The 56,639-nt window shown below is 69.6% G+C and carries 51 protein-coding genes and 2 tRNA genes (1 of these 53 running past the window's edge); 7 read left to right on the top strand and 46 right to left on the bottom strand.

The window, feature by feature from the left end; genetic code table 11:
* The 11 genes from tatC to DXK32_RS13035 form a co-directional block, all read right to left on the bottom strand.
* A protein-coding gene (tatC, locus tag DXK32_RS13085; RefSeq protein ID WP_114858907.1) for a twin-arginine translocase subunit TatC crosses the window boundary here: on the bottom strand, nt 1-31 show its 5' end (the start). The gene continues 773 nt to the left of window position 1, outside the view; only the first 31 of its 804 coding nucleotides appear in the window; it begins with the start codon at nt 29-31; its stop codon lies beyond the left edge, outside the window.
* Nucleotides 32-53: 22 nt separating this feature from the next.
* Nucleotides 54-596 (bottom strand): Sec-independent protein translocase protein TatB, encoded by a 543-nt coding sequence (gene tatB, locus DXK32_RS13080; protein ID WP_114858906.1) that lies wholly within the window; start codon nt 594-596, stop codon nt 54-56.
* Nucleotides 597-644: 48 nt separating this feature from the next.
* A complete protein-coding gene (locus DXK32_RS13075) occupies nt 645-938 on the bottom strand; it encodes a twin-arginine translocase TatA/TatE family subunit (RefSeq protein ID WP_114858905.1) in 294 nt (97 codons plus the stop codon).
* Nucleotides 939-1,037: 99 nt separating this feature from the next.
* Nucleotides 1,038-2,348 carry an ABC transporter ATP-binding protein gene (locus tag DXK32_RS13070; RefSeq protein ID WP_205215704.1) on the bottom strand — a complete coding sequence of 437 codons (1,311 nt, stop codon included), beginning with the start codon at nt 2,346-2,348 and terminating at the stop codon, nt 1,038-1,040.
* A 108-nt stretch (nt 2,349-2,456) separates the two neighbouring features.
* Nucleotides 2,457-3,110 carry an SMC-Scp complex subunit ScpB gene (gene scpB / locus DXK32_RS13065; RefSeq protein WP_432612343.1) on the bottom strand — a complete coding sequence of 218 codons (654 nt, stop codon included), beginning with the start codon at nt 3,108-3,110 and terminating at the stop codon, nt 2,457-2,459.
* Nucleotides 3,107-3,922 (bottom strand): segregation and condensation protein A, encoded by an 816-nt coding sequence (locus DXK32_RS13060; RefSeq protein ID WP_114858904.1) that lies wholly within the window; start codon nt 3,920-3,922, stop codon nt 3,107-3,109. Before DXK32_RS13060 ends, scpB begins: the two co-directional genes overlap by 4 nt.
* A 4-nt stretch (nt 3,923-3,926) precedes the next feature.
* A complete protein-coding gene (locus DXK32_RS13055) occupies nt 3,927-4,619 on the bottom strand; it encodes a site-2 protease family protein (protein ID WP_170295833.1) in 693 nt (230 codons plus the stop codon).
* A gap of 48 nt (nt 4,620-4,667) precedes the next feature.
* Nucleotides 4,668-5,720 carry a beta-N-acetylhexosaminidase gene (nagZ, locus tag DXK32_RS13050; protein ID WP_247877124.1) on the bottom strand — a complete coding sequence of 351 codons (1,053 nt, stop codon included), beginning with the start codon at nt 5,718-5,720 and terminating at the stop codon, nt 4,668-4,670.
* 25 nt (nt 5,721-5,745) lie between these two features.
* Entirely contained in the window at nt 5,746-6,702 is a 957-nt protein-coding gene (locus DXK32_RS33465) for an SPOR domain-containing protein (RefSeq protein WP_114858902.1), read from the bottom strand.
* Entirely contained in the window at nt 6,699-8,459 is a 1,761-nt protein-coding gene (gene argS / locus DXK32_RS13040; RefSeq protein WP_114858901.1) for an arginine--tRNA ligase, read from the bottom strand. The genes DXK32_RS33465 and argS overlap by 4 nt, the downstream gene beginning before the upstream one ends.
* Nucleotides 8,460-8,490: 31 nt before the next feature.
* Nucleotides 8,491-9,690 (bottom strand): deoxyguanosinetriphosphate triphosphohydrolase, encoded by a 1,200-nt coding sequence (locus DXK32_RS13035; protein WP_114858900.1) that lies wholly within the window; start codon nt 9,688-9,690, stop codon nt 8,491-8,493.
* 219 nt (nt 9,691-9,909) lie between these two features.
* Between DXK32_RS13035 and erpA the strand changes: the two genes are divergently transcribed.
* The 4 genes from erpA (at nt 9,910) to DXK32_RS13015 (ending at nt 12,047) form a co-directional block, all read left to right on the top strand.
* Entirely contained in the window at nt 9,910-10,278 is a 369-nt protein-coding gene (gene erpA / locus DXK32_RS13030) for an iron-sulfur cluster insertion protein ErpA (RefSeq protein WP_114858899.1), read from the top strand.
* 45 nt (nt 10,279-10,323) lie between these two features.
* Nucleotides 10,324-11,109: an exodeoxyribonuclease III gene (locus DXK32_RS13025; protein ID WP_114858898.1), complete on the top strand. Its 786-nt coding sequence runs from the start codon at nt 10,324-10,326 to the stop codon at nt 11,107-11,109.
* Nucleotides 11,110-11,181: 72 nt separating this feature from the next.
* On the top strand, nt 11,182-11,754 hold the full coding sequence (locus DXK32_RS13020; protein ID WP_114858897.1) for a hypothetical protein: 573 nt from the start codon (nt 11,182-11,184) through the stop codon (nt 11,752-11,754).
* A 203-nt stretch (nt 11,755-11,957) separates the two neighbouring features.
* A tRNA-Ser gene (locus DXK32_RS13015) sits at nt 11,958-12,047 on the top strand.
* Nucleotides 12,048-12,265: 218 nt separating this feature from the next.
* On the opposite strand, the gene DXK32_RS13010 is transcribed toward DXK32_RS13015, so the two are convergent.
* Nucleotides 12,266-12,850, bottom strand: coding sequence for a hypothetical protein (locus tag DXK32_RS13010; protein WP_114858896.1), 585 nt, complete (start codon nt 12,848-12,850; stop codon nt 12,266-12,268).
* A 21-nt stretch (nt 12,851-12,871) separates the two neighbouring features.
* Complete coding sequence (locus tag DXK32_RS32135; RefSeq protein WP_162801161.1) at nt 12,872-13,267, bottom strand: hypothetical protein; 396 nt, start codon at nt 13,265-13,267, stop codon at nt 12,872-12,874.
* Nucleotides 13,268-13,690: 423 nt separating this feature from the next.
* On the opposite strand from DXK32_RS32135, the gene DXK32_RS13000 reads away from it, so the two are divergent.
* Nucleotides 13,691-14,587 carry a GGDEF domain-containing response regulator gene (locus tag DXK32_RS13000; RefSeq protein ID WP_114858894.1) on the top strand — a complete coding sequence of 299 codons (897 nt, stop codon included), beginning with the start codon at nt 13,691-13,693 and terminating at the stop codon, nt 14,585-14,587.
* A 15-nt stretch (nt 14,588-14,602) separates the two neighbouring features.
* Here the strand turns inward: DXK32_RS13000 and leuD are convergent, their stop codons facing one another.
* The 22 genes from leuD to urtA (DXK32_RS12890) form a co-directional block, all read right to left on the bottom strand.
* A complete protein-coding gene (leuD, locus tag DXK32_RS12995; RefSeq protein WP_114858893.1) occupies nt 14,603-15,199 on the bottom strand; it encodes a 3-isopropylmalate dehydratase small subunit in 597 nt (198 codons plus the stop codon).
* Between the two features lie 2 nt (nt 15,200-15,201).
* On the bottom strand, nt 15,202-16,623 hold the full coding sequence (gene leuC, locus DXK32_RS12990) for a 3-isopropylmalate dehydratase large subunit (protein ID WP_114858892.1): 1,422 nt from the start codon (nt 16,621-16,623) through the stop codon (nt 15,202-15,204).
* Nucleotides 16,620-18,041: an FAD-dependent oxidoreductase gene (locus DXK32_RS12985; protein ID WP_114858891.1), complete on the bottom strand. Its 1,422-nt coding sequence runs from the start codon at nt 18,039-18,041 to the stop codon at nt 16,620-16,622. Before DXK32_RS12985 ends, leuC begins: the two co-directional genes overlap by 4 nt.
* Nucleotides 18,038-18,652 carry a cysteine hydrolase family protein gene (locus DXK32_RS12980; RefSeq protein ID WP_114858890.1) on the bottom strand — a complete coding sequence of 205 codons (615 nt, stop codon included), beginning with the start codon at nt 18,650-18,652 and terminating at the stop codon, nt 18,038-18,040. The genes DXK32_RS12985 and DXK32_RS12980 overlap by 4 nt, the downstream gene beginning before the upstream one ends.
* The gene (locus DXK32_RS12975; protein ID WP_114858889.1) at nt 18,649-20,721 is read right to left on the bottom strand and encodes a hydantoinase/oxoprolinase family protein; all 2,073 of its coding nucleotides are present in this window, start codon (nt 20,719-20,721) and stop codon (nt 18,649-18,651) included. Before DXK32_RS12975 ends, DXK32_RS12980 begins: the two co-directional genes overlap by 4 nt.
* A gap of 19 nt (nt 20,722-20,740) precedes the next feature.
* The gene (locus DXK32_RS12970) at nt 20,741-22,486 is read right to left on the bottom strand and encodes a hydantoinase B/oxoprolinase family protein (RefSeq protein ID WP_114858888.1); all 1,746 of its coding nucleotides are present in this window, start codon (nt 22,484-22,486) and stop codon (nt 20,741-20,743) included.
* Nucleotides 22,483-23,385, bottom strand: coding sequence for an isocitrate lyase/PEP mutase family protein (locus tag DXK32_RS12965; protein ID WP_114858887.1), 903 nt, complete (start codon nt 23,383-23,385; stop codon nt 22,483-22,485). The genes DXK32_RS12970 and DXK32_RS12965 overlap by 4 nt, the downstream gene beginning before the upstream one ends.
* A 1-nt stretch (nt 23,386) precedes the next feature.
* Complete coding sequence (locus tag DXK32_RS12960) at nt 23,387-24,814, bottom strand: MmgE/PrpD family protein (RefSeq protein WP_114858886.1); 1,428 nt, start codon at nt 24,812-24,814, stop codon at nt 23,387-23,389.
* A 25-nt stretch (nt 24,815-24,839) separates the two neighbouring features.
* Nucleotides 24,840-25,553 (bottom strand): ABC transporter ATP-binding protein, encoded by a 714-nt coding sequence (locus DXK32_RS12955; protein WP_114858885.1) that lies wholly within the window; start codon nt 25,551-25,553, stop codon nt 24,840-24,842.
* Nucleotides 25,546-26,292, bottom strand: coding sequence for an ABC transporter ATP-binding protein (locus tag DXK32_RS12950; RefSeq protein ID WP_114858884.1), 747 nt, complete (start codon nt 26,290-26,292; stop codon nt 25,546-25,548). Before DXK32_RS12950 ends, DXK32_RS12955 begins: the two co-directional genes overlap by 8 nt.
* Entirely contained in the window at nt 26,279-27,277 is a 999-nt protein-coding gene (locus DXK32_RS12945) for a branched-chain amino acid ABC transporter permease (RefSeq protein WP_114858883.1), read from the bottom strand. Before DXK32_RS12945 ends, DXK32_RS12950 begins: the two co-directional genes overlap by 14 nt.
* Nucleotides 27,274-28,146: a branched-chain amino acid ABC transporter permease gene (locus DXK32_RS12940; RefSeq protein ID WP_114858882.1), complete on the bottom strand. Its 873-nt coding sequence runs from the start codon at nt 28,144-28,146 to the stop codon at nt 27,274-27,276. The genes DXK32_RS12945 and DXK32_RS12940 overlap by 4 nt, the downstream gene beginning before the upstream one ends.
* A gap of 109 nt (nt 28,147-28,255) precedes the next feature.
* Complete coding sequence (locus DXK32_RS12935) at nt 28,256-29,494, bottom strand: ABC transporter substrate-binding protein (RefSeq protein ID WP_114858881.1); 1,239 nt, start codon at nt 29,492-29,494, stop codon at nt 28,256-28,258.
* 5 nt (nt 29,495-29,499) lie between these two features.
* Complete coding sequence (locus DXK32_RS12930; protein ID WP_114858880.1) at nt 29,500-30,354, bottom strand: GntR family transcriptional regulator; 855 nt, start codon at nt 30,352-30,354, stop codon at nt 29,500-29,502.
* 210 nt (nt 30,355-30,564) lie between these two features.
* Nucleotides 30,565-30,915 carry an FmdB family zinc ribbon protein gene (locus tag DXK32_RS12925; protein WP_114858879.1) on the bottom strand — a complete coding sequence of 117 codons (351 nt, stop codon included), beginning with the start codon at nt 30,913-30,915 and terminating at the stop codon, nt 30,565-30,567.
* Between the two features lie 23 nt (nt 30,916-30,938).
* Nucleotides 30,939-32,171 carry a formamidase gene (fmdA, locus tag DXK32_RS12920; protein WP_094302374.1) on the bottom strand — a complete coding sequence of 411 codons (1,233 nt, stop codon included), beginning with the start codon at nt 32,169-32,171 and terminating at the stop codon, nt 30,939-30,941.
* 53 nt (nt 32,172-32,224) lie between these two features.
* Nucleotides 32,225-34,645, bottom strand: coding sequence for an urea ABC transporter substrate-binding protein (gene urtA / locus DXK32_RS33675; RefSeq protein WP_114858878.1), 2,421 nt, complete (start codon nt 34,643-34,645; stop codon nt 32,225-32,227).
* Between the two features lie 146 nt (nt 34,646-34,791).
* On the bottom strand, nt 34,792-35,481 hold the full coding sequence (gene urtE, locus DXK32_RS12910) for an urea ABC transporter ATP-binding subunit UrtE (RefSeq protein WP_114858877.1): 690 nt from the start codon (nt 35,479-35,481) through the stop codon (nt 34,792-34,794).
* 33 nt (nt 35,482-35,514) lie between these two features.
* Nucleotides 35,515-36,261, bottom strand: a complete 747-nt coding sequence (gene urtD / locus DXK32_RS12905) for an urea ABC transporter ATP-binding protein UrtD (protein ID WP_114858876.1) — start codon at nt 36,259-36,261, stop codon at nt 35,515-35,517.
* Between the two features lie 15 nt (nt 36,262-36,276).
* Complete coding sequence (gene urtC / locus DXK32_RS12900; protein ID WP_114858875.1) at nt 36,277-37,443, bottom strand: urea ABC transporter permease subunit UrtC; 1,167 nt, start codon at nt 37,441-37,443, stop codon at nt 36,277-36,279.
* An 11-nt stretch (nt 37,444-37,454) separates the two neighbouring features.
* Entirely contained in the window at nt 37,455-38,381 is a 927-nt protein-coding gene (gene urtB, locus DXK32_RS12895) for an urea ABC transporter permease subunit UrtB (protein ID WP_114858874.1), read from the bottom strand.
* Nucleotides 38,382-38,551: 170 nt separating this feature from the next.
* Nucleotides 38,552-39,826, bottom strand: a complete 1,275-nt coding sequence (gene urtA / locus DXK32_RS12890; protein WP_114858873.1) for an urea ABC transporter substrate-binding protein — start codon at nt 39,824-39,826, stop codon at nt 38,552-38,554.
* Between the two features lie 405 nt (nt 39,827-40,231).
* On the opposite strand from urtA (DXK32_RS12890), the gene DXK32_RS12885 reads away from it, so the two are divergent.
* Entirely contained in the window at nt 40,232-43,723 is a 3,492-nt protein-coding gene (locus DXK32_RS12885; RefSeq protein ID WP_247877123.1) for a hybrid sensor histidine kinase/response regulator, read from the top strand.
* Nucleotides 43,692-44,630, top strand: coding sequence for a response regulator transcription factor (locus DXK32_RS12880; RefSeq protein ID WP_247877122.1), 939 nt, complete (start codon nt 43,692-43,694; stop codon nt 44,628-44,630). Before DXK32_RS12885 ends, DXK32_RS12880 begins: the two co-directional genes overlap by 32 nt.
* Before the next feature lie 12 nt (nt 44,631-44,642).
* Here the strand turns inward: DXK32_RS12880 and DXK32_RS12875 are convergent, their stop codons facing one another.
* The 11 genes from DXK32_RS12875 to DXK32_RS12825 all read right to left on the bottom strand — a co-directional run bounded on the left by DXK32_RS12875 (nt 44,643) and on the right by DXK32_RS12825 (nt 56,525).
* Nucleotides 44,643-46,307: a nitric oxide reductase activation protein NorD gene (locus tag DXK32_RS12875; RefSeq protein ID WP_162801160.1), complete on the bottom strand. Its 1,665-nt coding sequence runs from the start codon at nt 46,305-46,307 to the stop codon at nt 44,643-44,645.
* A 6-nt stretch (nt 46,308-46,313) separates the two neighbouring features.
* The gene (locus tag DXK32_RS12870; protein ID WP_114858871.1) at nt 46,314-47,111 is read right to left on the bottom strand and encodes a CbbQ/NirQ/NorQ/GpvN family protein; all 798 of its coding nucleotides are present in this window, start codon (nt 47,109-47,111) and stop codon (nt 46,314-46,316) included.
* 33 nt (nt 47,112-47,144) lie between these two features.
* Nucleotides 47,145-48,182, bottom strand: a complete 1,038-nt coding sequence (locus DXK32_RS12865; protein WP_114858870.1) for an aliphatic amidase — start codon at nt 48,180-48,182, stop codon at nt 47,145-47,147.
* 232 nt (nt 48,183-48,414) lie between these two features.
* Complete coding sequence (locus DXK32_RS12860; protein ID WP_114858869.1) at nt 48,415-49,173, bottom strand: SDR family oxidoreductase; 759 nt, start codon at nt 49,171-49,173, stop codon at nt 48,415-48,417.
* Nucleotides 49,174-49,337: 164 nt separating this feature from the next.
* Entirely contained in the window at nt 49,338-50,291 is a 954-nt protein-coding gene (locus DXK32_RS12855; protein ID WP_114858868.1) for a GlxA family transcriptional regulator, read from the bottom strand.
* A 234-nt stretch (nt 50,292-50,525) separates the two neighbouring features.
* Nucleotides 50,526-51,521: an ABC transporter ATP-binding protein gene (locus DXK32_RS12850; protein ID WP_247877121.1), complete on the bottom strand. Its 996-nt coding sequence runs from the start codon at nt 51,519-51,521 to the stop codon at nt 50,526-50,528.
* Complete coding sequence (locus tag DXK32_RS12845) at nt 51,511-52,518, bottom strand: ABC transporter ATP-binding protein (RefSeq protein WP_114858866.1); 1,008 nt, start codon at nt 52,516-52,518, stop codon at nt 51,511-51,513. Before DXK32_RS12845 ends, DXK32_RS12850 begins: the two co-directional genes overlap by 11 nt.
* Nucleotides 52,515-53,396, bottom strand: coding sequence for an ABC transporter permease (locus DXK32_RS12840; protein WP_114858865.1), 882 nt, complete (start codon nt 53,394-53,396; stop codon nt 52,515-52,517). The genes DXK32_RS12845 and DXK32_RS12840 overlap by 4 nt, the downstream gene beginning before the upstream one ends.
* A 3-nt stretch (nt 53,397-53,399) precedes the next feature.
* The gene (locus tag DXK32_RS12835; RefSeq protein WP_114858864.1) at nt 53,400-54,368 is read right to left on the bottom strand and encodes an ABC transporter permease; all 969 of its coding nucleotides are present in this window, start codon (nt 54,366-54,368) and stop codon (nt 53,400-53,402) included.
* Nucleotides 54,369-54,374: 6 nt separating this feature from the next.
* A complete protein-coding gene (locus tag DXK32_RS12830; RefSeq protein WP_247877120.1) occupies nt 54,375-56,030 on the bottom strand; it encodes an ABC transporter substrate-binding protein in 1,656 nt (551 codons plus the stop codon).
* A 418-nt stretch (nt 56,031-56,448) separates the two neighbouring features.
* Nucleotides 56,449-56,525 (bottom strand) — tRNA-Met (locus tag DXK32_RS12825).
* Nucleotides 56,526-56,639: the final 114 nt, after the last annotated feature.

Below are 56,639 nucleotides of genomic sequence, written 5' to 3'. Positions count from 1 at the left end.
CTTCGAGCTCGTCGTCGGACTCGCCGGTCATGCGCGTTTCGCCGGACACTGGGTCACGCCTGCTTGTTCGTGGTTGCCGCCGCAGCGGAATCGGCGGAGGCCGGAACCGGCGGCTTGGCCGGGGCCGGAACGAACTCCGCGGGCAGAGCCGGGGGAAGCGGGGCCGTGACCGGCGGCTCGGTCGCCGGCAGCGGCTGGGCCGCGGTCACCTGCGGCGAGCCGACGGGAGGCACGGAGGTCGGGGATGCCGCCGTCGAGGACAGGCCATCCTCCGGCGGGCTGCCGTGATAGCCGCTGGCCCCGAGGTCGCCCCCCATGTCGAAGGCGCCCTTCAGATCCCCCTTCGGATCGATCGTGTTCTCGACCATCTTCTGGAGGTTCGTGTCGCGGACCTTCAGGGCCTCCTTGCGAAGCTCGTCGAGCTCCGCCTCGCGCATCATGTCGTCGATGTGGCCCTGGAAATCGCGCGCGACGACGCGCGCCTTCTTCACCCATTTTCCCAGGGTGTAGATGGCCTTGGGCAGGTCCTTCGGGCCGATCACCACGAGGGCGATGACCGCGATGACCATCAGTTCCGACCATGCGATGTCGAACATGGCTCCTCAGCCTTTCGAAGCGGCGCGGGGATGACGGGCGCCGGACGGTCAGGTGCGGGCCGTCTCGTCCTTCTTCACGCCGGGGTCGGCAGCCGGCGAAACCGGGGCCGGCGAAACCGGATGGACCGGGGACACCGGCTGGGCCGGCGGAACCGGCTGGTTCGGCAGGACCTTGGAGTCGGCACCGGCGGCGGTACCCTCTTCCTCGTCCTTCAGGCCGGCCTTGAAGTTCTTGATGCCCTTGGCGAGGTCGCCCATGACCTTCGGCAGCTTGCCGGCGCCGAACAGGAGCAGGACGATCAGAAGGACGATGACCCAATGCCAGACGCTGGAGAATCCCATGACACACGTTTCCTGAACAGGCAGCCCAATGGCGGGGCGGCACTATGGCAGAAAGGTTCCCCTCCCGCAACGATCGGTCGGGCGAAACCGCTCAAACGACTAAGTGGGTGCACCGGCTGGAAAAACGAAGGCCTGACACAGGTCCATGCACACCGAAACGTGACTTTGTTCGGCGGGCAGGAACTGGCCCGGCATGCGGGAGTGCAGATGCACCGACCCGCCCGTCCCGTCCGGCACGTCGAGATGGACCAGACTGGTCCGGCCCAGCAGGCGCGCCGCCATCACCCGCGCCAGAACCGGCAGCTCCCCGGCGGGAACGGTGGCCGCGGGCTGGGCGGACAGCTTCAGCGCCTCCGGGCGGATCAGCACGTCGACGGCGGTGCCGTCGGCGACCTCCGTGGGGATCGGGCCGACCGGCGTGTCCACCGCCCCATCCCGCACGACGCCCGACAGCCGGTTAACCTCGCCGAAGAACTCGGCGGCGAAGGCGTTGACCGGGCGGGTGTAGAGGTCCACCGGGTTGCCGACCTGGACGACCTTGCCGGCGCGCATCAGGGCGATGCGGTCGGCCAGGAACATGGCCTCCTCCGGGTCGTGGGTGACCAGCATGGTCGCCGCGCCGTTCTGCTTCAGCACATGCAGCGTCTCGTCGCGGACCTGCTCGCGCAGCCGGGCGTCCAGTCCCGAGAAGGGCTCGTCGAGCAGCAGGACCGCCGGATTCGGGGCGAGCGCGCGGGCCAGCGCCACGCGCTGCTGCTGCCCGCCGGACAGGTGGTGCGGGAAGGAATCGGCGTAGCCGGCCATGCCGACCTGCCCCAGCGTTTCCAGCGCGCGCTTGCGCTGCGCCTCGCCGGACAGGGCGGTCAGGCCGAAGCGCACGTTGTCGAGCACCGACAGGTGCGGAAACAGCGCGTAATCCTGGAAGACGAGGCCGACGCCGCGGCGTTCCGGCGGCACCGCGCCGCGCTCGTCCGCCACCACCGTTCCGCCGATCCGGACGGAGCCGGTCTGCACCGCCTCCAGCCCCGCCGCGATGCGCAGCAGCGAGGACTTGCCGCAGCCGGACGGCCCGCACAGGCAGACGATCTCCCCCGCCCCGATGGTCACGCTGACGTCGTTCACGGCGACGACGCGCCCGTACCGGTGGGTGACGCCGTTCAGCGCCAGGGCCTCGACGGCGATGGCCGCGGCGGCGCCCTGGAAACCGGAGGCGTCGAGATGCCGCCCGTTGGCCGGCAGCGTGACCGGCGCGGCCTCGCAGGGCGCGCCCTGCCGCGGATCGGTCCCGCGGCTGAACAGGGCCGAGGCCTTGTCGCGCAGCGCGGTGCGCAGGCCGGCCGGCCGGGGTTCGGAAACGGCGTCTCCGGTCGCGGAGAAAGAACGGGCGTCGGTGACGGACGGACGATCCATGGCGGTCCCAGTCTGAAGCGGCCCGGGGGTCGTTTGATGGCGGTCGATTGATCTTAGTACCGGCGCGCCGACCCCGATGCAAATGGTTCTTATTTTCGAGCGTTTCGCTCAGGTATCGGAATCGTCAGTGTTTTCCGATGGTTCCGCATCGTCCAGACCGGCGCCGCCGATGCCCAGAAGCACGGGCCGGGAATCGAGCAAGCCCGCGGCGCGCAGGTCCTCCACCCCCGGCAGGTCGCGCAGCGTCTCCAGGCCGAAATGGTCGAGGAAATGGTCGGTGGTGATCCAGGTCAGCGGGCGGCCCGGCGTCTCGCGGCGGCGGCCCGGCCGGATCCAGCCGTTCTCCATCAGGATGTCCAGCGTGCCCTTGCTCGTCGCCACGCCGCGGATCGCCTCGATCTCGGCGCGGGTCACCGGCTGGTGGTAGGCGATGATCGCCAGCGTCTCGATGGCGGCGCGGGACAGCTTCTTGGAGACCTCCTCCTCCTGCCGCAGCAGCGGCGCGAGGTCCACCGCCGTGCGGAAGGACCAGCCGGCCCCGGTGCGGATCAGGTTCACCCCGCGCGCCGCGTAATGGACGCGCAATTCCTCCAGCAGCGCCCGCACGTCGGCGTCGTGGGTCAGCCGCCGGCCGAGGGTCTCCTCGTCCAGCGGGTCGGCGGAGGCGAACAGCAACGCTTCCAGCAGGCGCAGATCGCGCAGGCGCCGCTCGACCTCCTCCGGGTTCTCGATCTCCTGGATCATGCCGTCGGGTCCGCTCATTCCTCGTCGCCCCGTTCATGCTGGTGCTCATGCCGGCGCGATGCCCGGCGGACGTAGATGGGGGAAAAGGCGCCGTCCTGGCGAAGCTCCACCCGCCCCGCCTTGGCCAGCTCCAGCGTCGCCGCGAAATGGGCGGCCAGCGCCGAGCGGGTCAGCAGCCCGCCGCGCACGCCGTCGGGCAGGAAACTCGACAGGGTGGCCCAGTCCGGCATGCGGCCCAGCAGCTCGGACAGGCGGCGCACCGCGTCCTCCAGCGAATAGAGGCGCACCGGCTCGATGTGCAGGACGCCGCCCTCCTGCCGCTTCCTGTGCTCGCCGTAGGCCTTCAGCAGGTCGTAGAGCGTGACCTGGAAGATCGACTTGCGCAGGATGTCGAGGTCCTCCGGGGCGCCGCGGGCGAAGCGGTCCACCCCGAGCTGCGGGCGGGCGAACAGCTTGGCCGCCGCCCCCTTCATCGCCTCCAGCCGCTGGAGCTGGAAGGCCAGCGCCGCCGCCATGTCCTCGCCCGAGGGCTCCTCGTCCTCGACCTCCGGGATCAGCAGGCGCGACTTCAGATAGGCCAGCCACGCCGCCATGACGAGATAATCCGCCGCCAGTTCCAGCCGCACCTTCCGCGCCTCGGCGATGAAGGCGAGATACTGGTCGGCGAGCTGGAGGATGGAAATCTTCGTCAGGTCCACCTTCTGCTCGCGCCCCAGCGCCAGCAGCATGTCGAGCGGCCCCTCGAACCCGTCCAGGACGAGGACGAGCTGTTCCGCCGGGCTGGCCGCCGCGGCCTCGTCCTCATGATCCGGGGGTTTCCTGCCAGCCATGCCGTCAGTTGCCGCTGAGGATGCGGATCAGCTCGATCATGTAATCCACCGGCGGGCCGAGCACCCAGGAGAAGACGCTGAGGTCCATGCCCAGCTCCCGCCCGATGAAGGGCAGCAGGAAGAAGGCACCGATCAGGATCAGCATGCCGTACTTCTCCAGCCGGGCCAGCGGGAAGGCCAGCGCGTCGGGCAGGATGCCGACCGCCACGCGCCCGCCGTCGAGCGGCGGCAGCGGGATCATGTTGAAGACCATCAGCACGACGTTGACCAGGACCGACACCTCCAGCGCGGCGCGGACCCACATCTCGGTCGCCCCGCCCTGCGGGCTGGTGAAGCCCCAGATGATCGCGGAGACCAGCGCCAGCACGAAGTTCACCCCAGGCCCGGCCAGCGCCACCCACACCATGTCGCGGCGCGGGTGGTGCAGGCGCCCGAAATTCACCGGCACCGGCTTGGCCCAGCCGAAGACGAAGCCGGTGGTGAAATACATCACCGCCGGCAGCACCACCGTGCCCAGGGGGTCGATGTGGCGAAGCGGGTTCAGCGTCACCCGGCCCAGCCGCCACGCCGTGTCATCGCCGCGCCACATCGCCACGAATCCGTGCGCCGCCTCGTGCATCGTGATGGCGAGGATCGCGGGGATGGCGACCGCGAAGATCATCGGTATGCGGTCGATCAGACCTTCCAGCACGCGCATCTCTCCCGTTGCGCCCCCCGAATTTGCCGGGGAAGCCTGAGCATGGCTCTAAACCTGGGGAGTTCCCAGCAATTCCGCCAGACGCGCCCGCAGGTCGTCGGCGTCCACCGGCGGCACCGGGCCGCGCAGCGCCTCCGCCCGCGCCCAGCGTCGGACGGCCTCCCCGCTCATCGCCGGGACGCCCTCGGCCACCGCCGCCATCTCCTCCATCACGCCGTTGCAGTGGAGCACGACGTCCAGCCCGGCGGCGAGAACCGCCTCGGCCCGGCCGCGCATGCCGCCGGCCAGCGCGCCCATCGACAGGTCGTCGCTGAACAGCAGCCCGTCGAAGCCGATGGGGGCGCCGCGCACCACCTCGCGCACCACGATCGCCGAGGTGCTGGCGGGCTGGTCCGGGTCGATGGCCTTCAGCACCACATGGGCGACCATGCCCAGCGGCATGTCGGCCAGGGCGCGGAAGGGCGCGAAGTCGGTGGCCTCCAGCGCCGCGCGCGGGGCGTCCACCACCGGCAGCTCGGCGTGGCTGTCGGTGAAGGCCCGGCCATGGCCGGGCAGATGCTTGACGACCGGCAGCACGCCGCCGGCCATCAGCCCCTCGCAGGTCGCCCGTGCCAGATCGGCCACGCGGGCCGGATCGCCGCAGAAGGCGCGGTCGCCGATGATGTCGTGGGCGCCCTCGACCGGCACGTCGCAGACCGGGGCGCAATCCACCGTCACGCCGCAATCGGCCAGCATCAGCGCCAGCAGCCGGGCGTTGATCCGGGCGGCCTCCCGCCCGGCGTCGGCGTCGCGGGCGGCGAGATCGCCGAAGGCGCGCATCGCCGGGAAGGCCGGCCAGTGCGGCGGGCGCATGCGGGCCACCCGCCCGCCCTCCTGGTCGATCAGCACGGGGGCGTCGGCGCGGCCCACCGCCGCGCGCATCTCCGCCACCAGCGCGCGGACCTGCTCCGGCGTCTCGCAATTGCGCCGGAACAGGATGAAGCCCAGCGGATCGGCGTCGCGGAAGAAGGCGCGCTCGTCCGCGGTCAAGGCGGTGCCGGCGGCGCCGAACACCACGGCGCGATGGGCGGCGCGATGGGCCGTGCGGTCGTGTTCGGTCATGGCGTGAGCGTTCGGCAAAGCCGGATCAGGGACGGACAACCACACACCCCACATTCTGGGACTTGAGCTGGGCGCAGACTGACTTGGCGCGCTCCTCGTCGAGGCCGACGCCCTGGATGCGGTAGAAGATGCCCTTCTCGCCCAGATCGGCCTTGGCGACCTGCATGGACAGCCCGCCGAGCGCCGCGCCGTAGCGGCTGGACAGGCGCTTCCATTCCGTCGAGGCCTCGGCCTCGCTGCGCACCGAGGCAAGCTGGACGCGCCAGTTCCCCCCACCCGACGCCTTCGCCGGTGCGGGCGCCGGCTGCGGGGCCGGGGCGGCCGCCACCGGCGGCGCAGGCTGCGGCTTGGGCGCCGCGGCCGCCGGAGACTGGTGAGGCGTCTGGGCCTGCGGCGGAGCCGGCACCGGCTTGGCCGCGGGCGGCGGGGCCACCTTGGGGGCCGGTGCCACCGGTGCCGGGGCCGGAAGGGCGGCGACAGCGGGCGGCGGAGCCGGGGAAGCGGCCGGCGGCGGCGCGGCCCCCTCCCCGTCCTGGCGCGGCACCGTGGTGGTGGAGCCCGGCGGGGGCGGCGGAAGCTGGGCCACCGCGGGCGCCTCCGGCAGGGTCGGCGACGGCGGCACCTGGGGGGCCACGACCGGACGCGGCAGCGGCTCCTCCGGCGGCGGCAGCAGGCGCTCGATCTGCGACTTCGACCCACGGTCATTCAGCCGCTCGTAGACCAGCTTGTCCTGGTGCGGCACTTCCATGCCGCCGGGCTGCTCCGGGCGGGCCTTGGTCGGTGCGCTGTCGGCCATCAGCAGGGGCGGAGCGCCGTCCGGCGTGCCCTGCCCCTTGCCGCCATAGACCACGACGATCGCGCCGGCGAAGGCCACGATGCCGACCACCGCCAGACCGAGGCCGAGCAGACCGCGCCGACCTCCCCGCTGCGGCGGCGCGCCGTAGGGATCGCTGGCGTGGTTGGCATCGCCCTCATACCTCATGACCGCAATTCCTCCACCGGCTCCACGCCCATCACGGCGAGACCGGAGGCGATCACCGTGGCGACCGCGCTGATCAGCGCCAGACGGGCCACCGTCACCTCCTCGTCGCCATCGATCAGGAAGCGCAGGCTGGTGTCGTCGCGGCCCTTGTTCCACAGGGCGTGGAAGTCGCTGGCGAGATCGTAGAGGTAGAAGGCCACGCGGTGCGGCTCGTGCGCCTCGGCGGCGGATTCGACCAGGCGCGGCCAGGTCGCCATGCGCTTGGCCAGAGCCATCTCCTCCTCGCTGTCGAGGCGGGCGAGGTTGGCCCGGGCGGCCAGCGCCGCCAGCGACAGGTCGGCCCCCGGCAGAGCCGTCGCGGCGTGGCGCAGCACCGAGCGGCAGCGGGCATGGGCGTACTGCACGTAGAAGACCGGGTTGTCCTTCGACTGCTCGACCACCTTGGCGAAGTCGAAGTCCAGCGTCTGGTCGTTGCGCCGGGTCAGCATGATGAAGCGGACGACGTCGCGGCCGACCTCCTCGATCACGTCGCGCAGCGTCACGAAGGTGCCGGCGCGCTTGGACATCTTCACCGGCTCGCCGTTCTTCATCAGATGGACGAGCTGGCAGAGCTTCACGTCCAGCGACGCCTTGCCCTCGGTGATCGCCGTGGTCGCCGCCTGCATCCGCTTGACGTAGCCGCCATGGTCGGCGCCCCACACGTCGATCTGCAGGTCGAAGCCGCGGCGGTGCTTGTCGTAGTGATAGGCGATGTCGTTGGAGAAGTAGGTGAAGGACCCGTCCGACTTCTTCAGCGGGCGGTCGACGTCGTCGCCGAAGTCGGTGGACTTGAACAGGGTCTGCGGGCGCGGCTCCCAATCGTCGGGCTTCTTGCCCTTCGGCGGCTCCAGCACGCCGACATAGATCAGGCCGCGGTCCTCCAGCGCCTTCAGCGCCGTGTCCACCGCCCCGGCCTTCACCAGCGCGCGTTCGGAGCTGTAGACGTCCATGCGGACGCCGAGGACGCCGAGGTCCTCCTTGATCCACTCCATGATCGTGGCGATGGCGAAGTCGCGGCAGGCCGGCAGCCAGTCGGCCTCGTCCGCGCCGACCCACCTGTTGCCGTCGCGCTCGGCCAGGGCCTGCCCGACCTCCTTCAGATACTCGCCGGGATAGAGGCCCGCCGGAATCTCGCCGATGTCCTCGCCCAGCGCCTCGCGGTAGCGCAGGAAGGTGGAGCGGCCCAGCACGTCGACCTGGGCGCCGGCGTCGTTGATGTAATATTCACGGGCGACGGCGTAGCCGGCCTTCTCCAGCAGCGCGGCCAGCGCGTCGCCGAACACGGCGCCGCGGCCGTGGGCCGCGTGCAGCGGGCCGGTGGGGTTGGCCGACACGTATTCGACGTTCACCGGACGCTTGCCGCCCAGCGTGCTCTCGCCGTAGGCGGTGCCGGCGGTCAGCACGTCGCGGATGCGGTCGCGCCAGACGTCGGCCGTCAGGCGCAGGTTCACGAAGCCCGGACCGGCGATCTCGGCGCTCGCCACGTCGGGGCGGGTCTTCAGCTTCGCCACCAGCAACTCGGCCAGCGCGCGGGGCGGCTTGCCCGCCGGCTTGGCCAGGATCATCGCCGCGTTGGTCGACAGGTCGCCGTGGGCCGCCTCGCGCGGCGGCTCCACCGTCAGGCGCGCGGTGTCCAGCCCCGCCGGGATCTGGCCCTCGGCGGCCAGCTCGTCCAGCAGCTTGCGGATGTCGTTCTCGAAGACCTTGAAGATGTTCATCGGTTCAATTCTTGCTTTAGGTCTGGGCCGTTTAGGTCTTGGCGTCCATGTCGAACAGGCGGGCATATTCGGCGAGCGCGTAGCGGTCGGTCATCCCGGCGATGTAGTCGGCGACCAGCCGCGCCAGCACCGTCCGGTCCCCCTGCCCGCCCTGTTTGACGATCTCCTCCTGCCATTGCGTCGGCAGGGTGTTCGGCTCGGCCAGGAACAGATCGAACAGGGCGGTGACCACCCGCTTGCACTTGCTCATCTCCCGGTTCACCCGGTAATGGCGGTACATGCGCTGTTTCAGAAAGGCGCGCAAGGGCCGCTGCGCCTCGACCATCGCGGGGGAGAAGCTGACGACCGGCTCCGGCAGGGCGCGCAGCGCGGCGGCGCTGCCCGGACGGTGGCGGTCCAGCCGCTCCCGCGTCTCGGCCAGCAGGTCGACGATCATGTTGTTGATCATCCGCCGGATCGTCTCGTGGATCAGGCGGGACCGCTCCAGCCCCGGATAGCGGTCGCAGACCTGCCGCACCACCGGACCGACCAGCGGCAGCTCCGCCACCTCGTCCACGGTGAACAGGCCGGCGCGCAGCCCGTCGTCGATGTCGTGGTTGTTGTAGGCGATGTCGTCGGCCAGGGCCGCCACCTGCGCCTCGGCGCCCGGGTTGGTGTGAAGCTCCAGGTCCCAGCGCTCCTGGAAGGCGGCCAGCGTCGTCGGCAGCCTTTCACCATCACGGAGAGGCAGCAGCGGGCCGTTGTGCTTGACCACGCCCTCCAGCGCTTCCCAGGTCAGGTTCAGCCCGTCGAAGTCGGCGTAACGGCGCTCCAGCATCGTCAGGATGCGCAGCGTCTGGTCGTTGTGGGCGAAGCCGCCGTAGGGCGCCATGCAGGCGTCGAGCGCGTCCTCGCCGGCATGGCCGAAGGGGGTGTGACCGAGATCGTGGGCGAGCGCCACCGCCTCCGCCAGATCCTCGTTCAACCCGAGCGCGCGGCTGATCGAACGGGCGATCTGCGCCACCTCCAGGCTGTGGGTCAGGCGGGTGCGGAAATAGTCGCCCTCGTGATAGACGAAGACCTGCGTCTTGTATTTCAGCTTGCGGAAGGCGCCGGAATGCACGATGCGGTCGCGGTCGCGCTGGTAGCACGAGCGCGTCGGGCTTTCCGGCTCCGGAAACAGCCGGCCGCGCGTCTGTGCGGGGTCGCAGCCATAGGGCGCCGGGCGATCCTGGAAGAAGTCCGCCGTCATGGCGCGGACACTACCGACGCAAACCGCGCTGTGCAACGGCGAAGGCGGAAACCCGCCGAGACATCCGGCAGCCGCCTCCTGGCATTCGGGCTCAGGCAAACCGCAGGTCAGGCATGAGTTCGCCGGACATGCCTTTGACGAAAGGCGGACACACCCTTACATTCGTCGTTGTGTCGTCTGTCCCGCGAAACACCCCCGCGAAACACCGAGGTCCGTCCCATGCCCGACACCGCCCTTCCCGCCACCACGCAAGAGGGTGCGCGCGTTCTGACCGTGTCCGACAGCGCCGCCAGGCGCGTCGCCTTCCTGATCGAGCACGAGGGCGACCCGGCCCTGATGCTGCGCCTGACCGTGTCGGGCGGCGGCTGTTCCGGCTTCCAGTACGGCTTCGCCTTCGACGCCACGGCGAACGAGGACGACCACGTGTTCGAGAAGAACGGCGTGAAGGTCGTCACCGACGACGTTTCGCTGGACCTGCTGGCCGGCTCCACCCTTGATTACGTCGAGGACCTGATGGGGGCCGCCTTCCAGATCAAGAATCCGAACGCCACGGCGTCCTGCGGCTGCGGCAACTCCTTCGCCGCCTGACGGTTCCGTCCTCCCCCGGCCTTTGCCGAACAAGAAGACCACGACGTGAAGATCGCCACCTGGAACGTCAATTCGGCGAAGGCCCGCCTTCCGCTGATCACCGACTGGCTGCGTGCGGAGTCCCCGGACGTCGCGCTGCTCCAGGAAATCAAGTGCGAGACCGCGGCTTTTCCCCGCGCCGCCTTCGAGGAGTTGGGCTATCACGTCACGCCGGTGGGGCAGAAGTCCTACAACGGCGTGGCGTTCCTCTCCAAGGCGCCGCACGAGGACGTGCTGACCCGCCTGCCCGGCGAACCGGAGGACGAGCAGGCCCGCTACGTCGAGGCCACGGTGAGCGGCGTGCGCATCGCCTCGCTCTATCTGCCCAACGGCAATCCCCTCGGGACGGAGAAGTTCGCCTACAAGCTCCGCTGGATGGACCGGCTTCACGCCCACGCCCGGACCCTGCTGGCGCAGGAGGTCCCCTTCGTGCTGGGTGGCGACTACAACATCATCCCGGAGCCGCGCGACGTCTTCGACCCGGTGGCCTTCGCCGGCGACGCCCTGTTCCAGCCGGAATCGCGGGCGAAGTTCCGCGCTTTGCTGAATCTGGGCCTGACCGAGGCCTACCGCGCCCTGCACGACGACGACCACGCCTACACCTTCTGGGACTATCAGGCGGGCTGCTGGCCGCGCGATCTCGGGTTGCGCATCGACCACTTCCTGCTGTCGCCGCAGGCCGCCGACCGTCTGGTGGAATGCCGGATCGACCGCCGCCCGCGCGGCGCGGAAAAAGCGTCCGACCACACGCCCGTCCTGCTCGACCTGCGCGACGGGTCAGACATTTCTTAAATTTTTTCACGCATCCTCAAGCCGACTCGGAAACCGAGCAAGCGTCCATCCGCGGGGAGAGGCGGCAAGACGATGGTCTGGGGACAGGACAGCGGCCGCAGAGCGATCGAAGAGTTGCTGACGGCCATCGAGCAGCAGGCCGGCGAGGCCGTCGCCCTGGGCGCGCGGGCTCAGCGCGACATCCAGGAGGATCGCTTCTCCTCCTTCCTCGGCTTCCGCCGGAAGGTTGAGGAGGTGCGCGCCCTCGTCGCCCTGACGGAAGAGCGCCTGACCACCGTCGGCACGTCCAAGCTGGCCGACCTGCGCACGGAGTTCGAACGGATCGATCTTTTGCTGACCGGACTGCTGGCCCGCTCCACCCGGAACTATTTCGAGCGCATGCGGGACGACCAGGCGCTTCCCATCGGCGCCCGCGAACTGTTCGAGCCGGAATTGAAGATCATCGAGGAGATGCGCACCAAGCTCGACCGCCCGCACTATGCGGGCCGCGTCTCGGCCACGGTGATCGAGGATCTTGAGGCGACCGGCGTCATGATCCGCAAGGTCATCAGCCGCGCCCCCAGCCTGCCCGATTTTTCCGATTCCCCAACGCCGCCGAGGCCGACGAAGCGGCTGTCGAACCTGGGCCGTCCGATCCGGATGTGACGCCCCCCTTGAACCGGGTTGGTCGCTGCGCAACAGCGATCAAAAGCGAGTTGACCGGAGAACCAGGAAACGGCATGTTCGCCCCGCTTCCGTTCCCCGGCACGTGGAGAGCCGGTATAAGGCACCAATTACGGGGATCGGGGTGAGGATCAGAATGAGTGATCCCCTCAACGCGCGAGGCTAAGTCCTTGAATGCGTTGTTTGGATGGGTGGCCGAGCGGTTTAAGGCTCCAGTCTTGAAAACTGGCGTGGGGGCAACCCCACCGTGGGTTCGAATCCCACCCCATCCGCCAATTTCTTCTTCGTCGAACTTCGCTGAAGCCCGCCAAACCCGCATGTTTGCTGGATTTTAGCCCGGTACTTCCTTCGCCAATCATCGCCCTTGACCGCCGGAAGCCGGCTCCTGATGATGGGTAGGATAGTGGGTAGCGCCGTCGCGGCGAGCGGCCCGCCGTAGTGGGTGTGACCGAGGGCGTGTCATCCTGCCGAAGAAGACGGCTCGTCACGAGCATCAAGATTTCTGGGGTGGGTGGGTGCGCACGTACTGCTCCAAAGATTCCAGAAAATTCATCACTTGGTCGCGTGGAGAACTGGCTGAGAGGTCGCGCAGTTCGAGCTGGCTCGTCTTCGTTGCGCCGCGTTCAGCAACATGGAAGAAGAACTGGGCCCGCGTTGGCGCCTCAAGCCAGAGCAGGTAGCCGCCCGGCTTAATGTCGGCAAGCGAAGGCACCTCGGCTTGTTGAACGATTACGCGTTTGAAGGAGCCCCGACGCTCCACCTGTTGTGCAGGAAGCGACCAGTTGATAACGGCGGCATCGGAGAGATAGTCGAGGTAGTCTGGGGAAGGGTTGGGGTTGCCTGCCTTCAAAATGGCCGCCGCATGCTCGCGCGTGGGCACCACAATCGTAAGAGTATCGGCGATCGGGCTCGGCAATGGTTGGATCTGCTGGACAGTGGCTGATGTGACGTTGCGCGTGAAGGTCAATGCCTCCTCCTTCGTATCGAAGGTGGCGCCGCCGGCATAGAACTTGGTCTGCTGGCACGCGGATACCGCCAGCACCAAGGCGGCGGTCAGGGCAAGGGGCACCAGCTTCACAGTGATTTCCTCCGTAAATGATTACTGCAGTTGGCGTGGTTTGAATTCGAGGGCTTGAGGGTGGCTTGTGCGTGCGTTGGCAAACAGGGCAACCTTCTGCCAGCCATGGGCGAGCAGACACTTCTCCATCAGTGCGCGCATTCGGGACTCTGCGTCGGAGATATTGATCTGATCTTGGAGAAGCACCCATACGTTGGTCGCGAAAGGATGATATTGGGCGGGCGGAACCACGGCACTGACTTCATAGTCGCATCGCGCAACGTCGGCTTGAAAATCGGTCTGGCTGGAGTTCGGACGCTCCCAGCGCAGCGCCACCACAGTGTTTGGATCGTTGGCTTGTGGCACGTTGCACCCCACCAGCATGAGGAAGGCCACGGCGGTGGCCAGAGGGCGGTGGATGGGAAGCAGCGCGCGCATGTGTATACCAAGCTGCGACAGGACAATCCTCGGTAATGTCCGGAAGCATTGTCAAGGATGCAAGCGCGAAGTATGTCGGAACGCCTTGAAATGATCTCCATTCGGCGATCACCGGATATAGTGTTCCGTGCAGGGGCGGGACACTGTGCAGTCTTCTGGTGAGCCCCGCACCGGCCGCACTTTTATCGGCTGGTAGGTTGTCCATCGTCACGACATCGCCCGCTTGCAGCGTCGGGCACAGGACCTGCTCGACATAGTCCAGGAATCACGGCCCGGTCGTCGGCCTATCCAGTACCATCGTTGCCATGAATCCCTCCCAGTGAGTCGGCGGCTACGCTCGCTGGCATCATTCGAAAATCCATACGGTTGTAATGTTTCCTTCAGGGCTTTGTGGTTCTCTGGAGCCATGGTCGTGGAGGCCGCATGCGGATTTTGGTGGTGGACGATTCGCGCATGGCGCGCACGGTGCTGTGCCAGCAGCTTGAAGGCTTCGGCCATCAGACGGCCTTCGCCGAAAGCGGTCAGGCGGCGCTGGCCCGCTGCCGCGACGAGCCCATCGACATCGCGCTCGTTGATTTTCGCGTCGGCGAGATGGAGGGCGTGGAGGTCTGCTGGCATCTGCGCGCGGCGCAGCGGGAACGGCACCTCTATCTCATGCTGATGATTCCCGGCAGCATCACCAACCAGTTCTTCGAGGTCGTGGAGAACGGCGCCGACGAGTTCCTGCGCAAGCCGCTGGACCTGACATGGCTGCGCGCCCGCCTGCTCGCCGCCTCCCGCGTGGTCGACATGCAGCGCCAGTTGGAGCGGCTTGCCACCACCGATTCGCTGACCGGAGCGCTGAACCGCGGGCGATTCATGGCGCGGGCCGCCGACGAGGTGGCGCGGGCGCAACGCAACGGCCAGCCGCTGTCGGCGATCATGCTGGACATCGACCACTTCAAGAAGGTCAACGACACCTACGGCCACGCCACCGGGGACGAGGCGATCCGCAGCGTGGTCCGGGTCTGCCGGTCCATGGTGCGCGGCGCGGACGTCCTGGGCCGGCTGGGCGGCGAGGAGTTCGCCATCCTGCTGCCCGAGACGCCGCCGCAGGGAGCGGCGCTGCTGGCGGAGCGGCTGCGCCGGGCGCTGGCCGGAACCGACGTGCGCATCGCCAACGGCGCCGGGTCCGTCCTCACCTTCACCGTCAGCATCGGAGTCAGCGCGCTGCGGCCGGGCGAGACCAGCGTCGCCGCGGTGCTCGCCCGGGCGGACGAGGCGCTGTACCGCGCCAAGAACGGCGGCCGCAACCGGGTGGTGTGCGACGGGGCACCGTAATCCGGCATCAAGCCGTCAGGTTTCCGGCACCAGCCAGGGCCGGGCCTCGGCGTCCCTGCGGTCGAAGGCGGCGATGGCGTCCTGGTGGCGCAGGGTCAGCGCCACGTCGTCGAGCCCCTCGATCAGGCATTCCTTCTTGAACGGGTCGATGGCGAAGGGCAGCGGCCGTCCGTCCGGGCCGGTCAGGGTTTGGGCCGGCAGGTCCACGGTGACGGCGGCGCCCGGAGTCTCCTGCAACTGGCGGCGCAGCTCCGCCACCGTCTCCTCCGGCAGGGTGATGGTCAGCAGGCCGTTCTTGGCGGCGTTGGCGGCGAAGATGTCGCCGAAGCTGGGGGCGACGACGCAGCGGAACCCGCCGTCCACCAGCGCGTAGACCGCCCCCTCCCGCGACGACCCGCAGCCGAAATTGCGGTCGGTCACCAGCACGCGGGCACCCGCATAGGCCGGGTCGTCCAGCGGAAAGCCCGGCTTGCGCTCATCATGGAGCAGGAAGTTGCCGTAGCCGGCGCTGCGCGGCTTCTTCAGGAAGCGCGCCGGGAGCAGCTGGTCGGTGTCGATGTTGGCGATGTCGAGCGGCACCGCCGGAGCGGTCAGCGTGACGAAGGGGTCCATCCTTACGAAGCTCCCAGCTTGCGGACATCGAGCGTCCGGACATCGGAGAGTTTGCCGGTCACGGCGGCGGCGGCGGCCATCGCCGAGCTCATCAGATGCGTGCGCGCGTTCGGCCCCTGACGGCCGGGGAAGTTGCGGTTGGTGGTGGAGGCGCAACGCTCCCCCGCCGGGACGAGGTCGCCGTTGATGCCGACGCACATCGAACAGCCGGGCTCGCCCCATTCCAGGCCGGCGTCGGTGAACACGCGGTCCAGCCCCTCCGCCTCGGCCTGACGGCGCACCGGGACCGACCCCGGAACCACCAGCCCCGGCACCACGGCGCGGCGGCCGCGCAGCACGGCGGCGGCGGCGCGCAGGTCCTCCAGCCGGGCGTTGGTGCAGGAGCCGATGAAGACGCGGTCGATGGAGACCTCCTCCAGCCGCGTGCCGGGGGTCAGCCCCATGTAATCGAGCATCTTGCGCATCTGTCCGGCGCGCACCGGGTCGCTCTCGGCGCGGGGATCGGGAACCGCGCCGGTGACCGGAACCGCGGTCTCCGGGCTGGTGCCCCAGGTGACCGAGGGGGCGATGGCCGCGGCGTCGAGCGACACCTCGCGGTCGAAGGCGGCGTCCGGGTCGCTCGGCAGGGTCCGCCAGTGCGCGACCGCGCGGTCGAACAACTCCCCCTTGGGGGCATAAACCCGCCCTTCGATCCATGAGAAGGTGGTGTCGTCGGGGGCGATCATGCCGGCCCGCGCCCCCGCCTCGATCGACATGTTGCAGACGGTCAGCCGGCCTTCCATCGACAGGGCGCGGATGGCGCTGCCGGCGTATTCGATGACATGGCCGGCGGCCCCATCGGCGCCGATGAAGCCGATCACCGCCAGGATCAGGTCCTTGGCCGTCACATGGGCGCCCAGCTCCCCATCGACGGTGACGCGCATGGTTCTGGGCCGGCGCTGCCAAAGCGTCTGCGTCGCCAGCACATGGGATACCTCGGTGGCGCCGATGCCGAAGGCCAGCGCCCCGAAGGCGCCATGGGTCGAGGTGTGGCTGTCGCCGCAGACGATGGTCAGGCCCGGCAGGGTCAGCCCCTGTTCCGGAGCCAGCACATGGACGATGCCCTGCGCCGGGTCGTGCAGGCCGAAATGGCGCAGGCCATGGCGGCCGGCGTTCGCCTCCAGCATCGTCACCATGTTGGCGATTTCCGGATCGGCGATCGGCTTGGCCCGGCTGTGCGAGGGCACGTAATGGTCGGCGACGGCGAAGGTCAGCTCCGGCCGGCGCACCGCACGCTTGGCGTGGTCGATCATGCCGAAGGCGTGGAACGAGCCCTCGTGCAGGAAATGCCGGTCGATGGCGAGCAGCGCCTGCCCGTCCGGCCGGGTCGCCACCAGATGGGCGTCCCAGACCTTGTCGAACAGGCTGCGGGGGGACTGCGTCATGGGTTGCCTTCCTTCTTCACGGCGTCCGCGGCGGCCGCCCCGGCGATGCGCCCCAGCGCCACCGCGGTCAGCAGCCCGTTGCCGGACAGATAGCCGGACGCCTTCGCTCCCGACACGCCGCAGGCGGCCCCGCCGGCGGCGTAGAGGTTGGGCAGCGGACCGCCCTGCCCGTCCGGCGTCTTGGCCAACACGCGGGCGTCGTCGTCGACGACCAGCCCGCCCTGGGTGTGGAACAGGGCGCCGGTGACGCGGACGGCGCGGTAGGGGGCGACCAGCGGCGCGGCGCCGGCAAAGTTCCGGCCGAAGCCGTCGGCCTCCCCCGCCGCCTTCAACCGCTCGACCTCGTCCAGCGTCGCGGCCAGCGCCGCCGCGTCGACCTTCATCTGGCGGGCGAGGTCCGCCGGATCGTCGGCGCCGAGCACCGCGCCCATCGCCTCGGCCTGCCGGAAATCCTCGAACTGGCGGGCAACGGTGGCGATGCGCTCGTCGAAGACGGTCCAGGCGATGCCGTCGGGCTGGCGCAGCACGACGGCGGCCTGCTCCGAATAGCCCTGCGCCTCGTTGGAGAAGCGCCTGCCCTCGGTGTTCACCTGCACACCGCCCTCGGTGACCGTCGCCCAGGTGACCAGGATGCCGGCGGGATGGGCGACCGAGCCATGGCCCTGGTGCCCCGACAGATGCCGCGTCGCCGCCCCCAGCGCCTCGCCCCAGAGCAGAGCGTCGCCCTGGTTGCCGGGATGGCCGAAATAGAGCGCGTCGGCCAGTTCCGGGACATGGCGCTCGACCAGCGCCCGGTTGCCGCCATAGCCGTTGCAGGCGAGGATCAGCGCCGCGCAGCCGACCCGCTCGACGCTGCCGTCGGGGCGGGTGACCTCGACGCCGCGGACGCGCGCGCCGTCGGCGTGGAGCGCGGTCACCTGCGCCTCGCACAGCACGTCGATGCCGGCGGCCTCGACGGCGCCGCGCAGCCGGTCGATCAGTTCCGCCCCCGACCGGCTGGGCAGCCCGTGCATGCGCCGGGCGCTGTGGCCGGGATAGGTGAAGTTGTCGATCACCGAGAACGGCAGGCCGTAGCGGTCGGCCAGCCATTCCAGCGCCGGGCCGACGGTGCGGGCGACGCGGGAGACGTCCTCCGGGTCGGGCTCCCCCTTCGCCTTGGCGATGATGTCGGCGGCGAAGCGCTCCGGGCTGTCCTCGATCCCGGCGGCGCGCTGCCAGCGGGTGCCCGGCGCCGGGATCAGGCCGGCCGACAGGGCGGTGGAGCCCTGGGGCAGCGCGTCGCGCTCCAACACCAGCACCGCCGCCCCGCGTTCATGGGCGGCGAGGGCTGCGATCATCCCGGCCGCCCCGCCGCCGATCACGACGACGGGCACCGTGAATTCGAACGCCACGCCCTCGGCGGGCAGGATGAGGCTCATGGCCCGGCCAACTCCTCCAGCATCGTCGCGACCGTCGCCACGCGGCAGACCGGGCGCAGGGCGTCGACCGAGACGTCATGGACCTGCGGCGTGAAGGCGGCGCAGCCGTCCTCAAGAAGGATGGTGTCGAAGTCGCGGACATGGGCGTCGCGCACGGTGGAGGCGACGCCGCCGTTGGTGACGATGCCGCAGACCAGCAGCCGCTCCACCCCGCATTTGCGCAGCACCCACTCCAGCCGCGACATGTAGAAGGCGGAATAGGCGATCTTCTCCACCTCGACATCGACGGGCTGGAGCGCGTCCACCGTGCGGTGCCCCCAGCCGCCCGGCTGGAAGTCGCCCTTCGCCAGGAAGGGGCGCAGAGCTTTCAGGTGCGGGGAGATCATCGGCTCGCCGCCACGGCCCGGCACGAGGGTGAAGTTGGTCGAGATCACCCAGCCGCCGCGCGACCGCAGAAGGTCGGCCAGCGGCTTCACCCGTTCCGGAAGCGCCAGAATCTCCGGCGCCGTCTGGCCGGCGCGGCCATAGGCCCCCTCCGGGTGGAGAAAGTCGTTCTGCAGGTCGCAGACCAGAAGCGCGGTGCGCTCCATCGGAATGGCCGTGCCGCTCATCGGGCGCTCCTTTCCACGATGACGTTGCCATAGCCGTCGACGCGGGCGCTCAGGTCGGGGTCGATGACGGTGGTGGCGTCCGGCTGCTCCAGGATCGCCGGACCCTGGATGCGCGCGCCGACCGGCAGGTCGAGCCGATTGTAGACCGCCGTCTCGTGCCACGCCCCGTCGAACCAGACGGGCCGCGACCCGGCATGGGCGCCCTCCACCGTCGTTCCGGCGGCCGGGGCCAGGGCGGCGAGGTCGAAATGCGGACGGCGGCCGATGGCGGCGGTGCGCAGGTTGACGATCTTGGCGCCGACCCCCGGCAGCAGCCGGCTGAAGGACGCCTGATAGGCGCGCTCGAAGGCGGCGCGGATGGTCGTCTCATCGACGCCTGTCGTGCCGTTCGCCACCGACACCGGCAGCGGCACGGCGACCGTGTGGGTCTGGCCGATGTAATGCATGTCGAGTTCGAAGACGAGGTCGATGCGCTCGACGCTGAGGCCGGCGGACTCCACCACGGCGCGGGCGGCGGTCGCCTCCTCCACCATGCGGCGGTCGAGCGACGCGGCGTCGATGCCGGCCAGCGGCAGGTTCACCGTCTGCACCTGATCGTGCCGGATGTCGGCGATGACGCAGCCGAGCGCGGAGGTCACGCCGGGGAAGCGCGGCACCAGCGCCGCCTTCAGCCCGACCTCCTTGATGAGGGCGCCGACATGCAGCGCGCCGCCGCCGCCGAAGGGCACGGCGGCGAACTTGGCCGGGTCGTGCCCGCGCTCGATGGAGACGAGGCGGATGGCGCCGGCCATCTTGCTGTTGGCGATGCGCACCACCGCCTCCGCCGCCGCCATGACGTCGAGGCCCAGCGGCTCGGCGACGTGGGTGGCGATGGCGGTGCGGGCGGCGTCCACGTCCAGCCGGGCGAGCTTGCCGCCGATCGGACGCTCCGCGTTGATGCGGCCGAGCAGCACGTTGGCGTCGGTCAGCGTCGGGCGGCTGTTGCCCTGGCCGTAGCAGACCGGCCCCGGCCGCGAGCCGGCGCTCTCCGGCCCGACCTGGAGCATGCCGCCGGGATCGACCCCGGCGATGGAGCCGCCGCCGGCGCCGATGGTGGTGATCTCGATCATCGGCGTGCGGACGACCAGACCGAAGTCGATGGTGGTCTGGGCGGCCAGCATGGTCTGCCCCTCGACCACCAGCGACACGTCGAAGCTGGTGCCGCCGAGGTCGCCGGTGATGACGTTGGGGAAGCCCGCCGCCTTGGCGATCGCCGCCGCGGCGATGACTCCGGCCGCCGGCCCCGACAGGGCGGTGCGCACCGGCAGGCGCCGCGCGGTGTCGGTGGACATGACGCCGCCGTTCGACTGCACGATGTGGAAGCGTCCGCCGAACCCCTCCCCCGCCAGCGCGTTGTCGAGCTTGGCGAGGTAGCTGCCGACCACCGGCTGGAGGTAGGCGTTCAGCGCCGTGGTCGAGGTCCGCTCGAACTCGCGGATCTCCGGCAGGATGCGCGACGAGCACTCAATATTGGCGTTGGGCCAGACGTCGCGCGCCGCCTCCAGCGCCACGAACTCGTTCGCCGGGTTGGCGTAGGCGTTGATGAAGACGATGGCCAGCGCCTCCGCCCCCATCGCGGCCAGCCGGCGGGCGCAAGCGCGCACCTCGTCGGGATCGACGGCGGCGCGGACGGTGCCGTCGGCCAGCGTGCGCTCCGCCACCTCCAGCCGCAGATCGCGGTCGACGACCGGGACGAAGTCGCCCCACAGGCCCCAGGTCTGGCGGCGGTCGCGGCGGCGCATCTCCAGCACGTCGCGGAAGCCGGCGGTGGTGATCAGCCCGACCTTGGCGCCCTTGCGCTCCAAGAGCGCGTTGGTGCCGACCGTGGTGCCGTGGACGATGGAGCCGAGATCGGCGACCGGGCCGAAGCTCTGCAACCCGGCGAGGAAGCCGACCGCCTCGTCGCCGCGGTTGGACGGGACCTTGGCGGTGCGGAAGCTGCCGCGCGCCTCGTCGTAATGGAACAGGTCGGTGAAGGTGCCGCCGACGTCGACGCCGACGATGGCGCCCTTGGTGATACCGTTGCTCATGGTCTTGCTTCCGGATTCGTCAGGCGGCGGGGGATTCGCGGAGCGCCGCGGTGGCGGCGACGTCGAGCGCGCCGTCGTCGGTCAGCGCCACGCCGTAGGCGCCGCGCGCGGCCTCGGCGCCGAGATAGCCGAGCCGCACGTCGCGGGCCACGGCCTCGGCGTCGCGGCGGCGCGGATCGCCCCAGCCGCCGCCACCGGGAGTCTCCAGCCGCACGCGCTGGCCGTCGCGGATCTTCACGTCGGTGACCTTGGAGGCGAGCGGCGGCGATGTCTCGCCCTCGTCGCTCTGCCAGACGAAGCGGTTCAGCGCGGCGGGCGTGCCGCCGGCCACCCCGAAGGGCGCGAAAACGCCGCGCTCGCCGAGCAGGAAGACGTCGGCGGCGGTCAGCGCCTCGATCTCGTAGACGGCGCCCAGCCCGCCGCGGTGCAGGCCGGCCCCGGCGGAATCCGGGCGCAGCGCCCATTGGGTGAACATCACCGGATAGGCGGCTTCGAGGATTTCCACCGGCGGGATGGTGGCGGTGGAGATCGGGTTGTTGGCGTGGTTCAGCCCGTCGCTCTCCGGGTTGCCGCCCAGGCCGCCGCCGAAGAAGGAGAACATCACCCAGCGCGAGCCGTCCGGACGGTGGCCGGCCAGCGACAGCGCGTTGATGGTGCCGAAGGGGGCGGCGGTGGCGCGGGACGGGTCGGCCAGGGCCAGCGCGCCGAACACCACGCCGATGACGCGCAGGATGGTCTCGGTGTAGCCGCCGACCGGCTTGGGCGGCTTGACCGCCAGCAGCGTCGTCTCGGGAATGACGAAGGTGATCGGGTTGAGACAGCCGGCGTTGGCCGGCACGTCGGTGAAGACGTGCTTCAGCGCGACGTAACAGCAGGCGACCGCCGTGGAATAGGCGATGTTGAGCGGCCCGGCGCAGGGTGCGGATGAGCGGGAGAAATCCAGCACCATGCGGTCGCCCGCGATGGTCAGGTCCAGCGCGATGCGCAGGCGGTCGGCGGTGATGCCGTCGTTGTCGAGATAATCCTCGAAGCTGTAGGTGCCGTCGGGCAGCTTGGACAGCGCGCTGCGCATCAGCGCTTCGGCCCGCGCGGTGAAGGCGTCGAAGGCGGCGGATACCGTCTCCTCGCCATGCTCGTCCAGCAGCTCGGTCAGGCGGCGCACGCCGAGGTCGAGCGCGTTGAGCTGCCCATTCAGGTCGCCGTAGTTGGACACCGGCACGCGGGAGTTGGCGGCGAGGATCGCCAGCAGGTCATGGTTCATCGCCCCGGCCTTGACCAGCTTCACCGGCGGGAAACGCACGCCCTCCTGGAAGCTGTCGGTGGCCCGCGCGTTGAAATTGCCCGGCACGTTGCCGCCGATGTCGAGCCAGTGGCCGACCGACGCCATCCAGCAGAACAGCCGGCCCTGACGGAAGATCGGCCGCACCAGCCGGAAGTCGTTCAGGTGGGTGCCGCCGTCGTAGGGGTCGTTGAACAGGAAGATGTCGTCGGGGTGCAGGTCGCCCTCCCGCGCCACCTTGTCGATCACCGCCTTGACCGCGAAGGCCATGGCGCCGACGAAGATCGGCAGGCCGTTAGTGCCCTGCACCAGCGTGGCGCCGGTCTCGGCGTGGTAGAGGCCGTGGCAGGCGTCGCGCGCCTCGGCGATGATCGGGTTGAAGGCCGAGCGGTAGAGCGTCGCGTCCATCTCGTCGGCGATCTGCTCCAGCCGGCCCTTGAGGACGGCCAGCGTGACGGGGTCGATTGTCGTTTTCTGAATGGTCATGCCGCGTCCTCCCGCTTGGCGGAGGTGAAGTCCTTGTAGGTTTCGCCGAGCGCCAGCATCTCCGGCGTGCCGATGAGATCGTTCAGCGCGTTGAAGTCGAACATGCGGTCGCGGAAGGGCTGGGTGGTGCCGTGCTGGGCCAGCGAGGCGTAATAGTCCTGCGCCTGCCGGGCCAGCGCCCGCACGATGCCGCCGGGGAAGATCACCAGCCGGTAGCCGAGATCGCCCAGGTCGGCGGCGGAGCTGATCGGCGTCTGGCCGCCCTCCACCATGTTGGCCAGCAGCGGGCGGATGCCGCCCAGGTCGGTGGCGATGGCGGAAAGCTGCTCCCGGCTCTTCGGCGCCTCGACGAACAGCACGTCGGCGCCGGCCTCGACGTAGAGCCGGGCGCGGTCGAGCGCCGCCGGGACGCCCTCAACCGCCACCGCGTCGGTGCGCGCGATGATCAGCGTGCCCTCGCTGGTCCGGGCATCGACCGCCGCCTTGATCTTGCCGGCCATCTCGCCGGCTGGAATCACCGCCTTGTCGGTCAGGTGGCCGCAGCGCTTGGGAAAGCTCTGGTCCTCAAGCTGGAGCGCGGTGGCCCCGGCCCGTTCGAACATGCGCACGGTGCGCTGTACGTTGAGCGCGTTGCCATAGCCGGTGTCGGCGTCCACCACCAGCGGCGTCGGCACGCGGTCGCGCACCAGCGCGATGGTGTCCGCCACCTCGCTGACCGAGACCAACCCGATGTCGGGCCGGCCGAGCCGGGTGTAGGCGATGGCCGCCCCCGACAGGTACAGCGCCTCGAACCCCGCCCCCGCCGCCAGCGAGGCGGTGAAGGCGTCGTAGACGCCGGGAGCCAGGACGACGCGGTCCTCGGAAAGCCGCTGTTTGAAGGTGAGGTCGGGTCGGGTCATCTCAGACGCTCCCCCCGGCGGCGGCGGGCGCCGACAGAAGCCGGGTCAGGGTTGAAAGGTCGGCCGCGCGGTCGATCGACGCGACGCAGTCGGCAATGGCGGCGGCGTGGGCGGCGCCCCAGACCGGACCGGCGAGATCGGCGAACTTCGCGCGCACCTCCTCCGGGCTGTAGGGGTCCTCGGTGTCGCCCTTGTTGGTCAGCGCCTCGGCCTCGAAGCGCCGGCCGTCGGCCAGGGTCAGGCGGACGCGGGCCGGGCGCAGGCCGGGAAGGCGGGCGGTCAGGCCGCGGTCCTCGCGCACGGTCACCCGGCGGGCAAGCGCGCGGGTCGCCGCGTCCTGGCGGGCGCCGTCGCGGAAGGCCTCCGGCGTGGCGGCGCCGTTGGCGAGGAAGGTCGCCAGCGCGAAGGGCAGCGAGAATTTCGCCGCCAGCATGTTCTTAGGCTCAGGCCCGTCGAGCTGGGCGGCCCAGACGTAGGTGTCGACCTCGATGGCCGCGACCTCCGCCGGGGCGATCCGCCCGCCGGCCTTCGCCACGATGTCGCCCAGCGCGTCGAGCGCGCCGTGGGTGTAGCGGCAGGCGGCATGGCGCTTGAAGTAGTTGCGGGCGATCTCCCAACGCTCGCCCAGCGCCTCGACCATCAGCTCCGGCCGGAAGTCGCCGGCGATGACGCCGCCGAACACGCTGCCGATCCCGTCGGTCTCGCCGATGATGCCGCTCGCCGCCAGATCCCAGGCGGTCAGGCCGAGCTGGTTCGACACCCCGGCGTAGGCGTTGCGCACCGTGCCGCCCTCCAGCATCGTCCGCCGGCTGGTGGCGAGGCCGAGGGTCGAGGCGATGTTCAGCGTTTCGATCATCAACGCCGCGTCGGCGCGGTTCAGGTGGGCCACGCCCAGCGCCGCCCCGGCGGTGCCCCAGGTGCCGTGCGGGTGGGTGGTGACCAGCAGCTTGGCGGCGATGCCGATGCGCGACCCGATCTCGTAGCCGAGCGCCAGCGCGGTCAGCAGGTCGGCGCCGGACGCCTTCAGGCGCGGCCCGGCGGCGAGGAGGGCCGGCACGACGTGGATCGCCGGATGGCCGCGGGCGTACTGGTTGCCCTCGTCCAGCTCCAGCATGGTTCCGGCCAGCCCGTTGAGGAAGGCGGCGGACCCGGCGGCGAAACCGCGCCCCGCACCGATGGCCGGAGCGTCACCGGAACCGCCGGTCTCGGCCATGCGGCCCGCCAGCGCCTGGCATTCCGGCTCCTGCATGCCGGCGGCGATCACGCCGACGCAGTCGAGCAGCACCAGCTTCGCCCGCTCCACCACCGGCGCCGGCAGGTCGGCAAACGTCAGGCCGGCGGCGAAGGTGCCCCAACGGTCGAGCCAGGACGGGCGGGCGGCGGCGAGCAGCTGGCTCGCCGGCTTCACGTCAAAGGACAGGCTTGTCATGTCACCGCTCCCGAGCGGACGGCCCCTAGAGGCCGAGATAGGTGCGTTTCAATTCGGGGTCGCGCGCGATCTCGTCGGACGGTCCCGACAGCGCGAAGACGCCGTTTTCGAGGATGTAGGCCCGGCGGGCGACCTCCAGCGACTGGACGACGTTCTGCTCGACCAGCAGGATCGCCAGCCCGCCCGCGTTCAGCTGGCGGATCAGCCCGAACATCTCCTCGACCACCAGCGGCGACAGGCCGAGCGACGGTTCGTCGAGGATCAGCAGCAGCGGTTCGGCCATCAGGCCGCGCCCGATGGCGAGCATCTGCTGCTCGCCGCCCGACAGCGTGCCGGCGAGCTGGCCCTCGCGCTCCTTCAGGCGGGGGAAGGTCGTGAAGATGCGCTCCAGGTTCCGCGCCCGGTTCGGCTTGCCGCGCCGGTAGCTGCCCAGCTCCAGATTTTCGCGGATCGACAGGTTGGGGAAGATCTTGCGTCCTTCCGGCACCTGGATCAGCCCCTCCTCGACGATGCGCGCGGCGGAGCGGCCGTCGATGCGGTTGCCGGCGAAGCGGACCTCCCCGGCCCAGGGCGGCAGCACGCCCGACAGCACCTTGTTCAGCGTCGTCTTGCCGACGCCGTTGGAGCCGAGGACCGTGACGATCTCGCGATCCAGCACGGCCATGTCGATGCCGCGCAGAACCTCGGTGGCGCCGTAGCCGGTCTTCAGCCCCTGGATGCTCAGAAGCGCCTCAGCCATGGGCCGCCCCCTCCGCCGCCAGACGGGCGGCGGCGCCATGGCCGAGATAGGCCTCGATCACGCGGGGGTCGGCGCAGACGGCGGCCGGCTTGCCCTCGGCGATCATGCGGCCCTGCGCCAGCACATAGACGCGCTCGCACAGGTTCATCACCGCCTGCATGACGTGTTCGATCATCAGGATCGTCACCCCTTCGTCGCGGATGCCCCGGATCACCGGGATGATGTCGCGGATCTCCGACGGGTTCAGACCGGCCAGCACCTCGTCCAGCAGCAGCAGCTTCGGCTCGGTGGCCAGCGCGCGGGCCAGCTCCAGCCGCTTGCGCCCGGCCACCGTCAGCCCGCCGGCCGGCCGGTCCAGCTCGGCCGCCAGCCCGACCCGGCGGGCGACGTCGCGCGCCCGGGCGATGGCGTCGGCGCGCCTGGCATGGCGCAGATAGGCGCCGACCGCGATGTTCTCGCACACCGTCAGCCCGGCGAAGGGCTGGACGATCTGGAAGGTGCGGCCGATGCCGCGCTCGGCGCGGCGGTGCGGCTCCTCGCCGGTGATGTCGGTGCCCTCGAACAGGATCCGTCCGTCACTCGGTGCCACGAAGCCGGAGATCATCGAGAACAGCGTCGTCTTGCCGGCGCCGTTCGGCCCGATCAGGCCGATGATGCCGCCGGGCTCCAGCGCGAGCGACGCGTTGTCCACCGCCATCAGGCCGCCGAAGCGCTTGGAGACGGACTCAACGGCCAGCATGGGACACCTCCTTGGCGCCGCGCGTCATCATCCCGCGGCCGCGGTCGCGCAGCCGCTCCAGCAGGCCCAGGATGCCGCCGCGGGCGAAGGCGACGGCCAGCACCAGCACGCCGCCGAAGACGATCAGGTCGATGCCGGGGATGCGGCCGGCGAACTGCTTGGCGAGTTCGCCCAGCCCGTGCAGGGTCAGCGCCCCCACCACCGGCCCGAAAACGGTGCCGACGCCGCCGATGATCGGGGCGAGCAGAAGCTCCACCGAAATCCAGCTGCCATAGGCGATGTGGGCGTCGATGTAGAGGAAATACTGGGCGTAGAGGCAGCCGGACAGCGCCGTCACCGCGCCCGACAGGGCGATGGCGCGCAGCTTCACCTTCAGGGAGTCGACGCCGAGCGCCTTGGCCGCGTCCTCGTTCTCGCGCACCGCGACGAGCTGCGCCCCGAAGCGCGAGCGCTGGATCCACCGCGTCAGCAGCAGCACTCCGGTGACGAAGGCCAGGACCAGCCAGTAGAAGACGGCGCGGTCGGCGAATTGCAGGTTGGCGGGGTGGACGTCCAGCTTGATCAGCAGGCCGGCGGCGCCGCCGGTGAAGGCCGTCGCGTTGGCGAGGATGCGGAACACCTCGGCGAAGGCCAGCGTCACCAGCGCGAAGTAGGAGCCGCGCAGGCCGGAGCGGAAGCTGAGGAAGCCGATGGTCCAGGCGACCGCCGCCCCCGCCGCCATCGCCAGCAGCAGCCCGGCCCAGGCGTTGACGCCGTAGCGCAGTTGCAGGATCGCCGTCACATAGGCGCCGGTGCCGAAGAAGGCGGCGTGGCCGAAGCTGAACTGGCCGCCGAAGCCGCCCAGGATGTTCCAGCCCTGCGCCCCCAGCGCCACGATCAGCGTGAAGACGAGGAAGTTCATCACCGGGCTCGACGTGACCACCAGCGGCAGCAGCGCGGCGAGAACGGCCAGGACGGCGATCGGGATCAGGTCGCGCGCGGTCATGCCTTGGCTCCGAACAGGCCGGTCGGCCGCACCAGCAGCACGGCGATGAAGATCAGGAAGATGCCGATCTGCCCCAGGCTGTCGCCCAGCAGCAGGCCGCACAGGCTCTCCACCACGCCGATGAACAGGCCGCCGAGCAGCGCGCCGGGCAGCGAGCCCATGCCGCCCAGCACCACCACCGTGAAGGCGACCAGCACGAAGGCGCCGCCGATGCGCGGGTTGACGTAGAAGGTCGGCATCAGCAGCGCGGCGGCCACGGCGAGGCAGGCGCAGCCCAGCCCGAAGGTCACGGCGTAGACGTGCGGCACGTCGATGCCGACCAGATTGGCGCCCAGCTTCTCCTTGGCGACGGCGCGGATCGCCTTGCCGGTGTCGGTGCGGTTCAGCACCAGCCAGAGCAGCCCGGTCACCACCACCGCGACCCCCAGTCCAATGACCCGCGGGTAGGACAGCAGCAGCGGCCCCAGCGCGACCACCTGGAACGAGTAATCGGTGTCGAGCGTGCGGGTGTCCGACTGGAAGACCGCCAGAAGCACGTTCTCCAGCACGATCGACAGGCCGAGCGTGACCAGGAGGATGTTGCCGTCGTCGCCGTGGCTGGCCGGCCCGATGACGAAGCGCTGAAGCCCGTAGCCCAGCACGAACATCAGCGGCACCAGCGGCACGATCACCAGATAGGGGTCGAGGCCGAGCCAGGCCCAGGCCACCCAGACCGCGAACATCGCGCAGGTCAGCAGAGCGCCATGGGCGAAGTTGATGATGTGGAGCACGCCGTAGATCAGCGTCAGGCCGAGGGCGATCAGCGCGTAGACCGCGCCGGTCATCAGCCCGTTCAGCGCCGCTTCCAGGATGATCTGAGGTGAATACATGGCAGCCCGCGCATGAGGGAGACGGTTCCCCCGCCCGTCCGCGCGGCCGCTGCGCGGCGCCACGGGACGGTCGGGGGAAATGCGGGAGGCGCGAAGGCGGCGGGACGGGTTACGTCGCCGGGAAGTTGGCCTTCGCCTCCGCGAAGTACTCGGGGAAGATCACCTTGATGTCCTCGCCCTGGATCTGCGTGTTGATCGGCGTGGCGCCCTCGTTCTGGCCGTTGACGAACTTCGTCGGGCCGTAGGGCATGATGTGGCCCTCGAAGGTGGAGCCGTTCAGCGCCTCGATGATCTTCTTGCGGTCGGCGGAGCCGGCACGCTCGATGGCGTCGGCGAGCAGCAGAACGTTCGAATAGTTCAGCGGGACGTTGTAGGCGAAGGACTTGCCCTGCGCCTCCACCGCCTTGCGCAGCGCCTGTGCCTGTGGATTCTTCGGATCGTGCCAGTGGTTGCAGTCGATGACGTTCTGGGCCGCCTGCGGGAATTCCTTGACGAAGCGCCCGTTCGACGCCGCCCCGCCCAGCACCGCGTAGACGCCCTTCGGCTTGATGCGCTGCTGCTGCATGGTGCGGGCGAGCAGAACGAACTCGCCGTAGTAGTTGGACGGGATGACGAGGTCCGGGTTCAGCGAGCGGATGCGCAGCGCCACGTTGGACATGTCGCGCGCCGGGGTCGGGTGGGCGATGGTCTCCAGGATCTCGAAGCCGCGCTTGGGCAGCTCGGCCTGCAGCAGCTTGGCGAGGCCCGATCCGAACAGCCCGTCCTCATGGACCAGCACGACGGTCTTGGCCGGCTTGCCGGCCAGCTCGTTGATCTTGGTCAGGTTGTCGAGGGCGACCTGGGTGACCTTGCCGAAGCCGGGGCTGAAGCGGAAGGTGTTGGTCAGGCCGCGCGCCATGATCTGGTCCGACACGCCGACATCGACCAGATAGGGCAGATCGTAGCGCGCCGCCGCCTGCGAGGCGGCGAGGCAGATCGGGCTGGCGAAGCCGCCGACGATGGCGCACACGCCCTCGGCCTGCATGCGCTCCACCTCCTGCGTGCCGGCCTCCGGGGTGGAGCGGGCGTCGCCGAAGACCATCTCGATCTTGGCGCCGCCCAGCGCCTTGAGGCCGCCCGCGGCGTTGATCTCGTTGATCGCCATCTCGGCGCCGAGCCGGCCGAGGTCGCCGTCATGGGCGAGCGCGCCGGTCACCGGCTGGAGGATGCCGATCTTCACGGCCGGGGTCTGCGCCCGCAGAATCGACGGGGCGCCCACCGTCGCGAAGGCCGCCGCCGCGGCGCCCGCCTTGAGCACCGTGCGGCGGGAAACGCCGGAGAGTGCGGAGTCCTGAACCGAACGTCCCATAACGCTCAACTCCTCTGCTTGATGGCCCGCGAGCCGCGGGTGGGCTTTTCGCCCGCTTTGTTCTTGTCGGTCTTGGCGGTCTCGGACGCGCGCGGCCGGCCCAGGGCCGGGCTCCAGCGCCGCTCCCCGTCGTCGCCGATGCGCACCAGATCCATGTGGAAGCTGTAGCGGTCGGGCCGGTACAGCGCGTGCAGATGCTCCACCCCGCGGCCGGACGGGTCGTGCACGATGCGGGTCAGCGTCAGCAGCGGCGAGCCGATCTCCAGATCGAGCGCCGCCGCCGGCTCCGGCCCGGCCAGCGTGGCGTTGATCGCCTGGGTCGCCCGCTCGGTCTTCACGCCCGACCGCTCGATCAGCTCCAGCAGCGGGCGCGCCGCCAGCTCCGCCTCCGAATAGGTCAGGCCGAGCCATTCCGGCACATGGGTGGTCAGGTAGGAGAAGGGCTCCCCGTCGATCAGCCGGACGCGGACCGACCGCTGGACCCGCTCCCCCGGCTTCAGCCCCAGGCTCTCGGCGATGGCCTCCGGCGGCGCGACGTAGCCGAAGGAAAGCAGCTTCACGTCGGTGCTGCGCCCCATGTCGATCAGGTGCGACAGCACGTTGGAGAGGTCGGCGACGATGGGACGGACCGCGCGGCTGTCATGGACGAAGGTGCCGGAGCCGGGCTTGCGCTGGACCAGCCCCTCCTTCTCCAGCAGGTCGAGCGCCCGGCGCACGGTCACCCGCGACACCGCGTGTTCGGCGGCCAGCGCCGGCTCCCCCGGCAGACGCCCGCCCGGCGGCAGGTCGCCGGCGACGATGCGGTCGCGCAGCAGCAGATAGATCCGGCGCGCCTTCAGCGGTTCAACCGACGACTTCACTGTGCCCCGCCTCCTTCTCGCTGGAAACCGGTGTCCGTCTCTCCATAAGACAGGAACCTGTATGATGGATAATACAGCTTCGGTCAACAGCGATGTTGGGGAAACGGACGATCGGCGCCGGGACCCGTGTCGGATGTCGCGGGGACGGGAAAAGCAAACGGCCCGCCTCGGGGGGAGGCGGGCCGTTCGGTGATGGTCGCTGTCAACGCGTCAGTGGCTGATCATCCACGGCCTTGCCGTCGGGAAGCCCTTCGCCCCGTCGGGGGTGCGGAGCACCGAGCGTCCCTTCTTGCCGCCGCCACCGCCGCAACCGCAGCCCGGCCCGTGCTTGTGCGCCGGACCGACCTCCGACAGCAGCTTGGGCCGGTCGGCGCTGCGCTCGTTGGTGGCGTGCGCCGTCCGGACGGTGGCCGACAGCCCGGAGAAGGCCGGCGCCATGCGGATCACCCGTTGCGACGGTGTTCCGCAATCGGGACAGGGCTGCGGCAGGCCGCTTTCCGCCATCGGCCGCATTCCCGTGAAATCGCCGCAGGTCGGGCACTCGTAATCGTACATCGGCATGGCGCGGCCTCCCTTCTCTCTCTTTACACGCGGTCCTGGGCGATCGGCATGTCGACGTCGCCCTTGATGAACTTGGTCGGGCCGTCGGCGTTCGGGGTGATGTCGAAGTCGAAGATCTGCGTCGGCAGGAACAGGGTGGCGCAGGCGTTCGGCACGTCGACCACGCCGCTGATGTGCCCCTGCACCGGCGCGGTGCCGAGGATCGAGTAGGCCTGGGCGCCGGAATAGCCGAACTTCTTCAGATACTCGATGGCGTTGAGGCAGGCTTGGCGGTAGGCGACATGGACGTCCAGGTAATGCTGCTCGCCCGCCTCGTCGACCGAAATGCCCTCGAAGATCAGATAGTCGTTGTAGGTCGGGACGATCGGGCTCGGCTTGAAGATCGGGTTTTTGATGCCGTACTTCGCCATGCCGTCCTTGATCAGGTTGACCTTGAGATGCGCCCAGCCAGCCATCTCGATGGCGCCGCAGAAGGTGATCTCGCCGTCGCCCTGGCTGAAATGCAGGTCGCCCATCGACAGGCCGGCGCCCTTCACATAGACCGGGAAGTAGATGCGCGAGCCGCGCGACAGGTCCTTGATGTCGCAATTGCCGCCATGCTCGCGCGGCGGCACGGTGCGCGCGCCCTCCGCCGCCGCCTTGTCGCGGGCCTCGCCCTTCAGCCGGCCCATGTGCGCGGTCGGCGCGTAGGGCGGGTTGGCGAGGCCGGGGACGCGGGTCGGGTTGGTGTCGATCAGCGCCTGCTCGCGCTTGTTCCACTTGGCCAGCAGGTCGTGCGACGGCAGGCAGCCGATCAGGCCGGGATGGATCAGCCCGGCGAAGCGCACGCCGGGGATGTGGCGCGACTTGGTGAACATGCCCTCGAAGTCCCAGATCGACTTCTGGGCCAGCGGGAAATGCTCGGTCAGGAAGCCCCCGCCGTTCTGCTTGGAGAAGAAGCCGTTGAAACCCCATTGCTGCTGCGGGAAGGCGCCGATGTCCAGCAGGTCGACGACCAGCAGGTCGCCCGGCTCCGCCCCCTCGACCCCGACCGGGCCGGACAGGAAATGCACCTGGCTGAGATCGACGTCGCGCACGTCGGCGGCATCGTCGTCGTTTTTGATCTGACCACCGGTCCAGTCGTAGCATTCCAGGATGAAGTCGTCGCCCGGCTTCACCGTCACCGCCATCGGGATGTCCGGATGCCAGCGGTTGTGGATCATGTCGTTCTCATAGGGAGACTGCGACAGGTCGGCCTTGATCAGGGTGTCAGCCATGGTTTGCTCTTCCTTATTGGTGGACTGATGGGTGGCGAAGGGGTGGTTGGGCCTCAGGCCGCCAGTTCCCGGAAGCCGTCCGGGAAGGGGTTGGGCTCGATCAGGTCGCGGGTCTCGAAGACCACGTCGAACTGGCCGTCGCGCCGGGCGCGGCCGATGCGGGTGCGGGTCCACAGGTGATGGTTCTCGTGGACGCGCAGCGGCCCGGCCGGCGCCCCGGCGAACTCGATGCCGGGGGAGGCGGCGATGACGCGCGCCACGTCGAAGCTGCCGGCCTTCTCGACCGCCAGCTTCCACAGCCAGGGGCCGAGATAGGCGTTGTGGGTGACGTCGCCGATGACGCTGTCCGCCCCCCACATCGCCTTGAAGGCGGCGACGAAGGCGCGGTTGGCCGGCAGCTCCAGGCTTTGGAAATACTTGGCGCAGGTGAAGGCCCCGGCGATGTAGTCGCCGCCGATGCCCATCATCTCGTCCTCGGTGACGCTGTTGGTCATCAGGATCTGGCGGTCCAGCTCGATCCCGGCGGCCTTGAGCTGCTTGTAGAAGGCGACGTTCGAGCCGCCGACGACGATGGCGTAGATCACGTCGGGCTTGGCCGCCTTGATCCGCGCGACGATGCCCTCGAAGCGGGTGTCGCCGAGTTCGGCATAGTCCTCGCCGACGACGCGGCAGCCCTTGGCCTCGATGTGGCGCCGCGCGATGGCGTTCGACGCGCGCGGCCAGATGTAGTCCGACCCGACGAGGAAGAAGCTCTTCGCCCCCTTCTCGCGCATCACCCAGTCCAGCCCGGCGAGGATCTGCTGGGTCGCCTCCTGCCCGGTGTAGATGACGTGGCGGGACTGCTCCAGCCCCTCGTAGAAGGTCGGGTAGTAGAGCAGGCCGTCGCGCTTCTCCAGCACCGGCAGCACCTCCTTGCGCGAGGCCGAGGTCCAGCAGCCGAAGATCGCCGCCACCTTGTCCCGCCCCAGCAGTTTGTCGGCGCGGGCCGCGAAGGTCGGCCAGTCGCTGGCGCCGTCCTCCTGAGCGATCTCGATGCGGCGGCCCAGCACGCCGCCGGACTCGTTGATCTGCTGGATCGCCAGCATCTCCGCCTGGATCGACCCGCCCTCGCTCAGCGCCATGGTGCCGGTGGCGGAATGGAGGATGCCGACCGTCACCGTCTCGTCCGTGACGGCGATGCCGCTCTTGTTCACCGCCGCGGTGGCAGGCGCTCCCGGCGCCAAGCCCTGGGCGCGCCGCGCCGTGCCTGCCGCCATCAGGCGCCCGGCCACCGAGGCGCGGCGGCGCAACGCCGATTGCAGGCTGACCTCCGCCAGGAAGTTGTTGACCTCGCGGCTCAGCTCGTCGGCGTGGCCGGCGACCTGGGACGCGGCGCCAAGCACCTGCCCGGCCGCCATGCCGGTGTCGGACGCGGCGTCCGACACGCCGACGATGTTGGAGGCCACGCTCTCGGTGCCGCGCGCCGCCTCCTGCACGTTGCGGGCGATCTCGCGGGTGGCCGCCCCCTGCTGCTCGACGGCGGCGGCGATGGCCGAGGCGATCTCGTTGATCTCGGCGATGGTGCCGGCGATGGCGCGGATGGCCTCGACCGCCTCGCCCGTCGCCGACTGGATGGCGCCGACCTGGGTGGAAATGTCCTCGGTCGCCCTTGCGGTCTGGTTGGCCAGCGTCTTGACCTCGCTGGCGACGACGGCGAAGCCCTTGCCGGCCTCCCCCGCCCTTGCGGCCTCGATGGTCGCGTTCAGCGCCAGCAGGTTGGTCTGCCCGGCGATGCCGTGGATCAGCCCGACCACCTGCCCGATCCGCGCGGCGCTGTCGGCGAGGCTCTGCACCACCGCGTCGGTGCGGCGGGTGTCGGCGACCGCCTTGCCGGCGATGGCCGCCGAGGAGGCGACCTGCCGGCCGATCTCCTGGATCGAGGCCGACAGCTCCTCGGTCGCCGTCGCCACGGTCTGCACGTTCATCGACGCCTGGGCCGAGGACTGCGACATCGCCGCCGACAGCCGGTTGCTGCGCTCGGCGGTGCCGCTCATCGCGGTGGCGGTGTCGGTCATCTCGCCGGCCGCCGAGGAGACGGTCTGCACCAGCCGGCCGACCTTGCCTTCGAAGTCGCGGGTCAGCGCCTCCAGCCGGGCGGCGCGCTCCTCGGTCGCCGTGCGCTCGGCCTCGCGCTGCGCCTCGCGGGCGGCGCGGGCCTCGGCGGCGGCGGCGATGCGGTCGAGGGCGGCGGCGAGGTCGCGCTGCGGGTCGTTGCCGCCGACCGCCACATCGCCGGCCAGCGCGGCGGCCCGCTCGCCGAGCCGGCGGAGTCCGGCGCCCTGGCGGTGGGCCAGCGCCGCCGCGGCGGCGGCCAACGCGGCCGAGAGCACGAGGCCGGCGGTCGGCACGGCGGGCGACCCGGCCAGCGGCGTCGCCACGGCGGTCAGCAGGGCGACCACGGCGCAGGCGGTGGACGCGGACTTGGCGGATGTCATGGCGCATCCTTCTGTGGTGGGAGATGGGGGATGGGCAGTGGGTGCCCCCACCCCGACCCTCCCCCGCTCACGCAGGGGAGGGAGAACCAGATCCCCTCCCCTGCGAAGCGGGGGAGGGTTAGGGAGGGGGCAATCCCCGCTATCCCCTAGACCGACAGCAGCCGCGCGACCTTCGCCTCATCGACCTGATCGCGGCTGTCCTCGTGGACGATCTCGCCGTTCTCGATCACCAGCACGCGGTCGGCGATGTCGAGCGCGAAGCTCAGCACCTGCTCCGACACGATGATGCTGAGGCCCTTCTCGTCGCGGATGCGGCGCAGGGTGCGGGCCATCTCGCGGATGATCGACGGCTGGATGCCCTCCGTCGGCTCGTCGAGCAGCAGCACCTTCGGCTTGGTCGCCAGCGCCCGCGCGATGGCGAGCTGCTGCTGCTGCCCGCCCGACAGGTTGCCGCCGCGCCGGCCCTTCATCTCCAGCAGCACCGGGAACAGCTCGTAAAGGTCGCCCGGCACGCTGCGACCGCCATGGACGCTGAGCCCCGTCTCGATGTTCTCCTGGACCGTCATGGTCGGGAAGATCATGCGGCCCTGCGGGACATAGGCCACGCCCTTGGCCACCCGCTCGTAGCTCTTCAGGCCGGTGATCTCGTCGCCGCCGACGCGGATGGCGCCGGAGCGCGTCGGCACGATCCCCATCAGCGACTTCATCAGCGTCGTCTTGCCCATGCCGTTGCGGCCCATGATGGCGACGATCTCGTTGGGCGCCACGGTGAAGTCCAGCCCGTGCAGGACCTCGCTCTCGCCGTAGGACACGCGGAGTTGATTGACGGACAGCATCTCTTGATCCCCCGCTGAATGGCCTGGATAGCCTCAATGGCCCAGATAGACTTCGACGACCTTGGGATCGTTTTTCACCCGCTCCATGCTGCCTTCCGACAGGATCCTGCCCTGGTGCAGCACGGTGACGCGGTGGGCGATGTCCTCGACGAACTTCATGTCGTGCTCGATCACCAGCACCGAGCGGTTCTGGATGATGCGGTTCAGCAGCTCGGCGGTCTTCTTGCGCTCGTTGACGCTCATGCCGGCGACCGGCTCGTCGAGCATCAGCAGCTCGGGGTCCTGGATCAGCAGCATGCCGATCTCCAGCCATTGCTTCTGGCCGTGGCTGAGATGCTCGGCGCGCTGGTCGAGATGATCGGAGAGGAAGATCATCTCGGCGATCTCGGCCACCCGCTCGCGCACCGCGGCGTCGCGCTTGAAGGCGAGCGCGCCGAACACGCTGCGCCCGCGGGGGTAGGAAATCTCCAGATTCTCGAACACCGTCAGGTCGTCGTAGATCGATGGGTTCTGGAACTTGCGCCCGACGCCGGCGGTGACGATCTGGTGCTCCTTCATCGCGGTCAGTTCCCTGTTGCGGAACTTGATGGAGCCGCCGGACGCCTTGGTCCGCCCGCAGATGAGGTCGAGCACCGTGGTCTTGCCGGCGCCGTTGGGGCCGATGATGACGTGGATCTCGTTGCTGTCGACGTAGAAGGACAGGTCGTTGACCGCCTTGAACCCGTCGAAGGACACGGTCAGCCCCTCGACCGCCAGCAGGTAATCGGTGTTGTTGGCCATGGTCTCCGTCCCTCCTCAGTCGGCGGCGGTGTGGGGCGGGATGATCGGCGCCGCGGCGGCCGGCATCTTGGCCCGGCCGACGAACGGGCGGCGCAGCCGCGGGGCGATGTACTGCTGGTAGAGCCCGGCCAGCCCGTTGGGGAACACCATCACGACGCCGATGAACAGGGCGCCCATGGCGAACAGCCACAACTCCGGGAAGCTCTCCGACAGCATCGTCTTGGCCCAGTTGACCAGCAGCGTGCCGTAGACCGCGCCGAGCAGCGACAGCCGGCCGCCGACCGCGCAGTAGATGACCATCTCGATCGACGGCACGATGCCGACGAAGGACGGCGACATGAAGCCGACCTGCAGCGTGAACATCGCGCCGCCCACCGCCGACAGCGCCGCGGCGAAGCAGAAGACGAAGATCTTGAAGTTGGCGACGTCGTAGCCGGAGAAGCGGACCCGGTCCTCCTTGTCGCGCAGCGCCACCAGGATGCGCCCGAGCTTGGAGCGGCGGACAGTGAGGCAGAGCAGGATGCAGCCGATCAGCAGGGCGGCGTTGACGAAGTAGAGCACCAGCTTCGCCTCGTCGGTGCGGATGTCCCAGCCCTTCAGCGTGCGCAGGTCGGTGATGCCGTTGATGCCGCCGGTGTAGCCCTGCTGGCCGACGATCAGGATGGTCAGGATGGCGGCGAAGGCCTGGGTGATGATGGCGAAATAGACGCCGCCGACCCGCCGCTTGAACATCGCCAGCCCGACGATGAAGGCGAGCAGCGCCGGAACCGCCACCACCGCGACGATGGAGAAGGTCAGGCTGTGGAACGGCTCCCAAAACCAGGGCAGCGCCGTCAGCTGGTTCCAGTCCATGAAGTCGGGGATGCCGGGGGTGGACTGGATCTTGGTCGCCTCGGGGCTGGAGGCCTCCAGCTTCAGGAACATCGCCATGCAGTAGCCGCCGATGCCGAAGAAGATGCCCTGCCCCAGCGACAGGATGCCGGCGCTGCCCCAGCACAGCACGAGGCCGAGCGCCACGAAGGCGTAGGTCAGGTACTTGCCGACCATGTTCAGCCGGAAGATGTCGAGCCCCAGCGGCAGGACGATCACCAGCAGGGCGGCCAGCAGCAGGATGCCGACGACGTCCCCGTCGATGCGCCAGAGACCGCGGTCGAGAAGGCCGGTTTGAGGGTTGCGCGTCATGGAAGGACTCCTCAGCGGCGGACTTTGAGGACGAACAGGCCCTGCGGGCGCAGCATCAGGATCACGACGACGGTCAGCAGCGTCAGCACCTTGGCGGTGGAGCCGCTGAGGAAGAACTCCATCGTCGACTGGGCCTGGCTGATGGTGAAGGCCGACGCGATGGTGCCGACCAGGCTCTGGGCGCCGCCGAACACCACCACCAGGAAGGTGTCGACGATGTAGAGCTGGCCCGAGGTCGGGCCGGTCGAGCCGACCATGGTGAAGGCGCTTCCCGCCACCCCGGCGATGCCGCAGCCGAGCCCGAAGGTGTAGCGGTCGACCTTCTCGGTGTTGATGCCGACGGCGCCGGCCATCGTGCGGTTCTGCATCACCGCCCGCACGCCCTGGCCCCAGCGCGAGCGGAACATCACGGCGTAGATGACGGCGGTGATGCCCATGGTCAGGGCCATGACGAACAGGCCGTTGATCGGCACCTCGATGGTGTCGGTGACGGCGACCGAGCCCATCAGCCAGTCCGGCAGGACCACGCCGACCTCGCGCGCGCCGAAGACCGAGCGGAAGACCTGCTGGAGGATCAGGCTCAGCCCCCAGGTCGCCAGCAGCGTGTCGAGCGGGCGGCGGTAGAGGAAGCGGATCATCCCCCACTCCACCAGCATCCCCAGCGCCCCGCTGGCGACGAAGGCCAGGATCATGGCGATGAAGAAATAGGCCGGGAACAGCGCCGGCGCGGTGCTGGAGATGAAGTTGGAGCAGAGATAGGTCACGTAGGCGCCGAGGATCATGAACTCCCCGTGCGCCATGTTGATGACGCCCATCTGCCCGAAGATGATGGCGAGGCCCAGCGCCATCAGCACGAAAACGGAAAAGAGAATGAGCCCCGCGAATCCCTGCATGGCAAAGATCGACCCGAGCTCGGCCAGGCTGTAGCCCTCGAACATGATGGGAACTCCCGTGCGGTGATGCGGCGGAGTGCGGAGGCGGTTGCCCCCTCCCCGACCCTCCCCCTCTTCGAGGGAGAGGGGGCCAACTGCGAAGCGGCGGCCGTCCCCTCTCCCGCGGCAGCGGGGGAGGGTTAGGGAGGGGGCAACCGAAGCCGACGCCCCGCCCCTTACTGGTAGCCCTTCGGGAACGGGTTCGGCTCGATGAGGTCCGCCGTCTCGTAGACGACGTCGAACTGGCCGTCCGGACGGGCGCGGCCGACGCGGGTCTTGCTCCACAGGTGATGGTTCCCGTGGACGCGGACATAGCCTTCCGGCGCGCCGCTGAACTCGATGCCTTCCGACGCGACGGCGATCTTGTCGATGTCGAAGCTCTTGGCCTTCTCCACCGTCAGCTTCCACAGCCAGGGGCCGAGATAGCCGGCCTGGGTCACGTCGCCGATGACGCTGTTGGCGCCCCACATCGCCTTGAAGGCGGCGACGAACTTCTCGTTGTTGGGATTCTGCAGTGACTGGAAGTACTTCATGCAGGCGTAGGCCCCGGCGATGTTCTCGCCGCCGATGCCGAGCATCTCGTCCTCGGTGACCGAGATGGTCATCAGCACCTGCTTGTTGAGGTCGATGCCGGCCGCCTTCATCTGCTTGTAGAAGGCGACGTTCGAGCCGCCGACCACCGAGGCGTAGATGACGTCCGGCTTGGTCAGCTTGATCTTGTTGATGACCGAGTTGAACTGGGTGTGGCCGAGCGGGAAATACTCCTCGCCCACCACCTTCTGGCCCTTCATCTCGATGTGTTTGCGGGCGATCTTGTTGGAGGTGCGCGGCCAGATGTAGTCGGAGCCGATGAGGAAGAAGCTCTTGGCGCCCTTCTCCTTCGTCACCCAGTCCAGCCCGGCGAGGATCTGCTGGGTCGCCTCCTGCCCGGTGTAGATGACGTTCTTCGACTGCTCCAGCCCCTCGTAGAAGGTCGGGTAGTAGAGCATGCCGTTGTATTGCTCGAACACCGGCAGCACCGCCTTGCGCGAGGCCGAGGTCCAGCAGCCGAACACCGCCGCCACCTTGTCCTCGACCAGCAGCTTGCGGGCTTTCTCGGCGAAGGTCGGCCAGTCGCTGGCGCCGTCCTCCTGGATCACCTCGATCTTGCGGCCGAGCACGCCGCCCATCTCGTTGATCTGGGCGATGGCCAGCTTCTCGGCCTGGACTGATCCGGTCTCCGAGATCGCCATGGTGCCGGTGGTGGAATGCAGGATGCCGACCTTCACCGTGCTGTCGGTGACCGCCAGCTTCGTCGTGTTGACGGCGTCGGTCGGCAGCGCCTGGGCCAGCGCGCCGCGCGGCAGCAGCCCGACGGCCGGCAGCGCCGCCATGCCGAGGAGGAGCTTGCGGCGGAGCGGCGACGGCAGCCCGCCAACGGGCTTGCCCGCATCAAACTTGTCTGAGGACATGAAACCTCCTGATGTTCGCCGTTGTCGCCTTGCAACGACGGCGCGCAACCGGGCGCGGCCGTCGGACAGGCGGTGTTTTTTGGGGGGTGGGCGGAACGTTCCGCGTTAGGACAGCCCGATGGTTGGCCGAACAGTGCATCGCAGCAATACGTGGATTTGCGTATAGGGGCGCCGGTCGGCAAATCGTTATAAAATCGCGGGAGACTGGAACCGCCCGAGCGCCCGCAACCACCCGGAAGCGAGTGGAACAGTTGCCTCCACCCGCAAGAAACGACGTGATTCAACTCTGTTGTCTGGCCGATCTGTTCCTGACAGACTGGCGGGGACGGAGGATTTATTAGCGAAAATGCCCGGAAACAGGGCCAAGAAACAATCAGTGAGACAAACATATCCTCAGGAGGGTGAATGGGGCCGATGGCGGGGCGCCAGAGGGTGGTCGCGATCCGGCGGACCTACAACCGGTGGGTCGCCAACCAGACGCTGGAGGATTACGCGCTGCGCTTCACCGCGCGGAAGGCGCGGCGGTGGTCGCCGTTGCGCGTCGCCAACACCGCGCTCGGCTCGATCTCCTTCCTGGCGCTGGAGGCCATCGGCGGAGCGATCACGCTGAGCTATGGATTCACCAACGCGGCCCTCGCCATCCTGGCCGCCGCCGTCCTGATCTTCGCCAGCGCTTTGCCGATCAGCTACTACGCCAGCCGCTACGGCGTGGACATGGACTTGCTGACGCGCGGCGCCGGCTTCGGCTACATCGGCTCGACCATCACGTCGCTGATCTACGCCTCCTTCACCTTCATCTTCTTCGCCATCGAGGCGGCGATCATGGCGACGGCGCTGGAGATGGTCTTCGACCTGCCGCTGGCCGCCGGCTACGTCGTCAGCTCGCTCCTGGTCATCCCGCTGGTCGCCTACGGCTTCACCGTCATCAGCCGCCTCCAGCTGTGGACCCAGCCGCTGTGGCTGGCGCTGCACGCCCTGCCCTTCCTGTTCATCGCCGTCCAGGACCGCGAGGCCTTCAGCGCCTGGACCAGCTTCACCGGCCAGGCGGCGGAGGCGGGCGGCGCCTTCGACCTGATGCTGTTCGGTGCTGCGGCGTCGGTGGTGTTCTCCCTGCTGGCGCAGATCGGCGAGCAGGTGGATTTCATCCGCTTCCTGCCCTACGACCCCGCCGCCACCGGGACCAAGCGGCTGCGCTGGTGGGCGGCTCTGGTCGCCGCCGGGCCGGGCTGGATCGTCATCGGCACGATCAAGCTGCTGCTCGGCTCCTTCCTGGTGGTGCTGGCGCTGCAGAACGCCGTGCCGCTGGAGATGGCGGCGGAACCGACGCGGATGTACCTCGTCGCCTTCCAGTACGTGACGCCGTCGCCGCAGCTCGCCCTCGGCCTGACCGGCCTGTTCGTCGTGCTGTCGCAGCTCAAGATCAACGTCACCAACACCTACGCCGGCTCCATCGCCTGGTCGAACTTCTTCTCCCGCCTGACCCACAGCCATCCCGGCCGGGTGGTGTGGGTGGTGTTCAACGTCGTCATCGGCCTGATGCTGATGGAGTTGGGCATCTACAAGACGCTGGAGCCGGTGCTGGGCCTCTATTCCAGCGTCGCCGCCTCCTGGATCGGGGCGCTGGTCGCCGATCTGGTGGTGAACAAGCCGCTGGGCCTCAGCCCGCGCCACGTCGAGTTCAAGCGCGCCCACCTCTACGACATCAACCCGGTGGGCGTCGGCGCCATGCTGCTGGCGACGGCGCTGTCGATGCTGGCCTTCCTCGACGCGCTGGGGCCGACGCTGCGGGTCTGCGCGCCCTTCCTCGCCTTCGCCACCGCCTTCGTCGCGGCCCCGGCCATCGCCTGGGCGACGCGCGGCGGCACCTACATCGCGCGCCGCCCCTTCGACGACTGGAACGGCGCGGAGGCGATCCGCTGCTGCATCTGCCAGCACGCCTTCGAACCGGAGGACATGGCCCACTGCCCGGTCTATGCCGGAGCCATCTGCTCGCTCTGCTGCTCGCTGGACGCCCGCTGCGGCGACGGCTGCAAGACCGACGCGCGGATGGGCGTGCAGCTGCGCCGCGCGCTGGACGCCGTGCTGCCACCGCGGGCGGCGACGGCGCTGAAGGCGCGGCTCGGCCATTATCTGGGCGTCCTGCTGATGCTGGCGCTGGCGGTCGGCGCGGTGCTGGCGCTGGTCTATGTCGAGGTCGCCTCGGTCAACGCCGAGGCGCAGGCGCTGATCGGCAGCACGCTGTGGAAGGTCTTCTTCATCCTGATGATCGTCGCCGGCGTCGCCACCTGGCTGTTCGTCCTGGCGCGCGAGAGCCGCAGGGTGGCGCAGGAGGAGACGCAGAAGCAGACCGCCCTGCTGATCCGGGAGATCGAGGCCCACGAGCGCACCGACGCCCAGCTCCAGAAGGCGAAGGAGGCGGCCGAGGCGGCGAACCTCGCCAAGAGCCGCTATCTGGTCGGCATCGGCCACGAGTTCCGCACGCCGCTGAGCGCCATCTTCGGCTACGCGCAGATCCTGGAGCGCGACGCGGCCATGCCGCCGCACCGGGTCGACGCCGTCCGCGTCATCCGGCGCAGCGCCGAGCATCTGGCCGGCCTGCTCGACGGTCTGCTCGACGTGTCGAAGATCGAGAGCGGCCGGCTGCAGCTGAACCGCGGGGAGGTGCGCTTCGGCGACCTGCTCGACCAGCTCGTCGGCATGTTCCACCTGCAGGCGGAGGCCAAGGGAATCGCCTTCCGCTTCGACGCGCCGGAGGATCTGCCGCCGGTCGTCTTCACCGACGAGGGGCGCATCCGCCAGATCCTCATCAACCTGCTGTCCAACGCCATCAAGTTCACCGATTCCGGCTCGGTCTGCCTGCGCGTGCGCCACCGCAGCCAGATCGCCGAGTTCGAGGTGGAGGACACCGGCCCCGGCATCGCCGAGGCCGACCGCGAGCGCATCTTCGAACCGTTCGAGCGCGGGTCGGCCGCCAACCCGATGGTGCCCGGCATGGGCCTCGGCCTGACCATCACCAAGCTGCTGACCGAGGTGATGGGCGGCGAGATCACCGTGACCAGCACGCCCGGCAAGGGCAGCCTGTTCCGGGTGCGGCTGATGATGTCGGCGGCGATGCTGTCCACCGCCGCCAGCCAGCCCGACCACCCGATCCGCGGCTATCGCGGCCCGCGCCTGACCGTGCTGGTCACCGACGACGACCTCGCCCACCGCAGCCTGCTGTCCGACCTGCTGGCGGAGCTGGGCTTCACCGTGTTCAAGGCGACCGACGGGCCGACCTGCCTCGCCATGGCGGAACTGCACCGGCCGGACATCCTCCTGCTCGACATCTCCATGCCCGGCATGAACGGGCTGGAGGTGGCGCGGCGGCTGCGCGCCGCCGGCCACGGCGACACCACCATCATCCTGGTGTCCGCCGACACGCGGGAGGACCGCGCCGGTCCCGGTTCCGACGGCGACCAGCCCCACGACGGCTTCGCCGCCAAGCCGGTGTCCATCCCCAAGCTGCTGGCCTGCATCGGCCGGCTGCGCGGCATCGAATGGGAATACGAGGCGCCGGCCGACACCGACGCCGGGCCGCCGGTCTTCACCCCCTCGGAGCTGCCGCCTCAGCACCACATCGCCGAGCTGATCCATCTCGGCCGCATCGGCTACGTGCGCGGCATGCAGGCCAAGCTCGCCGAGATCGCCGCGGCCCATCCGGAGCTGGAGCGCTTCGTCGGCCGCATGCGCACGCTCGTCAGCAATTACGACCTCAACCAGTATATGGCCGCGCTGGAGGCGGTGCACCGCGATGACAAGTCCCGCGACGACAAGCCCCGCCATGACAATTCCCGCCATGACAACTCCCGCCATGACGAGTCCAGCCATGACGATGAAGCCCGTAACCAAACCGCGTGACGTCGTCCTCGTCGTCGACGACTCGCCCGAAGCCCTCAGCTTCCTGACCGACGCGCTGGAGGAGGCCGGGGTGACCGTGCTGGTGGCGCTGGACGGCCGCAAGGCGCTGGCCCTGCTGGAGCAGGTGACCCCCGACGTGATCCTGATGGACGCCATCATGCCGGGGCTGGACGGTTTCGAAACCTGCCGGCAGCTCAAGCGCAGCAGCCAGGTCGCCCATGTCCCGGTGATCTTCATGACCGGCCTGACCGAGACGGAGCACATCCTGAAGGGCTTCGCCGCCGGCGGGGTGGATTACGTCACCAAGCCCATCGTCGCCGAGACCCTGATCGCCCGCATGTACGCCCACCTTGCCAACGCCCGCGTCGCCCAGAGCACGCGGGCGGCGCTGGACGTCACCGGCCGCACCCTGCTGGCCGCCAACCACCGGGGCGAGGTGCTGTGGTGCACGCCGCAGACCACCCGCATGTTGGAGGCGGCCTTCGGCACCGCCGGGGGGGACGGCGTCTCCTTGCCGGAGGAGGCGCGGCGCTGGCTGGCCGACCGTCAGGCCGGCGGCCCCGGACGCAAGCCCGACAGCGTGGTGATCGCCACCGGCACGGACGGCCGCCGCCTGCGCCTGAGCCCGGTCGGCCAGACCGGTCCCGACGAAATTCTCCTGCAACTGGCCGAGGAGACGGGCGCCGGCGAGGACACCCAGCTCAAGGACAAGCTGTCCCTGACGCCGCGCGAGGCGGAGGTGCTGATGTGGGTCGCCAACGGCAAGCCCAACCGCGACATCGCCGAAATCCTCGGCCTCAGCCCGCGCACGGTCGACAAGCATCTGGAACAGATCTACGCGAAGCTCGGCGTCGAGAACCGCGCCGCCGCCGCCGCGATGGCGGTGCGGGCGCTGAACGGCCGGTAGACGTCCGCGGATTCAGCCGGTCAGCCGGACATAGACGGCCGGGAGGATGTCGGGCAGCCGCTCCACCCGGTCGACCGGCAGCACGTTGCGCCGGCCGAAGATGCGGTGATGCGTGTGGGGATCGCCGCCCAGCGCCACGCAGACCACGTCGATGCCCCGCCCGGCCAGCTCCCGCACCGCCTTGCGGGCGTCCTCCACCAGATGGCGGGGGTCGGGGCAGTCGATGTCGGACGGTTCGCCGTCGGTGACCAGCAGCAGCAGGCGGCGCAGCGTCGGCTGGGCGGACAGCGCCGCGCCGGCGTGGCGGATCGCCGCCCCCATCCGCGTCGACCAGCGCCCGTCCAGCCCCGCGAGGCGCCCGCGCGCCGCCGCGTCGTAGGGCTCGGCGAAGCGCTTGACCGGCAGCCAGTGCACCGCCTCCCGCCCATCGGAACGGAAAGCCGCCAGGGCGAAGCGGTCGCCGGCCGCGGCCAGCGGGCCGGCCAACAGGTCGGCCGACCGGCGTTCGAGGTCCAGCACCGTGCCGTCCCCCGCCGGATCGTTTGTGGAATGCGACGCGTCGAGCAGCAACAGGACCGACAGGTCGCGGCCCCGCCGCCGCACCCGCCGGTACACTCGCGTGTCCGGGGCATGCCCCTGTCGCCGGGCCGCGCTCGCCGCGACGCAGGCGTCGAGGTCGAGGGCGTCGCCCTCCCGCTGCCGCCGCAACCGCTCCGGCCGCGCCACCACCGCGTGGTGGACCAGGGCACGGACCCGCTGGACAAGACGGGGATCGGCGGGCGCGAGCAACGGCGGTCCATGCTCCGGAACGGCCTCGATCACCTGGACGAAATCGGGCCGGTGCAGGCCGATGCGGTGGTCCCATTCCGGGTAGCGCGCCACCGGCCGCAGCGCGGCGGTTTCGGCGACGGCGAGCGGCGCCGGCGCCGGTGGTGTCTGCGACGGCGCGTTTCGACGATGGCCCTCTTCCTCCACGGGCTCCGGCCGAACCGCCTCCAGCGGGTCGTCGGCGTCGCGCGGCGGCTCCGGCGGGGTGTCGTACAGCCAGAGTCCGCCGTTGTCGTCGCGATAGACGGGGTCGACGCGGTGCCCGCGGGCGTTGACCTGGACCCGCGTCTTGCCGAGGTCGCCGGCCAGATCGCCGCCGAGCCGCAGGCTGAACCCCGAGTCGTCCCAGCGCTCCGGCCGTTCGAAGAACAACCGCTGCCCCTTGTCCACCCAGGCGTTGCCGTCCCGGAATCCGGGGTCGAACAAGGCGCGCGCCAGCCGCTCCAGCAGGTCCGCCGCCATCAGGGACGGCGACGGTTCGACGCGATGGAACGGCGCCCACAGCCGCCGCAGGCCGGGAAGGCGCCGCATCGCCAGATGCTCGACCCGCGCGTCCTCGACCAGCGAGACGACGATGGTCAGAAGCGGCTTCAGCCCCTTGGCCGGCCACGGGCGCGAGAACATGCGGTGCGCCCCGACATGCGCCAGCGCCGCCCGGTAGAGGTCCAGGGACGGCCAGACCACGGGCAGCCGGACGAGGTCGGCGTCGAAGCGGGGCCGCTGCGCCGCCGGATCGCCCTCCCCGACCAAGGGCCGCAAGGGCGGATCGCTTCCCCACAACGCCGCCCCGTAGGCCCTCAGCCGGCGTTCGACATCGGCCAGGGCGATGTCTCCACCAACGCCGTCCATCGCCGGTCAGAAGCAGGCGCCGACCGCCGCCGCCAGCGCGTCGCGCAGGTCGGGGTCGTCGGTCAGCGGTAGGACGATGGCCATCCGGCAGGCGGCCTCCGGCGCGACGCCGCGGGCGATCAGCCGGCCGGCGTGGATCAGCATGCGGGTCGAGGCGCCCTCTTCCAGCCCGCGGCCGCGCAGGTTGCGGCTGCGCTCGGCCACAGCCACCACGCGCCGCGCCATCGCCGGGTCGATCCCGGCCTCGTGGGCGACGATCCCGGCCTCGACGGGCGCCGCCGGATAGCCGAACTCCAGCGCGGCGAAGCGCTGCTTGGTGGATTCCTTCAAATCCTTCGCCACGCTCTGATAGCCGGGGTTGTAGGCGACGACGAGCTGGAAGTCGGGATGGGCGGTCAGCAGCTCGTTCCGTTTGTCGAGCGGCAGCGCCCGCCGGTCGTCGGTCAGGGGATGGATGACGACCGTGGTGTCGGCGCGCGCCTCGACGATCTCGTCGAGGTAGCAGATGGCGCCGTGGCGCACCGCCAGGGTCAGCGGCCCGTCCTGCCAGACCGTCCCTTCCGCCTCCAGCAGGTAGCGGCCGACGAGGTCGGAGGCCGTCAAATCCTCGTTGCAGGCCACGGTGACGAGCGGCCGGCCGAGCCGCCACGCCATATGCTCGACGAAGCGGGTCTTGCCGCAGCCGGTCGGCCCCTTCAGCATCACCGGCAGGCGGTCGGCGTGGGCCGCCTCGAACAGCGCGATCTCGTCGCCGGCCGGGCGATAGTAGGGTTCCCGCGCGATCCGGTAGCTGTGGAGCGCCATGCCGTCCGCCTTTCGCGATGCGCGTGCCGGGGGTCAGCGGTGCGCCGGTTCGTCCGACGGGATGCCGTCGATCGGGCATTCGGGGGTGCCGACCGTCTTGCGGGTGAAGGATTCCACCATGGCCCGCGTGCCCTCGGGATCGCTCACCCACTGGCGATAGAAGTCGTAGGGACAGGCCGCCTCCCCTTTCACCCCGTCGTGGCTGTTGATCATGCCGGTGTAGCCGCGGTGGACCAGCTTGAAGAGGTGGTTTTCCGACTGGCCGTGCTTGCGGAAGTCGCGGATCAGCGACTTGGAGAGCTGGGCGTACTGGATGCCGTACTCCTCCTCGCCGCATTCGCCCAGCGTGCGGCCGTCGAAGCCGACGATGGCGGAATGGCCGAAGTAGGAATAGACGCCGTCGAAGCCGGCGGCGTTGGCCACCGCGACATAGGTGTTGTTGGCCCAGGCCATCGCCTTGGCCATCAGCACCTGCTGGTCCTTGGCCGGGTACATGTAGCCCTGGCAGCGGACGATCAGCTCCGCCCCCTTCATGGCGCAGTCGCGCCAGATTTCCGGATAATTGCCGTCGTCGCAGATGATCAGGCTGATTTTCAGGCCCTTCGGCCCCTCCGACACGTAGGTGCAGGTGCCGGGATACCAGCCCTCGATCGGCACCCAGGGCATGATCTTGCGGTATTTCTGCACGATCTCGCCCTGATCGTTCATCAGGATCAGGGTGTTGTAGGGCGCCTTGTGGGGATGCTCCTCGTGCCGCTCGCCGGTCAGGGAGAAGACGCCCCACACCTTCGCCTTGCGGCAGGCCGCGGCGAAAATCTCGGTCTCGTCGCCGGGGATGGTCGCGGCGGTCTCGTACATCTCCTTGGAATCATACATGATTCCGTGGGTCGAATATTCGGGGAAGATCACGAGGTCGAGGCCCGGCAGGCCCGTCTTCATGCCGATCAGCATGTCGGCGATCTTCTGCGCGTTCTCCAGCACCTCCGCCTTGGTGTGAAGGCGCGGCATCTTGTAATTGACGACGGCGACGCCGACGGTGTCGTTGCTGCTGGTGATATCGCCGTGGATCATCTCGATCTCCCTTGCGTGACGGGGGCACGGGGCGGCGCGCGCGGGAAGCGGGCTGAGAATCCGGCTTCCGCATTGTTTTCGCACGCTTCTTCGTCCCGACCGATCATCGGGGAGTGGCCGTCCGGCGGGAATACGCGATTCCCCGTATGGCCGGCCGCGGCCTCCGTCGGCGGCGCAGGAGAGGACCGCCGGGCGGGAACCCGGCGGCCCGTTCCCGTGACGGTGCGCCCGATCAGACCGGGATCGGGTTCTCGGCGATGTAGCTGTTGAAGCCCATCACCAACGCGTGCTCGTTGGGGCCGGCGTTGTCGCGCATCGGGCGGGCGCTTTCGACGATGGCCTCCTCCGCGTCGCTGGCCAGCGCGGCCATCGTCTGTTCGATGAAGGCGTCCAGCGGCATGGCGCGCGGATCGTCGCCCTTCTTGATCAGGTCGGTGTTGACCCAGGGCGGCGCGATCTCCTGCACGGCGACGCTGGTGTCGCGCAGCATGAAGCGCTGGGACAGCGTGTAGCTGTGCAGCGCCGCCTTGCTCGCCGAATAGACCGCCGTGGTGGCCAGCGGCGTGTAGGCGAGCACGGAGGTGTTGTTGACGATCACCGCGCGCGGCTGCGCCTTCAGATGCTCGATCAGCGCCGAGGTCATGCGGATCGGGCCGAGCAGGTTGGTGGTGAGGATCGCCTGCGCCTGCGCGTCGTCCATCGGGGCGGAGGCGTCGTCGAACGGCATGATCCCGGCGTTGTTGATCAGCACGTTCAGCGTCGGGTTCTCGGCGATCAGCCGCGCGGCCGCGGCCTGGATGCTGGCCGGGTCGGCAATGTCCAGCTCGATGGCCGTCATGCCGGGATTGGCGGCGGTCACCTCGTCGAGCAGGGCCTTGCGCCGGCCGGCGATGATGACCCGGTTGCCGAGCTTGTGGAACGCCTCGGCCAGCCCGCGGCCGATGCCGGAGGTTGCGCCGGTGATGAAGATGGTGTTGCCGGTGAGCTGCATGGTGTCATGTCCCTGGTTGGAAAAAGGTCGAGCGCGTGCGTCGCGGGAAGCCGAAGCATTCCCAGGAAAACGCTGTTTCGGATGATGGAAGGAGCCACCGCCGCCGATGCACGGCGGGAGCCATATCGTGTTGGTATCAGCCTAAGCCCGGTGCCGCCGGGCACTCACTCCAGCGCCGACAGACGGCCGCTTTCGACGGTGCGGCGGACCACCTGCGGCGGTTGTCCGTAGGCGCGCAGGAAGGCGCGGCGCATCCGCTCGCGGTCGGCGAAGCCGGTTTCGCGGGCGATGATGTCCATGGAATGGCGCCCTTCCTCCATCATCACCCGCGCCGCCTCCAGCCGCAGATGCTCGACGGCCTTGGCCGGGGTCTGGCCGGTCTCCTGGCGGAACAGGCGGCTGAACTGGCGCGGGCTGAGCGTCGCCGCCTCCGCCAGCTCCTCCACCGACAGGTCGTTCTTCAGATTCTCCTTGGCGTAGACCAGCGCCCGCCGGACCCGGTCGGAGCGCGGTTCCAGATCCAGCAGGGCCGAGAACTGCGATTGCCCGCCGGGGCGGCGCAGGTAGACCACCAGCTTGCGCGCCACCTGCTTGGCGACCTCGGCGCCGAAGTCGTCCTCGACCAGCGCCATGGCGAGATCGATGCCGGCGGTCATCCCGGCGGAGGTCCAGACAGGGCCGTCGACGCTGAAGATGCGGTCCTCCTCCACCTTCACCTTGGGATAGAGGCGCTGCAGGGTCCGGGCATGGCTCCAGTGGGTGGTGGCGCGGCGCCCGTCGAGCAGACCGGCCTCGGCCAGCACATAAGCGCCGGTGCAGATGCCGGCGACCCGTCGCGAGGCCGTGGCGGCGTCCCGCAGATAGGTGAGCAGACCGGGCGTGGACGGCTTGACCCGCAGCGATCCGATGGTGACGGTCGTGTCGAAGACGCCGACGCCGAACGGTTCGGTCTCGATGGCGAAGCCCAGCGAGTTGCGCACCGGCCCTCCCCGTTCCGACAGCACATGGACCCGGTAGGCCGGGCGGTCGAGCACGAGGTTGGCCATCTCGAAGGCCGACAGCGCGGCCATGCCCATCACCTGGAAATCGTCGAACACCACGAAACCGATGGTGAGCATGTCCCTCTCCGCCCCTGCCCCGTTCCGAAGCGGCAGCCCCCGGGGCTTCGATCCACCGGACGCTTGTGCGCTGGAGTCAGAGTATGCCGTGGCGCGCTTGGCTGGAATGTCAAAGACACCACGATTCCGGCCATGCCCACCGAACGGGCCGTCCGATTTTTCCTGGATCGGTGGCCGGGCGGGACCCCATGCTCAGCTCCCGGTCGCTGGTTGCGGGGTGGGCGCCTCCGCCCCTCACTCCGCGAAATGGCAGGCGACGAGGTGGCCCGGCGACAGCGCCCGCAGGGCCGGCGCCTCGTTCCGGCAACGGTCGGCGGCGATCGGACAACGGGTGTGGAAGCGGCAGCCCGACGGCAGGTCGTAGGGGCTGGGCGTGTCGCCGGCCAAGCCCGGTCCGGCGGGGGCGGAGGGACCGTCGATCCGTGGGGCCGCGTCGAGCAGGGCGCGGGTGTAGGGGTGGGCGGGCCGGCGCCACAGGCTGTCACGGCCGCCCAGCTCGACGATCCTTCCAAGATACATCACCGCCACCCGGTCGGAGACATGCTCCACCACCGACAGGTCATGGCCGATGAACAGGAAGCTGACGCCCAGCGTGCGCTGCAGGTCGGTCAGCAGGTTGAGGATCTGCGCCTGGACCGAGACGTCGAGCGCCGAGACGGGTTCGTCCAGAACCACGACCTTCGGTTCCAGCGCCAGCGCGCGGGCGATGCCGATGCGCTGGCGCTGGCCGCCGGAGAATTCGTGCGGTCGCCGCTGCGCCGCCTCGGGCGGCAGCCCGACCTTTCCCAGCAGGTCGGCGACGCGCGCCCGCCGTTCGGCGCGGGTGCCGATGCCGTGGATCTCCAGCGGCTCGGCCAGCAGATCGCCGACCGTCCAGCGCGGGTCGAGCGAGGCCGCCGGGTCCTGCAACACCATCTGGAGGTCGCGCCGCGCCGCGCGCATGCGCCGCCGCGAGGCGTGGGTGATGTCCGTTCCCCCCAGCCGGATGGTGCCGGCGCTGGGGTCGAGCAGCCGGACCACCGCCCGCGCCAGCGTCGATTTCCCGCAGCCGGACTCGCCGACGATGCCCAGAGTCTCGCCGGGCGCCAGCTCGAAGGACACGTCGTCCAGCGCGTGGACCACGCCGCGCGCCGTCCGGTACTCGACGGACAACCCGCTCACCTGAAGCACCGGAACGGCCGGCGCGGGGGTGGCGTTGGCCTCGGCGGCGAGCATGACGTCAGAGGGCATGGGTCTCTCCCGCGTGATGGCAGGCGACGAGGCCGCTTCCGGCCCGGCGCGGCGGCGGAACGGCCTGGACGCAACGCGCGTCGGCCAGCGGACAGCGCGGGGCGAAGGCGCAGCCGGGCGGCATCGCCGCCAGGGCCGGCACGGTGCCGGGAATCTCGGCCAGACGCTCCCGCTCGGCGCCGGCCGCACCGGCCCCCGCGCGCGGCTGCGCCGCGATCAGGCCGCGGGTGTAGGGGTGGAGGGGACCGGCGAAGAGGTCGCGGGTGTCGCGCTCCTCCACCTTGCGGCCGGCGTACATCACCAGCACGCGGTCGACGTAGCGCGACACCACGCCGAGGTCATGGGTGATGAAGACCACGGCGGTGCCCTGCTCCCGCCGCAGCTCGTCGATCAGGCCGAGGATCTGCGCCTGGATGGTGACGTCGAGCGCGGTGGTCGGCTCGTCGGCGACCAGCACGGCCGGAGCGCCGGCCAGCGCCATGGCGATCATCACCCGCTGGCGCATGCCGCCCGACAGGCGGTGCGGATACTCGGCGAAGCGGCGCTCCGGATCGGGAATGCGCACCCGCTCCAGCAGCGCCAGAGTCCGCTCGCGCGCCGCCTTGCGGCTGACCGCCTCGTGTTCGAGGATCGCCTCCATGATCTGCTCGCCCACGGTCAGCACCGGGTTGAGCGCGGTCATCGGCTCCTGGAAGATCATCGACATGCGGGCGCCGCGCACGCGCCGCAGCGCCGCCTCGTCGAGCGCCAGCAGGTCGCGGCCCTCCAGCCGCACCGTTCCGCCGGTCACCCGGCCGGGCGGCGGCACGAGGCCGAGCAGCGCCAGCGCGGTCAGCGACTTGCCGCAGCCGCTCTCGCCGACGATGGCGAGCATCTCGCCGCTCCGGACCGAGAAGGACAGCTCGCGCACCGCCGGCAACAGGCCGCGGCGGGTCTGGAAGCCGATCGACAGCCCGTCGACGGCCAGAACCGGCTCGCTCGACACAGGATCGCTCATCGCCGCTCGCCCTTTGTGTTCAGCACGTCGTTCAGCCCGTCGCCCAGCAGGTTCAGCGCCAGCACGGCGATGACGATGGCGACGCCGGGGATGGCGGCGACGTGCGGATCGGTGCGGATCGTCTCGCGCCCCGCCCCGACCATGCCGCCCCAGCTGACGACGTTGGGATCGCCGAGCCCGAGGAAGGACAGCGAGGACTCGGTGAGGATGGCGGTCGCCACCAGGATCGAGGCCGACACGATCACCGGCGCCAGCGCGTTCGGCAGGATGTGCCGGAAGATGATCCGGGCGTCGGACGCGCCGAGGATGATCGAGGCCTGGGCCAGCTCGCTGTTGCGCAGGCGCAGCACCTCCGCCCGCACCAGCCGCGCCAGCCCCGACCAGGAGGTGATGCCGATGGCCGCGGTGATGGTGGCGATGGACGGCTGCAGGATGGCGACCAGGGCCAGCGTGAACAGGAAGGGCGGGATGGTCTGGAACAGCTCGGTCACCCGCATCAGCGCCCGGTCGATCCGCCCGCCGTAATAGCCGGACAGCGCGCCGATGCCGATGCCGATCACCAGCGACACCAGGGCCGCCACCCCGCCGATCAGCAGCGAGACGCGGGCGCCGTGGAAGATGCCCGACGCCAGATCGCGCCCCATCATGTCGGTGCCGAGCGGGAACGCGGCGTCCTCGCCGGGACGCAGCAGCGGCATCCCCGCCATGTCCAGCGGGTCGCCGGTGAAGGCGATGTCGGCGAAGGCCGCCATGGCCAGGATGCCGGCCAGCAGGATCAGCCCCAGCAGCGCCGACGGGCGGCGCAGCAGCCGTCCGACGGTGGTGTCGCGGAAGTCCGCCCGCGCCGGCGGGAGGGAAACGGTCTCGGGAAGCGCCATCGGTCAGTTGAGTTCAATGCGGGGGTCGAGCAGCGTGTAGACGAGATCGACCGCGATGTTGACGAGGACCACGACCACCGACGAGCAGAAGAGGATGCCGAGCAGCAGGTTGAGGTCGCGCTGGAAGAGCGCCGCGAAGGCCAGACGGCCCAGCCCCGGCCAGGAGAACACCGTCTCGACCAGAACCGCCCCGCCGAGGATGGAGCCGAGCTGCACGCCGAGCGTGGTGACGATCGGCAGCAGGGCGTTGCGCAGCACGTGGCGCCAGGCGATGCGGCGGGGCCGCACCCCCTTGGCCCGCGCGGTGCGGACGAAGTCCTGGCCATAGACCTCCAGCATCGCCGCCCGCATCAGCCGGGCGTAGATGGCAAGGTAGAACAGTCCCAGCGTCACCGCCGGCAGCACCAGATGCAGCGCCACGTCACCGACCAGGGCGAGGCCGCTCAGATTGGCCTCGACGCTGGTCATCCCGCCGACCGGCAGCCAGTCCAGGATGACGGAGAAGACGACGATCAGCATGATGCCGACCCAGAAGACCGGGGTGGCGTAGAACAGCAGCGCCACGATGGAGATCACCGTGTCGGTCAGCTTCCCCGCCCGCCGCGCGGCGAGGAAGCCCAGCGAGCAGCCGGCGACCAGCGCGAAGCCGATGGCGGTCCCCATCAGCAGCAGCGTCGCCGGCAGGCGCTGAAGGATCAGCTCCGACACCGGCAGCGACTGGCGGAAGGAATAGCCGAGGTCGAAGGTCACCAGATTGCCGAGATAGCGCAGGAACTGGACGTGAAGCGGCTGGTCCAGCCCGAACTGCCGCCGCAGCGCCTCCATATACTCCGGCGTCGCCGCTCCGGACTCCCCCGCCAGCACCTGGGCCGCGTCGCCGGGCGCCAGATGCAGCAGGAAGAAGTTGATCAACGCGATGCCCAGGAGGACGAAGACCACCTGGGCGGCGCTGCGCCTGAGATAGGTCAGCACGGCGCGTCAGTTCCCCTTCGGGGCGTTCACGAAGCGGGCGTTCTTCAGCGAGGAATAGACCTGATCGCCCTGCTCGACGATGCCCTCGAGGTCGGCCGAATAGACCGAGAAGAAGTTCAGCTCCAGCAGCGGCAACGACGGCACGTCGCCCAGGACGATGTCCTGGAACTCGTTGAACTGGGCGACGCGCTTGGCCGGATCGCCCTCGACGCCGGCTTCCTGGATCAGGGCGTCGGCCTTGGCGTTGCGGTAGCCCGAACCGTTGGTCCAGGGCGTGCCGGTGCCGAGCCAGCCCGACCAGAAGGCGCGCACCACGCCGATCTGCGGATCGGGGAAGGCGTTGTTGTAGGAGATGGCGAAGTCGAAATCGCGGTCGACATAGACCCGCTTGATGAAGGCGGCGCTGTCCTGCGAGCGGATGGTCACCTCGATGCCGACGCGCTTCAGCGCCTGCTTGAGGAACTCGCCGGTGCGGCGGTAATCGTCGCCGTAGGGCAGGAAGTCATGGGTCAGCGTGAAGCGCACGCCGTTGGCGTCGCGCTTGAGTCCGGCCTCGTCCAGCAGCGCCTCGGCCTTCTTCACGTCGAAGGGGTACTGCGGCAGCTTGGCGTTGTGGAAGGTGACGAGCGACGACGGCACCGGGCTGATCGCCGGCTTGGCGTAGCCGAACCACACGATCTTCGCCAGGGCGGCGCGGTCGATGGCGTGGGCGATGGCCCGGCGCACCCGCACGTCCTTGAGATGCTGGTTCTCGATGTTGAAATCGAGGTAGAGCAGCGGCGACAGCCACTCGTAGCCGCGGGTGTCGACCTTCAGGCGCGGCAGCTTGGCCAGCCGCTCGGCGTCGCGGAAGGGCACCGGGTTGTAGGGGGCGTACTGGATCTCCCCCTTCTCGATGGCGGCGGCGCGGGCGGCGGCGTCGGGGATCATGCGGAACAGCAGCCGGTCGAGGTGCGGCTTGCCGGCCTCCCAATAATCCGGGTTGCGGGTCAGCTCGACGAACTCGCCGCGCTTCCACTCCTTGAAGACGAAGGGGCCGGTGCCGATCGGCTTGTTGTTGTACGGGTTGTTGAGGACGTCGGTGCCCTCGTAGAGGTGCTTGGGCAGGATCGGGGCGCCGACGCCGTTCAGCACCGACAGGATCGGCAGCGACGGCTTGGACAGGCGCAGGATGACGGTGGCGTCGTCCGGGGTGTCGACCTGGGTGACGTTCTCGAACAGCGACTTGTTGCGCGGGTGGATGGTCTTCCAGACATTCTCCAGCGACCATTTCACATCGGCGGCCGAGAAGGGCTGGCCGTCATGCCATTTCACACCGCTGCGCAGGTGGAACGTGATGGTCAGGCCGTCGGGCGCCACCTCCCAGCGTTCGGCCAGCGCGGGCTTCGGCTTCAGCTCGAAATCGTAGGTGACCAGACCGTCGAAGATGTTGCCGGCGACCACCTGGGTCGGCTGCGCCATGTTGGTCGAGGGCGTGAGCGTCACCGGCTCCGGCTGCAGGATGATGCTGAGGGTGCCGCCCTGGCGCGCCTCCTGCGCCGCGGCGCTGCCCAGCGGGCCGGGAATCACGCCGACCACCACGGCGGCGGTCATCATCGCCGCCGCAGCCACCACCAACCTCCGGCGGACACCGCCTGCGACCCGCCAATCCCGTCCCATCATGCTGCTCTCCGGCGCGAACTGTGTAAGGCGGCCGATTAAGCCCAGCGACCGCCGGGAGGTCAATATCATTTCACACAAAAGTATTTCTGGTATGCCACAAAAAACAACTGTTATATTAGTAGATACTCACGCCGAAAATGTGGGCTTGGCTGGGCATCGATGACGGGGTCGTCCAATCACGCCACCACCGCGTTGGTCACGGCCGGTACGGGAGGTGGATGTCCGATGCCCCCGCCATCCACCCACAGCAAGGCCACCGGGACGCGCTGAGCGAAGCGACCCGCGCCGACGCGATAAAAAACAGAAAAACGTTCGATGGGGCCTGATGCAGGCCTACCACACACCAAGTCCAACTCGGACGCGGCTGGTTTGAAATGCCGAAAGCCCGCCTCTTGCGAGACGGGCTTTCAACGCTTTTTGGTTGCGGGGGCAGGATTTGAACCTGCGACCTTCAGGTTATGAGCCTGACGAGCTACCGGGCTGCTCCACCCCGCGGGTGTTCCTTGGGACAGGACCGTGTGCGACGATTGTCAAGTGTTTGCGAAGCCTTGCTGCGTCCACGTCCTTGGATGGTTTGGCGTGTGCCGTGGTGACCTGGCGGCGACCTAC

Source organism: Azospirillum brasilense (assembly GCF_003349955.1).
Taxonomy (GTDB): Bacteria; Pseudomonadota; Alphaproteobacteria; order Azospirillales; family Azospirillaceae; genus Azospirillum; species Azospirillum brasilense_B.
Note: the sequence above shows the minus strand (reverse complement) of the source record. Positions and strands in the feature narration are given on the sequence as shown.

Bases quoted from the DNA above. Each gene is read 5' to 3' on its own strand.
- tatB (WP_114858906.1), bottom strand. From the start codon at position 596: ATGTTCGACATCGCATGGTCGGAACTGATGGTCATCGCGGTCATCGCC.
- DXK32_RS13075 (WP_114858905.1), bottom strand. From the start codon at position 938: ATGGGATTCTCCAGCGTCTGGCATTGGGTCATCGTCCTTCTGATCGTC.
- DXK32_RS13070 (WP_205215704.1), bottom strand. From the start codon at position 2,348: ATGGATCGTCCGTCCGTCACCGACGCCCGTTCTTTCTCCGCGACCGGA.
- scpB (WP_432612343.1), bottom strand. From the start codon at position 3,110: ATGAGCGGACCCGACGGCATGATCCAGGAGATCGAGAACCCGGAGGAG.
- DXK32_RS13060 (WP_114858904.1), bottom strand. From the start codon at position 3,922: ATGGCTGGCAGGAAACCCCCGGATCATGAGGACGAGGCCGCGGCGGCC.
- DXK32_RS13055 (WP_170295833.1), bottom strand. From the start codon at position 4,619: ATGCGCGTGCTGGAAGGTCTGATCGACCGCATACCGATGATCTTCGCG.
- nagZ (WP_247877124.1), bottom strand. From the start codon at position 5,720: ATGACCGAACACGACCGCACGGCCCATCGCGCCGCCCATCGCGCCGTG.
- DXK32_RS33465 (WP_114858902.1), bottom strand. From the start codon at position 6,702: ATGAGGTATGAGGGCGATGCCAACCACGCCAGCGATCCCTACGGCGCG.
- argS (WP_114858901.1), bottom strand. From the start codon at position 8,459: ATGAACATCTTCAAGGTCTTCGAGAACGACATCCGCAAGCTGCTGGAC.
- DXK32_RS13035 (WP_114858900.1), bottom strand. From the start codon at position 9,690: ATGACGGCGGACTTCTTCCAGGATCGCCCGGCGCCCTATGGCTGCGAC.
- erpA (WP_114858899.1), top strand. From the start codon at position 9,910: ATGCCCGACACCGCCCTTCCCGCCACCACGCAAGAGGGTGCGCGCGTT.
- DXK32_RS13020 (WP_114858897.1), top strand. From the start codon at position 11,182: ATGGTCTGGGGACAGGACAGCGGCCGCAGAGCGATCGAAGAGTTGCTG.
- DXK32_RS32135 (WP_162801161.1), bottom strand. From the start codon at position 13,267: ATGCGCGCGCTGCTTCCCATCCACCGCCCTCTGGCCACCGCCGTGGCC.
- DXK32_RS13000 (WP_114858894.1), top strand. From the start codon at position 13,691: ATGCGGATTTTGGTGGTGGACGATTCGCGCATGGCGCGCACGGTGCTG.
- leuD (WP_114858893.1), bottom strand. From the start codon at position 15,199: ATGGACCCCTTCGTCACGCTGACCGCTCCGGCGGTGCCGCTCGACATC.
- leuC (WP_114858892.1), bottom strand. From the start codon at position 16,623: ATGACGCAGTCCCCCCGCAGCCTGTTCGACAAGGTCTGGGACGCCCAT.
- DXK32_RS12985 (WP_114858891.1), bottom strand. From the start codon at position 18,041: ATGAGCCTCATCCTGCCCGCCGAGGGCGTGGCGTTCGAATTCACGGTG.
- DXK32_RS12980 (WP_114858890.1), bottom strand. From the start codon at position 18,652: ATGAGCGGCACGGCCATTCCGATGGAGCGCACCGCGCTTCTGGTCTGC.
- DXK32_RS12975 (WP_114858889.1), bottom strand. From the start codon at position 20,721: ATGAGCAACGGTATCACCAAGGGCGCCATCGTCGGCGTCGACGTCGGC.
- DXK32_RS12970 (WP_114858888.1), bottom strand. From the start codon at position 22,486: ATGACCATTCAGAAAACGACAATCGACCCCGTCACGCTGGCCGTCCTC.
- DXK32_RS12965 (WP_114858887.1), bottom strand. From the start codon at position 23,385: ATGACCCGACCCGACCTCACCTTCAAACAGCGGCTTTCCGAGGACCGC.
- DXK32_RS12960 (WP_114858886.1), bottom strand. From the start codon at position 24,814: ATGACAAGCCTGTCCTTTGACGTGAAGCCGGCGAGCCAGCTGCTCGCC.
- DXK32_RS12955 (WP_114858885.1), bottom strand. From the start codon at position 25,553: ATGGCTGAGGCGCTTCTGAGCATCCAGGGGCTGAAGACCGGCTACGGC.
- DXK32_RS12950 (WP_114858884.1), bottom strand. From the start codon at position 26,292: ATGCTGGCCGTTGAGTCCGTCTCCAAGCGCTTCGGCGGCCTGATGGCG.
- DXK32_RS12945 (WP_114858883.1), bottom strand. From the start codon at position 27,277: ATGACCGCGCGCGACCTGATCCCGATCGCCGTCCTGGCCGTTCTCGCC.
- DXK32_RS12940 (WP_114858882.1), bottom strand. From the start codon at position 28,146: ATGTATTCACCTCAGATCATCCTGGAAGCGGCGCTGAACGGGCTGATG.
- DXK32_RS12935 (WP_114858881.1), bottom strand. From the start codon at position 29,494: ATGGGACGTTCGGTTCAGGACTCCGCACTCTCCGGCGTTTCCCGCCGC.
- DXK32_RS12925 (WP_114858879.1), bottom strand. From the start codon at position 30,915: ATGCCGATGTACGATTACGAGTGCCCGACCTGCGGCGATTTCACGGGA.
- fmdA (WP_094302374.1), bottom strand. From the start codon at position 32,171: ATGGCTGACACCCTGATCAAGGCCGACCTGTCGCAGTCTCCCTATGAG.
- urtA (WP_114858878.1), bottom strand. From the start codon at position 34,645: ATGACATCCGCCAAGTCCGCGTCCACCGCCTGCGCCGTGGTCGCCCTG.
- urtE (WP_114858877.1), bottom strand. From the start codon at position 35,481: ATGCTGTCCGTCAATCAACTCCGCGTGTCCTACGGCGAGAGCGAGGTC.
- urtD (WP_114858876.1), bottom strand. From the start codon at position 36,261: ATGGCCAACAACACCGATTACCTGCTGGCGGTCGAGGGGCTGACCGTG.
- urtC (WP_114858875.1), bottom strand. From the start codon at position 37,443: ATGACGCGCAACCCTCAAACCGGCCTTCTCGACCGCGGTCTCTGGCGC.
- urtB (WP_114858874.1), bottom strand. From the start codon at position 38,381: ATGTTCGAGGGCTACAGCCTGGCCGAGCTCGGGTCGATCTTTGCCATG.
- urtA (WP_114858873.1), bottom strand. From the start codon at position 39,826: ATGTCCTCAGACAAGTTTGATGCGGGCAAGCCCGTTGGCGGGCTGCCG.
- DXK32_RS12885 (WP_247877123.1), top strand. From the start codon at position 40,232: ATGGGGCCGATGGCGGGGCGCCAGAGGGTGGTCGCGATCCGGCGGACC.
- DXK32_RS12880 (WP_247877122.1), top strand. From the start codon at position 43,692: ATGACGATGAAGCCCGTAACCAAACCGCGTGACGTCGTCCTCGTCGTC.
- DXK32_RS12875 (WP_162801160.1), bottom strand. From the start codon at position 46,307: ATGGACGGCGTTGGTGGAGACATCGCCCTGGCCGATGTCGAACGCCGG.
- DXK32_RS12870 (WP_114858871.1), bottom strand. From the start codon at position 47,111: ATGGCGCTCCACAGCTACCGGATCGCGCGGGAACCCTACTATCGCCCG.
- DXK32_RS12865 (WP_114858870.1), bottom strand. From the start codon at position 48,182: ATGATCCACGGCGATATCACCAGCAGCAACGACACCGTCGGCGTCGCC.
- DXK32_RS12860 (WP_114858869.1), bottom strand. From the start codon at position 49,173: ATGCAGCTCACCGGCAACACCATCTTCATCACCGGCGCAACCTCCGGC.
- DXK32_RS12855 (WP_114858868.1), bottom strand. From the start codon at position 50,291: ATGCTCACCATCGGTTTCGTGGTGTTCGACGATTTCCAGGTGATGGGC.
- DXK32_RS12850 (WP_247877121.1), bottom strand. From the start codon at position 51,521: ATGCCCTCTGACGTCATGCTCGCCGCCGAGGCCAACGCCACCCCCGCG.
- DXK32_RS12845 (WP_114858866.1), bottom strand. From the start codon at position 52,518: ATGAGCGATCCTGTGTCGAGCGAGCCGGTTCTGGCCGTCGACGGGCTG.
- DXK32_RS12840 (WP_114858865.1), bottom strand. From the start codon at position 53,396: ATGGCGCTTCCCGAGACCGTTTCCCTCCCGCCGGCGCGGGCGGACTTC.
- DXK32_RS12830 (WP_247877120.1), bottom strand. From the start codon at position 56,030: ATGATGGGACGGGATTGGCGGGTCGCAGGCGGTGTCCGCCGGAGGTTG.